This window comes from Micromonospora sp. NPDC002411 (genome assembly GCF_053592955.1).
In genome coordinates this window covers 1-50,731 of the sequence record NZ_JBSFBM010000008.1, presented here as the reverse complement: position 1 = coordinate 50,731, position 50,731 = coordinate 1, and the positions used below count along the sequence as shown (strand labels likewise).

General features: G+C 71.6%; 44 protein-coding genes and 2 pseudogenes. 24 read left to right on the top strand and 22 right to left on the bottom strand.

Annotation, left to right across the window (positions count from 1 at the left end; translation table 11 throughout):
• Positions 1-397 precede the first annotated feature (397 nt).
• Both ACWCO3_RS02405 and ACWCO3_RS02400 read right to left on the bottom strand, forming a co-directional pair.
• Entirely contained in the window at positions 398-1,804 is a 1,407-nt protein-coding gene (locus tag ACWCO3_RS02405) for a sensor histidine kinase (RefSeq protein ID WP_450008083.1), read from the bottom strand.
• 74 nt (positions 1,805-1,878) lie between these two features.
• Complete coding sequence (locus tag ACWCO3_RS02400; protein WP_145784768.1) at positions 1,879-2,535, bottom strand: response regulator transcription factor; 657 nt, start codon at positions 2,533-2,535, stop codon at positions 1,879-1,881.
• Between the two features lie 95 nt (positions 2,536-2,630).
• Between ACWCO3_RS02400 and ACWCO3_RS02395 the strand changes: the two genes are divergently transcribed.
• Entirely contained in the window at positions 2,631-3,794 is a 1,164-nt protein-coding gene (locus ACWCO3_RS02395) for a LolA family protein (RefSeq protein ID WP_145784769.1), read from the top strand.
• A gap of 58 nt (positions 3,795-3,852) precedes the next feature.
• On the opposite strand, the gene ACWCO3_RS02390 is transcribed toward ACWCO3_RS02395, so the two are convergent.
• On the bottom strand, positions 3,853-4,488 hold the full coding sequence (locus tag ACWCO3_RS02390; RefSeq protein WP_450008076.1) for an SGNH/GDSL hydrolase family protein: 636 nt from the start codon (positions 4,486-4,488) through the stop codon (positions 3,853-3,855).
• Between the two features lie 146 nt (positions 4,489-4,634).
• Here ACWCO3_RS02390 and ACWCO3_RS02385 point away from each other — a divergent pair, with 146 nt between their 5' ends.
• Positions 4,635-6,926 (top strand): HelD family protein, encoded by a 2,292-nt coding sequence (locus ACWCO3_RS02385; RefSeq protein ID WP_450008074.1) that lies wholly within the window; start codon positions 4,635-4,637, stop codon positions 6,924-6,926.
• A 54-nt stretch (positions 6,927-6,980) separates the two neighbouring features.
• On the opposite strand, the gene ACWCO3_RS02380 is transcribed toward ACWCO3_RS02385, so the two are convergent.
• On the bottom strand, positions 6,981-7,400 hold the full coding sequence (locus tag ACWCO3_RS02380) for a hypothetical protein (RefSeq protein ID WP_145784772.1): 420 nt from the start codon (positions 7,398-7,400) through the stop codon (positions 6,981-6,983).
• A gap of 193 nt (positions 7,401-7,593) precedes the next feature.
• On the opposite strand from ACWCO3_RS02380, the gene ACWCO3_RS02375 reads away from it, so the two are divergent.
• On the top strand, positions 7,594-9,636 hold the full coding sequence (locus tag ACWCO3_RS02375; RefSeq protein ID WP_450008072.1) for a glycerophosphodiester phosphodiesterase family protein: 2,043 nt from the start codon (positions 7,594-7,596) through the stop codon (positions 9,634-9,636).
• 179 nt (positions 9,637-9,815) lie between these two features.
• Positions 9,816-10,193, top strand: coding sequence for a hypothetical protein (locus ACWCO3_RS02370; protein ID WP_145784774.1), 378 nt, complete (start codon positions 9,816-9,818; stop codon positions 10,191-10,193).
• A gap of 68 nt (positions 10,194-10,261) precedes the next feature.
• Here ACWCO3_RS02370 and ACWCO3_RS02365 read toward each other — a convergent pair whose 3' ends face one another.
• The 4 genes from ACWCO3_RS02365 to ACWCO3_RS02350 form a co-directional block, all read right to left on the bottom strand.
• The gene (locus tag ACWCO3_RS02365) at positions 10,262-11,212 is read right to left on the bottom strand and encodes a sporulation protein (RefSeq protein WP_145784775.1); all 951 of its coding nucleotides are present in this window, start codon (positions 11,210-11,212) and stop codon (positions 10,262-10,264) included.
• 252 nt (positions 11,213-11,464) lie between these two features.
• Complete coding sequence (locus ACWCO3_RS02360; RefSeq protein ID WP_450008069.1) at positions 11,465-12,541, bottom strand: HEAT repeat domain-containing protein; 1,077 nt, start codon at positions 12,539-12,541, stop codon at positions 11,465-11,467.
• A 124-nt stretch (positions 12,542-12,665) separates the two neighbouring features.
• Positions 12,666-12,887 carry a DUF397 domain-containing protein gene (locus tag ACWCO3_RS02355; protein WP_450008068.1) on the bottom strand — a complete coding sequence of 74 codons (222 nt, stop codon included), beginning with the start codon at positions 12,885-12,887 and terminating at the stop codon, positions 12,666-12,668.
• The gene (locus tag ACWCO3_RS02350; protein ID WP_450008067.1) at positions 12,884-13,753 is read right to left on the bottom strand and encodes a helix-turn-helix domain-containing protein; all 870 of its coding nucleotides are present in this window, start codon (positions 13,751-13,753) and stop codon (positions 12,884-12,886) included. Before ACWCO3_RS02350 ends, ACWCO3_RS02355 begins: the two co-directional genes overlap by 4 nt.
• 331 nt (positions 13,754-14,084) lie before the next feature.
• Between ACWCO3_RS02350 and ACWCO3_RS02345 the strand changes: the two genes are divergently transcribed.
• The 3 genes from ACWCO3_RS02345 to ACWCO3_RS02335 all read left to right on the top strand — a co-directional run bounded on the left by ACWCO3_RS02345 (position 14,085) and on the right by ACWCO3_RS02335 (position 15,222).
• Positions 14,085-14,342 (top strand): DivIVA domain-containing protein, encoded by a 258-nt coding sequence (locus tag ACWCO3_RS02345; protein WP_145784779.1) that lies wholly within the window; start codon positions 14,085-14,087, stop codon positions 14,340-14,342.
• Positions 14,343-14,440: 98 nt separating this feature from the next.
• Entirely contained in the window at positions 14,441-14,677 is a 237-nt protein-coding gene (locus tag ACWCO3_RS02340) for a hypothetical protein (protein WP_358163237.1), read from the top strand.
• A gap of 23 nt (positions 14,678-14,700) precedes the next feature.
• Positions 14,701-15,222: a hypothetical protein gene (locus tag ACWCO3_RS02335; protein ID WP_145784780.1), complete on the top strand. Its 522-nt coding sequence runs from the start codon at positions 14,701-14,703 to the stop codon at positions 15,220-15,222.
• Positions 15,223-15,377: 155 nt separating this feature from the next.
• Here ACWCO3_RS02335 and ACWCO3_RS02330 read toward each other — a convergent pair whose 3' ends face one another.
• Together ACWCO3_RS02330 and ACWCO3_RS02325 are read right to left on the bottom strand one after the other, a co-directional pair.
• Positions 15,378-16,154: a DeoR/GlpR family DNA-binding transcription regulator gene (locus ACWCO3_RS02330; RefSeq protein ID WP_450008065.1), complete on the bottom strand. Its 777-nt coding sequence runs from the start codon at positions 16,152-16,154 to the stop codon at positions 15,378-15,380.
• A gap of 1 nt (position 16,155) precedes the next feature.
• Positions 16,156-18,174: a beta-galactosidase gene (locus tag ACWCO3_RS02325; RefSeq protein ID WP_145784782.1), complete on the bottom strand. Its 2,019-nt coding sequence runs from the start codon at positions 18,172-18,174 to the stop codon at positions 16,156-16,158.
• Positions 18,175-18,458: 284 nt separating this feature from the next.
• On the opposite strand from ACWCO3_RS02325, the gene ACWCO3_RS02320 reads away from it, so the two are divergent.
• From ACWCO3_RS02320 to ACWCO3_RS02290, 7 genes are all read left to right on the top strand, one after another.
• Positions 18,459-19,787, top strand: a complete 1,329-nt coding sequence (locus ACWCO3_RS02320) for an ABC transporter substrate-binding protein (protein ID WP_450008062.1) — start codon at positions 18,459-18,461, stop codon at positions 19,785-19,787.
• Positions 19,788-19,808: 21 nt separating this feature from the next.
• On the top strand, positions 19,809-20,765 hold the full coding sequence (locus tag ACWCO3_RS02315; protein ID WP_145784784.1) for a carbohydrate ABC transporter permease: 957 nt from the start codon (positions 19,809-19,811) through the stop codon (positions 20,763-20,765).
• On the top strand, positions 20,762-21,643 hold the full coding sequence (locus ACWCO3_RS02310) for a carbohydrate ABC transporter permease (RefSeq protein WP_145784785.1): 882 nt from the start codon (positions 20,762-20,764) through the stop codon (positions 21,641-21,643). The genes ACWCO3_RS02315 and ACWCO3_RS02310 overlap by 4 nt, the downstream gene beginning before the upstream one ends.
• A complete protein-coding gene (locus tag ACWCO3_RS02305; protein WP_450008059.1) occupies positions 21,640-23,775 on the top strand; it encodes an alpha-galactosidase in 2,136 nt (711 codons plus the stop codon). Before ACWCO3_RS02310 ends, ACWCO3_RS02305 begins: the two co-directional genes overlap by 4 nt.
• 94 nt (positions 23,776-23,869) lie before the next feature.
• Positions 23,870-24,271 carry a YciI family protein gene (locus ACWCO3_RS02300; protein ID WP_357833327.1) on the top strand — a complete coding sequence of 134 codons (402 nt, stop codon included), beginning with the start codon at positions 23,870-23,872 and terminating at the stop codon, positions 24,269-24,271.
• Positions 24,272-24,334: 63 nt separating this feature from the next.
• On the top strand, positions 24,335-25,546 hold the full coding sequence (locus ACWCO3_RS02295) for an RNA polymerase sigma factor (RefSeq protein WP_425280551.1): 1,212 nt from the start codon (positions 24,335-24,337) through the stop codon (positions 25,544-25,546).
• 508 nt (positions 25,547-26,054) lie between these two features.
• Positions 26,055-26,375 carry a DMT family transporter gene (locus ACWCO3_RS02290; protein ID WP_145784789.1) on the top strand — a complete coding sequence of 107 codons (321 nt, stop codon included), beginning with the start codon at positions 26,055-26,057 and terminating at the stop codon, positions 26,373-26,375.
• A gap of 73 nt (positions 26,376-26,448) precedes the next feature.
• On the opposite strand, the gene ACWCO3_RS02285 is transcribed toward ACWCO3_RS02290, so the two are convergent.
• Positions 26,449-27,810 carry a cellulase family glycosylhydrolase gene (locus tag ACWCO3_RS02285; protein WP_450008056.1) on the bottom strand — a complete coding sequence of 454 codons (1,362 nt, stop codon included), beginning with the start codon at positions 27,808-27,810 and terminating at the stop codon, positions 26,449-26,451.
• Between the two features lie 377 nt (positions 27,811-28,187).
• Here ACWCO3_RS02285 and ACWCO3_RS02280 point away from each other — a divergent pair, with 377 nt between their 5' ends.
• Complete coding sequence (locus ACWCO3_RS02280; protein ID WP_358048682.1) at positions 28,188-29,150, top strand: TIGR03557 family F420-dependent LLM class oxidoreductase; 963 nt, start codon at positions 28,188-28,190, stop codon at positions 29,148-29,150.
• Positions 29,147-30,007, top strand: coding sequence for an alpha/beta fold hydrolase (locus ACWCO3_RS02275; protein WP_450008053.1), 861 nt, complete (start codon positions 29,147-29,149; stop codon positions 30,005-30,007). Before ACWCO3_RS02280 ends, ACWCO3_RS02275 begins: the two co-directional genes overlap by 4 nt.
• 113 nt (positions 30,008-30,120) lie before the next feature.
• On the opposite strand, the gene ACWCO3_RS02270 is transcribed toward ACWCO3_RS02275, so the two are convergent.
• From ACWCO3_RS02270 to ACWCO3_RS02240, 7 genes are all read right to left on the bottom strand, one after another.
• A complete protein-coding gene (locus tag ACWCO3_RS02270; RefSeq protein ID WP_450008051.1) occupies positions 30,121-31,218 on the bottom strand; it encodes a hypothetical protein in 1,098 nt (365 codons plus the stop codon).
• A gap of 47 nt (positions 31,219-31,265) precedes the next feature.
• Positions 31,266-32,066 carry an endonuclease/exonuclease/phosphatase family protein gene (locus ACWCO3_RS02265; protein ID WP_450008049.1) on the bottom strand — a complete coding sequence of 267 codons (801 nt, stop codon included), beginning with the start codon at positions 32,064-32,066 and terminating at the stop codon, positions 31,266-31,268.
• 8 nt (positions 32,067-32,074) lie between these two features.
• Complete coding sequence (locus ACWCO3_RS02260; protein ID WP_358162837.1) at positions 32,075-33,565, bottom strand: phosphatase PAP2 family protein; 1,491 nt, start codon at positions 33,563-33,565, stop codon at positions 32,075-32,077.
• 71 nt (positions 33,566-33,636) lie between these two features.
• Positions 33,637-34,638 (bottom strand): YihY/virulence factor BrkB family protein, encoded by a 1,002-nt coding sequence (locus tag ACWCO3_RS02255; RefSeq protein ID WP_145784796.1) that lies wholly within the window; start codon positions 34,636-34,638, stop codon positions 33,637-33,639.
• Positions 34,631-35,635, bottom strand: a complete 1,005-nt coding sequence (locus ACWCO3_RS02250) for a diacylglycerol/lipid kinase family protein (protein ID WP_145784797.1) — start codon at positions 35,633-35,635, stop codon at positions 34,631-34,633. The genes ACWCO3_RS02255 and ACWCO3_RS02250 overlap by 8 nt, the downstream gene beginning before the upstream one ends.
• Before the next feature lie 93 nt (positions 35,636-35,728).
• On the bottom strand, positions 35,729-36,307 hold the full coding sequence (locus ACWCO3_RS02245; RefSeq protein ID WP_145784798.1) for a Clp protease N-terminal domain-containing protein: 579 nt from the start codon (positions 36,305-36,307) through the stop codon (positions 35,729-35,731).
• Positions 36,307-36,543, bottom strand: a complete 237-nt coding sequence (locus tag ACWCO3_RS02240) for an HTH domain-containing protein (protein ID WP_007457155.1) — start codon at positions 36,541-36,543, stop codon at positions 36,307-36,309. The genes ACWCO3_RS02245 and ACWCO3_RS02240 overlap by 1 nt, the downstream gene beginning before the upstream one ends.
• 153 nt (positions 36,544-36,696) lie before the next feature.
• On the opposite strand from ACWCO3_RS02240, the gene ACWCO3_RS02235 reads away from it, so the two are divergent.
• The 3 genes from ACWCO3_RS02235 to ACWCO3_RS02225 all read left to right on the top strand — a co-directional run bounded on the left by ACWCO3_RS02235 (position 36,697) and on the right by ACWCO3_RS02225 (position 40,872).
• Positions 36,697-37,557: a universal stress protein gene (locus ACWCO3_RS02235; RefSeq protein WP_450008045.1), complete on the top strand. Its 861-nt coding sequence runs from the start codon at positions 36,697-36,699 to the stop codon at positions 37,555-37,557.
• Positions 37,558-37,621: 64 nt separating this feature from the next.
• On the top strand, positions 37,622-40,015 hold the full coding sequence (locus ACWCO3_RS02230; RefSeq protein WP_145784800.1) for a phosphoketolase family protein: 2,394 nt from the start codon (positions 37,622-37,624) through the stop codon (positions 40,013-40,015).
• 11 nt (positions 40,016-40,026) lie between these two features.
• Positions 40,027-40,872, top strand: coding sequence for a universal stress protein (locus ACWCO3_RS02225; protein ID WP_145784801.1), 846 nt, complete (start codon positions 40,027-40,029; stop codon positions 40,870-40,872).
• A gap of 38 nt (positions 40,873-40,910) precedes the next feature.
• Here ACWCO3_RS02225 and ACWCO3_RS02220 read toward each other — a convergent pair whose 3' ends face one another.
• Both ACWCO3_RS02220 and ACWCO3_RS02215 read right to left on the bottom strand, forming a co-directional pair.
• Positions 40,911-41,411, bottom strand: a complete 501-nt coding sequence (locus tag ACWCO3_RS02220; RefSeq protein WP_280116519.1) for a hemerythrin domain-containing protein — start codon at positions 41,409-41,411, stop codon at positions 40,911-40,913.
• Positions 41,394-43,256: pseudogene (locus ACWCO3_RS02215) on the bottom strand (heavy metal translocating P-type ATPase); the annotation flags it as partial. The pseudogene ACWCO3_RS02215 and the gene ACWCO3_RS02220, both read right to left, overlap by 18 nt.
• Before the next feature lie 253 nt (positions 43,257-43,509).
• On the opposite strand from ACWCO3_RS02215, the gene ACWCO3_RS02210 reads away from it, so the two are divergent.
• Together ACWCO3_RS02210 and ACWCO3_RS02205 are read left to right on the top strand one after the other, a co-directional pair.
• Positions 43,510-44,493 (top strand): Acg family FMN-binding oxidoreductase, encoded by a 984-nt coding sequence (locus tag ACWCO3_RS02210; protein WP_450008080.1) that lies wholly within the window; start codon positions 43,510-43,512, stop codon positions 44,491-44,493.
• 97 nt (positions 44,494-44,590) lie between these two features.
• Positions 44,591-46,267: a sensor histidine kinase gene (locus ACWCO3_RS02205; protein WP_145785802.1), complete on the top strand. Its 1,677-nt coding sequence runs from the start codon at positions 44,591-44,593 to the stop codon at positions 46,265-46,267.
• A 10-nt stretch (positions 46,268-46,277) separates the two neighbouring features.
• Here ACWCO3_RS02205 and ACWCO3_RS02200 read toward each other — a convergent pair whose 3' ends face one another.
• The gene (locus ACWCO3_RS02200; protein ID WP_145784804.1) at positions 46,278-46,916 is read right to left on the bottom strand and encodes a response regulator; all 639 of its coding nucleotides are present in this window, start codon (positions 46,914-46,916) and stop codon (positions 46,278-46,280) included.
• Positions 46,917-47,116: 200 nt separating this feature from the next.
• Here ACWCO3_RS02200 and ACWCO3_RS02195 point away from each other — a divergent pair, with 200 nt between their 5' ends.
• On the top strand, positions 47,117-48,091 hold the full coding sequence (locus tag ACWCO3_RS02195; RefSeq protein WP_450008042.1) for an Acg family FMN-binding oxidoreductase: 975 nt from the start codon (positions 47,117-47,119) through the stop codon (positions 48,089-48,091).
• A 16-nt stretch (positions 48,092-48,107) separates the two neighbouring features.
• Here ACWCO3_RS02195 and ACWCO3_RS02190 read toward each other — a convergent pair.
• Positions 48,108-49,102, bottom strand: a pseudogene (locus ACWCO3_RS02190) (NAD-dependent epimerase/dehydratase family protein).
• 226 nt (positions 49,103-49,328) lie between these two features.
• Between ACWCO3_RS02190 and ACWCO3_RS02185 the strand changes: the two are divergent.
• Positions 49,329-50,261: an ABC transporter ATP-binding protein gene (locus ACWCO3_RS02185; protein WP_358162819.1), complete on the top strand. Its 933-nt coding sequence runs from the start codon at positions 49,329-49,331 to the stop codon at positions 50,259-50,261.
• Positions 50,258-50,731, top strand: a 474-nt coding sequence (locus tag ACWCO3_RS02180; protein ID WP_450008039.1) for an ABC transporter ATP-binding protein, incomplete at its 3' end; no start/stop codon positions are given. The genes ACWCO3_RS02185 and ACWCO3_RS02180, both read left to right, overlap by 4 nt.

Below are 50,731 nucleotides of genomic sequence, written 5' to 3'. Positions count from 1 at the left end.
GGCCTGCCCGACCGCCGCCCCGCAGATCGTTTGGAGGAGCGAGATGGAGCTGACCGAGCCGACCGTCTGGAGCACCGACCGGTTGGAGCTGGGCACCAGCCGGCCCTGCCAGCGACGCCCTGCCAGCTGCGCCCTGCGACCACACCCTGCCGCCCTCACGCAGCGTGGCGCGCCTGCCGACGAACACGCGGTCACACCCAGTAGCATCCAGCGCACCCCATCGCACGCCTCAACCCGCCTTTGCTGTGCTTACCAATACGCACCACCAGGCCTGATCAGGTGAAACGTCGCGACGGGTGTTGCGGCAGACGCGCGGCGAGCATCACACTAAGTAGCTGTCGCATCCGTGGGTGCACAGCAAAGGGTCGTCGGCGGGTGGATGGGGGGTCCGCTGCCGTCACGGACTGTCAATGTCGTCGCGGCCCGTCCGATTTGGCCCACGGCTGTCCTCGGTGGCTACCGCCGGCAGCAGCAGGCGCACCCGCAGGCCGCGCTGCTCGGGCCCGTCGGTCAGGGCGATGCTGCCGCCCGCACGTCGCACCAACTCCCGGACGATGGCCAGCCCCAGGCCGGCGCCCCCGTCGTCGCGGGCCCGTCCGTCGTCCAGGCGGGTGAACCGATCGAAGACCCGTTCCCGGTCCGCGACCGGGATCCCCGGCCCGTCGTCGGTCACCGTCACCAGGTGGTACGCCCCGACGCCCGGCCCGACCACGGGCCCCGCCGTCGAGGTCGCCTCGGTCGCGAGCACGACAGCGCTGTCCGCGTGCCGGACCGCGTTGTCGACCAGGTTGGCCAGCACACGACGCAGCTCGTCGGCGTTGCCGGTCGTCCACAGCGGGCCGGGCGGCGACTCCACCCGGACCGGTGGCGACGGGTAGCGAGCGGCGACCTCGGCCAGCAGCGCTCCCAGCTCCACCGGGCCGACCCCTCGGCTCGGAGGCGCTTCGTCCAGGCGGGCCAGCAGCAGGAGGTCGTCGACCAGCCGACTCAACCGGTCGGTGTCGGCGAGCAGGTTGGCGGTCACCGCCGTCCAGTCCGTCCGGTCGGCGAGGCGCTCGGCCACCTCCAACTCGGTCCGGATGTTGGTCAACGGACTGCGCAGCTCGTGTGCGGCGTCGGAGACGAACGCCCGCTGACGGATCCGGGCGGATTCCAGCCGGTCCAGCATGCCGTTGAGGGTGACCGCCAACCGGTGGATCTCGTCGGCGGAGGCGGGCACCGGCAACCGGCCGGCGCCGGCCCGTCCGGTGATCTCCTCCGCGCCTCGGCGCAGCGCCTCGACCGGCCGCAGAGTCGCGCCGACCACCCGCCAGGCCACCGCGGCCAGCACCGCCACCAGCAGCGGGAACGCCACCAGCAGGATGGTCCGGACCACGTGGGTGCTGTGCCGCACGTCGGCCATCGAGCGGGCTACCAGCACGGTGAGCGGGTCCGCCGCGGTGCCGACGGGTACGGCGACCACCCGGACCGGACCGGCCAGCCCGACCCGCTCCGCCGGCACCTCCAGTCGCTGCCGACGGTCGTGGTCCAGCCGTTCCGGGCGCACCATCGGCACCAGCCGGTCGGCGTCGATCGAGGCGGCCCTGATCCGCCCCTGCGCGTCGACGACCTGGACCCGCACCTGACCGCCGGCCACCGGCAGCGGGTCGGGTAGCGCGTCCTCGGCGGCGAGCAGAGCGACTGCGTCGGCGGTCCGGAACGCCTCGGTGTCGACAGTTCGCTGGAGCACGAAGCCGAGCGCGCCGAGCAGCACCACCCCGCCCAGGGCGAGCCCGACCGTGAGGCCGAGCACTCCGAGCGCCATGAGACGGCCCCGCAGACCGAGCACCGGCATCCAGCGGTTCCCCGCCCGGCGGCCACCCGCCGGGCCGTCCGCGGTCACGTCGCCAGCCGGTAGCCGGCACCCCGGATCGTCTCCAGCCGATCGCGGCCGAGCTTGCGGCGCAGGTAGCCGATGTACACCTCGACGGCGTTCGGCGCGGTCTCCACGCTCGCGTCCCAGACGTGGTCCAGCAACTCGGTCTTGGACACGACCTGGCCGGGTCGGCGCATCAGGTAGTCCAGCAGCGCGAACTCCCGCCCGGTCAGGGCCACCTCGGCGTCAGCCCGGGTCACCTGTCGACGGGCCGGGTCCAGTCGCAGGTCACCGACGGCCAGCACCGTCGGACGTTCCGGCGCGCCCCGACGCAGCAGCGCCCGCAGCCGGGCCAGCAGCACCACGTACGAGAAGGGTTTGGTCAGGTAGTCGTCGGCGCCGCAGTCGAGGCCATCGGCCTGGTCGTACTCGCCGTCCTTGGCGGAGAGCATCAGCACCGGCAACCAGTGCTGCTCCGCCCGCAGCCGTCGGACCAGCTCGTAGCCGGAAAGGCCGGGCAACATCACGTCGAGGATCATCGCGTCGTAGCCGCCGTGCCGGGCCGCGTCCAGGCCGGCCGGGCCGGTCCCCGCCACGTCCACCGCGAACCCCTCGGCCTGCAGGCCACGTTGCAGGGCGGCCGCCAACCGGGCCTCGTCCTCCACCACCAGCAAGCGCACCACCCAAGAGTGCCACCCGGGTCAATCGTGACGGTCCGGCTTCCTCAGCACGCTCACAGGACCAAGAGGGCAGGATGTACGCAGGAGGTGTCACCATGTCCGTCCTGAGGAGCCGTCCCGTCCTTCGTTGGCTGGTCCCGGCCACCGCAGCCGTCGCCGTCATCGGCGGTGGCGCGGCGGTCGGTACGTTCGCCGCCGAAGCCGAGCCGAGCCTGCCACCACGCACCGCGGCCCAACTCCTGGTCGACCTGCAGACCTCCCGGCTGGAGGGATTGTCCGGGACCGTCGTGCAGCGCGCCGACCTCGGCCTGCCGCCCCTCGTCGGTCTGGTCCCCGGCAACGAGCTGACCACCATGCTGACCGGCACGCACACCCTCAGGGTCTGGTACTCCGGCCCAGATCAGCAGCGGGTCGCACTGCTGGACACCCTGGGCGAACAGGACGTGATCCGCAACGGCCGGGACCTGTGGACCTGGCAGAGCCGCACCAACACCGCCACCCACCGCACCCTGGGCGGGGACGTCGGGGCCGGGAAACCGGCTCCCGAGGCGGCAGCCAACCTCCCGGCAACCCCGCAGCAGGCCGCCGACCTGGCGTTGGGAGCGGTCGACCCGAGCACCGAGGTCAGCGTCGGCCGGTCGGCCACCGTCGCCGGCCAAAACGCGTACGAGTTGGTGCTCCAACCGCGGGACCGGGCATCACTGGTGCACCAGTTGCGGATCGCCATCGACGCCAAGCGGCACGTGCCGCTGCGCTTCGAGGTGCTCGCGAAGGGCAGTGACCGGCCGGCGTTCGAGGTGGCCTTCACCGAGGTCGACTACCGTCGCCCGGACGCCGACCAGTTCACCTTCAACCCGCCGCCCGGCGTGACGGTCACCGAGGAGAAGGCCGAGGCGCCGACCGCCGGCAAGCCGGGTCACGCCGTACCGCCGACGGCCGGCAAGCCCGGTCACGCCGACCCGGCGGGCGACCCGAAGGTCCGCGCGGTGGGCTCCGGCTGGACGACAGTGCTGGTCGCCCGCCTCGACGGGTCACTCGCGGATGGGAAGGCCCCGGCGAAGCCGGCGGCGCCGGCCGCTGGCTCGGTGCCGGACGTGGACGTCTCGAAGTTCCTCGGCGGGCTGACAGCCGTCAACGGGGACTGGGGCAGCGGCCGGCTCCTCACCAGCAAGCTGTTCAGCGTGCTGCTCACCGACGACGGCCGGGTGCTCGCCGGCGCTGTCACTCCGGAGCGGCTGTACGAGGCCGCCCGCAGCTGATCCTGCGGTGTCAACGCCGGGTCGACCTGACGGTCGGCCCGGCGTTCCGCTGCCCGGGTCAGGAGGCGGTGGTCGCGCCGAGGGCGTCGAGGTAGGCGTCGGCGAGGACCGCGTGGCCGGGCAGGTGAGGGTGTACGCGGTCGTCGGCCCAGCGCTTCGCCGGGCTCACCGCCAACACCCGGTCGAACGCCGCCTGGTTGGCCACGTGCACCGCGTCGAACTCGGCGGCCAGCCTGGCCACCACCGCCGCGTACCGGTCGGTGTCGGCGCGCTGCGGGTCGTTGCGGTCGGCCTCGATGAGGAACGGGTCGCCGAGGATCAACCGGCAGCCGGTGGCGGCAACCGCCCGACGCAGCAGGTCGCGCAGGGTGCCTTGGTACTCGTCGATGGCGACGGCCTGGTCCGGCCGGTCGGTGTAGCGCCGCCAGATGTCGTTGATGCCGATCAGCACCGCGAGCCAGTCGGGGCGTTCGGCGATGGCGTCGTCATCCCAGCGGGCGGCCAGGTCCCGTACGGTGTCGCCGTTCACACCCCGGTTGACCCATTCCAGCCGCAGCTCGGGGTGCCGTGCGTCGACCAGGGCACGCACGAGGCTGACATAGCCGCTTCCATAGGGCGCGGCGTTGTCGCGTCGACCACAATCGGTGATGCTGTCGCCGATGAAGACCACCCGTTGACCGGTCCGCAGGATCATCCGCCGCCACCTCGCGATCACCGGCGCGCCAGCCCGACCGGCTTGGTGAGAACCGGCGGGACGCGCTATCTTCAACAGTTCGAGGGCACAAAAAAGAACGGCTAAAAGCCGTTCCTGCAAAGGATTCTAATCTTTAGGGAGACGGCTTGTCAAGGCACTCCGGCGGTTCCGGCGAATTGCCGCTCGACGACGAGATCGGTCGCGAGCAGGAGTACGTCTCGATGCTCTACGACCGGCTGGACGGGTTGCGTGAGCAGGCCGCCGACCGGCTCACCGCCGAGCTGCGCAACACCGGCGGGACCCTCCAGGACCGCTCGCAGCGCGACAGCTCAGTAGCGATGTACGCCGATCAGGTCGAACAGTTCTCCGCCGTGGAGAACGGGCTGTGCTTCGGCCGTCTCGACGGTGACGACGACTCCCGCCACTACATCGGCAGGATCGGCATTTTCGACACCAGTGGCGACTACGACCCGCTGCTGATGGACTGGCGGGCACCCGCCGCCCGCCCGTTCTACCTCGCCACCGCCGCCAACCCGCAGGGCGTACGCCGACGCCGGCACCTGCGCACCCGGCAGCGCAAGGTGACCGGGATCAACGACGAGGTGCTCGACATCGATACCGCCTCCCCCGGTGGCCACGAGGAGCTGACCGGTGAGGCTTCACTGCTCGCCGCGCTCAACGCGGGTCGCACCGGCCGGATGCGCGACATCGTCGAGACCATCCAGGCCGAACAGGACGAGATCATCCGCGCGGAACTGCCCGGCGTGATGGTCGTCCAGGGTGGGCCGGGCACCGGCAAGACCGCCGTCGCGCTGCACCGGGCGGCGTACCTGCTCTACACGCACCGCCGGGAACTCTCCAGCCGGGGTGTGCTGCTGGTCGGCCCGAACGCGACCTTCCTGCGCTACATCTCCCAGGTGCTGCCGACGCTGGCCGAGACCGGCGTGCTGCTGCGTACCCAGGGTGATCTCTTTCCGGGTGTGAGCGCCCAACGCTCCGAGCCCGCCGAGACGGCCGCGCTGAAGGGCCGGGCGGTGCTGGCCGAGGTGCTGGCGCTGGCCGTGCGGGACCGGCAGTGGGTGCCGGACGAGCCGCTGGAGATCGAGGTCGAGCGGGAGACGCTGACCCTGGACCCGGAGACGGTGCGTACCGCCCGGGACCGGGTACGCCGGACCGACCGGCCGCACAACCTGGCCCGTGCGCTGTTCGACGTGGAGATCGTGCACGCGCTCGCCGAGCAGGTGGCTGAACGGATCGGCGCCGACCCGTTGGGCGGGGACAACCTCCTCGACGAGGCGGACCGGGCCGAGATCCGGCGGGAGCTGCGGGAGGAGTCGGAGATCCAGGCCGCGCTCGACCGGCTGTGGCCGGTGCTGACCCCGCAGCGGCTGCTCGCCGATTTGTACGCCGACCCGGACCGGATCGCCGCCGCCGCGCCGATGCTGACCGACGACGAGCGCGCGCTGCTGCGGCGCGAGCCGGGTGGCTGGACGCCGGCCGACGTACCGCTGCTGGACGAGGCCGCCGAACTGCTCGGCGAGGACGAACGGGCCGCCGCCGCCCGACGGGACCGCATCCGCATGATGGAACGGGAGTACGCCGAGGGTGTGCTGGAGATCGCCCGGGGTTCCCGCTCGATCGACGTCGAGGACGAGGCCGAGGGCGGTGAGATCCTCGGCGTGACCGACCTGATCGACGCGGACCGGCTGCTGGAGCGGCAGGAGGAGGCCGACCGTCTGACCACCGCGCAGCGGGCCGCCGCCGACCGGACCTGGGCGTTCGGGCACGTGATCGTGGACGAGGCGCAGGAGCTGTCGCCGATGGCCTGGCGGTTGCTGATGCGCCGCTGCCCCAGCCGGTCGATGACGATCGTCGGTGATGTCGCGCAGACCGGCGCGCTCAGCGGTACGCCCTCCTGGGCGGACGCCCTCGCCCCGTACGTCGCGCAGCGGTGGCGGTTGACCGAGTTGACGGTCAGCTACCGCACGCCCGCCGAGATCATGGCGGTCGCCGCCGACGTGTTGGCCGAGATCGACCCGGCGCTGCGTCCGCCGCGCTCGGTGCGCGAGAGCGGCGTACCCCCGTGGGACCGGACGGTGCCCGACGAGCAGTTGGCGGCCGAACTGGTCGCCGAAGCCACCCGCGAGGCCGCCGGGCTGACCGACGGTCGGCTCGGCGTGCTCGTGCCGGCCGGACGGGTGGGCGAGTTGGGCTCGGCCGTCACCGCCGCCCTGCCGGAGGCCGCCGTCGGCGAGCATCCGGAGTTGGAGAGCCGGGTGGTGGTGTTGACCGTCGCGCAGGCCAAGGGGCTGGAGTTCGACTCGGTGCTGGTCGTCGACCCGGACCGGATGGTGGCCGAGTCACCCCGGGGCCGCAGCGACCTGTACGTGGCCCTGACCCGCGCCACCCAACGCCTGGGCGTCCTGCGCCCCAACTGACCGGGTACGCGCTGCCCCCGTCGACGGGTCCGTCGTCGGGGGCAGCCCGGCCGGTCAGTCCGGGGATCGGTCCTGGATGGACTTCGCTGGGCCGGTCGCCGACGTGGACTGGTCGCTGGTGCCGCCGCCCCTCGGCGTGCTCAGGCCACCTGTGGTGGCGTCGCCGGTGGTCGTCGGGGCCACCTTGCCCGGGTGCCGCTCGGGCTGGCGGGCCACCCGGCGTACGCTCGCCGGCCCGGCGGTGCCACCGGTGGTGGTCACCGCGCCCTGACCGCCGACCGGGCCGCCGTCGCGCAACACCTGCGGGTCGATCCGTTCCTGCGCCGGGTCGAGTGGGTCGTCGCGCTGGATCTGGCTCTCCACATCGGTGCGGGGCACTGTCACCTCGTCGAGGGCGCCCTTGCCGTACACACCGCCGGCGATCCGGTCCTCGGCCTCGCGGGCGGCGTTCTGCCGCATGTCGTCCTCACGCACGTCCATCACCTCGCAGAAGCTGTGGAACTGACTGCGTGCCCGGCCACCGGCCGGCCAAACCCGGCGCGACCGGCAAGGGTCGTCCACGGCGGTTCACCGGTACGCCGTCCACTGGCCGCCTTCCCGCCGCGCGAGATGTCCATGCTGTCCGGCGACCGGTGGGAGATGCCCGCCGGCAGGAGGGGATGACAGCGTGCGCACAGTACGCCGTACCGCCGTCGCGGCCCTGGTGGCCGCGACGGTGACGACCGGGTTCGCGGTGCCCGCCCAGGCGAAGCCGCGACCGGACCGGACATTCGACGTGCAGGCCCACCGGGGCGGCCTCGGGCTGCGGGTGGAGAACACCCTCGCCTCCTTCGGCAACGCCCTCCAGTTCGGGGTGACCACCCTCGAACTGGACGTGCAGATCACCGAGGACGGTCAGGCCGTCGTCACCCACGACCGGAAGATCAGCGGCGCCAAGTGCGTCGACACCACAGCGGTGACGCCCGGTGACGCGGAGTTCCCGTACGTCGGGAAGTACATCAACACGCTCACCCTCGCACAGGTGCGCACGTTGGACTGCGGGTCGAAGACCCTCGCGGACAAGCCGGGGCAGGTCGCCGCCCCGGGCGCCCGGATGCCGTTGCTGCGTGAGGTCTTCGCGCTGGTCAACCGCTACCGGGCGAAGGACGTGAAGCTCAACGTCGAGACCAAGGTCGAGGCCGGAGCGCCCACCGAGACCGCGCCCCGCGAGCAGTTCGTCCGGGTCACCGCGGCCGAGATCCGCGCCGCCGGGCTGCTCAAGCAGGTCACCATCCAGAGCTTCGACTGGGGCGCGTTGATGCGCATGCGCCAGGTCGAGCCGAAGCTGCCGCTGGTCGCCCTGACCAACTACGACTTCCTCCAGACCGGCAAGCCCGGTGCCTCGCCGTGGCTGGGCGGGCTGGACATCGACGACTTCGGCGGCGACCCGATCGCGGCGATCCGTAGCTTCGGCGCCAGCGCCTTCTCGCCGGTGCACGGCATGCCGCAGAACGGCACGGTCACCGACCCTGGCTACCAGCCGTACGTCACCAGGGAGATGGTCGCCCAGGCGCACCGCTACGGGATCAAGGTGATCCCGTGGACCGTCGACGACGTGCCGACCATGGCCAAGCTCATCGACGACGGCGTGGACGGCATCATCACCGACTACCCGGACCGGCTGCGCGGCCTGCTGGCGCAGCGCGGCTACCGGCTGCCGAAGGCGTACGCGTCGCCGTTCGACATCCAGGCGCACCGGGGCGGCCGGGCCACCCGGCCGGAGAACACCCTGCCGGCGTTCGCTAACGCGCTGTCCAACCGGGCCATCTCGACGCTGGAACTGGACACCGGCGTGACCGCCGACGGCAAGCTCGTGGTGCTGCACGACCGCACTGTCAACGGGTCGCACTGCGTCGACACCAAGCCGGTGCGCCGCGGTGACCGCATGTTCCCGTACGTGGGCAAGCCGGTGCACGAACTGACCCTCGCCCAGCTCAAGACCGTCGACTGCGGCACGAAGACGCTGCCGGAACTGCCCGCGCAGGTGCCCGCACCGGGTGCCCGGATCCCGACCCTGGACGAGGTTTTCGCCCTGGTGAAGGCCAGTGGCCGCAGTGACATCGGGATGAACATCGAGACGAAGATCAGCCCGGTGGTGGACGACACCGAGCCGTACCGCAGCTTCACCCGCAAGCTGGTCGACGCGATCCAGCGCGCCGGCTTCACCAACCGGGCCACCATCCAGTCGTTCGACTGGCGCACCATCACCTACGCCCGCCAGCTCGACCGGCGGATCGGCACTGTCGCGCTGGTCTGGCAGTACGGGCCGGCCGAGTGCGCGACAGTCGCCGACGAGTGCTCGTTGCAGGCCGCGTACGGCGACCCGTCGGTGAAGAGCCCGTGGACCGGTGGGCTGGACTGGTGGAAGTACCAGGACCTGGGCAAGCTGACCCGGGCCGCCGGCGCCGGCACGGTGTCGGCCAACTGGCAGGTGCACGACCCGAAGCAGGGCACCGTCGCCTCGGCGGACTGGTACCTGCGGGAGAACCCGGCATACTTCCACGGACCGGACGTCCGGACCCTCCAGACGCGGGACGACCTGAAGGTGATCCCGTACACCGTGGATGACGCCACGGTGATGCAGCGGGTCATCGACCTCGGCGTCGACGGCATCATCACCGACGACCCGGACCTGTTGGTGAGCGTGGCCATCCGCAACGGCCTGCGCTGACCCGCTCGACACCCGGTCGCCGGCCGGTTTTTTTCCGGCCGGCGATCGGTGTTACCTGCTCCCGGGCCTCGGGTAGTCGGGGGTTGTCCCCGCCACGAAAGCGAACCGTGCCGTGGCCGAAACGCGGTAGCGGGGCGAGGGAAGGCAGGTACGACTCATCGCATCCTGAGGAGGACCAGATGAGCACGCAGGCTGCTTCCACCCGGCCGATGAACCGGCCCATGAACGACCCGCAGAACCCCGCTCAGATGCGGGACATGCAGACCCAGCAGATGCCGGTGATGCATGACGGGCGCCGCAACGACATGCAGGCACCCGGTACGGAGACCAAGCAGGCGTTCAAGACCACCGAGTTCTGGATCTACCTGATCGCGGTGGCCGCCGTACTGGGCGCGTCGCAGGTCGTCGGGCAGAACTCGGCTGGCGTGGACATCTTCCGGGCTGACAACGCCTGGTTCCTGATCACCCTGCTGACGTTGGGCTACCTCGGTAGCCGAGGCCTGGCCAAGGCCGGCAGCAACCACCGCAGCAGCGAGGAGCGTAAGGCCCGGCACTAACCGGTCCGCAGCTCACAGTGGCCTCCGGGAGACTCTCCCGGAGGCCACTGTCGTCGTATCTGGACCGACTACTCGTCGCCGCCGAAGTCGCCGAAGTCGCCCTCGAACGCGTCCTCGATCATCTCGCCGGCGATCATGCCGCCGGCCACGCCGAGGGCCGCGCCGGCCACCATGCCGCCCATGCCCATGCCACCCCGGCCGTGGCCGTGACCGTGACTCGGGCCGTACTGCGAGCGGAGGCTGCCGTAGCGGGACGTGGTCTCGCGCAGCCAACCGTCGACGACCTGCGCCCAGTCGACCCGGTCGACGTCGGCGTGCGACACCTGGTAACGGCCGAACGCGTCGTGCCCGGCGCTGAGGAAGCCGCCACGCTTGTCGCACTCCAGGATGACCTCGACGCCGTACTGGCTGGTCACGAAGGTCAGCTCGACCTCACGGATCGTGTTCGCGTACTGCGGGGAGGCGAAGAACTCGATCTCCTGGTAGAACGGCAGCGTCTGCTGCACGCCCCGAATGTGACCGCGCTCCAGGTCGGCGCTCTTGAACCGGAAACCGAGGCGCTGAAACGCCTCCAGGATCCGCTCGTGCACCGGCAGCGGGTGCACCGCCACGTGGTCCAGGTCGCCCTTGTCGACAGCGCGGGCGATGGCCAGCTCGGTCCGCAGACCCATCGTCATGCCGTGCAGGCGCTGCCCGTACACGTCGGTGATCGGGGTCTCCCACGGAATCGGCAGCTGGAACGGGATCGACAGCTGCTGCTTCGGGGCGAGCTGCAACGGGCCGCTGACCACCATACGGTGGAACTCCATCGTGCCCGCGTACTCGGCGTCGTGTCCTTCGACCTCGACCCGGGTGACCAGGCCGATCACCACCTGCTCGATGGCTGCCTCGGCATCGCCACCGACGAGGTTGACCTGCCCGTCGAGGGTCAGGCCGGGCCGGGTGTTGGGGTTGGTCAGCACGGTGTCCACGCTGGGACCGCCCACGCCGAACGCGCTCAACATCTTCTTGAAGACCATCGGAACTCCTGTGCGACAGCCGACCGATCCAGGATGGAGTCGGACGTTCACTCACCGCGCACCCTATCCAGCACCCCTGTGAGATGGCTGTGAAGTGCGCGGGGCGGGCCTCGCGCGCCAGCGCTGAGCCCCGCGCCGCGCGGGGCCTCCCGCCGCGCGGGGCCTCGCGCGCCGGATCGCCGATGTGGCGGTATCCGTCGCACGGGACACCGCCACATCGGCGAAATGGAGTGGATCATCGTCGGGCACGGCTCACGCCGGGGTGACGTCCGCGATCACCAGGTCGGCCGCACGCTCGGGGTCGTTCCCGGCTCGCCTGAGCAACCCGTCGACCCACCAGTGGCCGGACAGGTCCGCTCCGTCGGTGACGTCGAGGTAGAGGCCGAGATCGCACCGCGCACCGAAGACCGTGATCTCCAGGTCGGGTCGTTGCCGGTGCACGGCCTCCAGAAGCAACCACGCCGACTCGTCACGCTGGGCGCGCAGCAGCGGGTCGCACTCGCGCAGCGCCTCGGCGACAGCGTCCACGCCAGGATCGAAGCCGTCCAGCAGTGGCAACAGCGACGGGTCGCCCAGGTACGCGGCGGCCCGGAAGGTGAGCGTGTGGACCTCGTCCTGCGCGAGCAGGTCGCGTACCAGGGGAAGAGCCCGGGGGTCCCGCCGCCGCGCCAAACCCCGCGCGCCCTCCGCGCGTACCGCCGGGCGGGTGTCCTGGGTACGGTCCCACAGCGCCTGCCGGACGGCTCCCCCATCGGCGGTGCTCACGAAACCCAGGCCGAACGTGGCCCACTCCCGGACCTGCGGATCGGAGTCGGTGCACAGGTCGATCAACACCGCCTCGCCGGCCGCCACCGGCGGATCGTCGAGCACCGCCGGCACCGCCACCGCGACCTGGAAACGCACGTCAGAGTCCGGGCTGCCCGCGAGGGCCACCAGGGTCGGCAGGGCTCGGGCGTCGAAGGTGTCGCCGAGTGCGCGCGCGATCGACCAGTGCACCTCGGGGTCGGACTCGTGCGCCGCCAACCGGATCAGGGCGGTCGCGACCTCTTCGCGTACGTCCATGTGCAGGCTGCTCGTCGCGCCAAGCAGGTCGCAGGCCGCCGCGCGAACCACACGGTCGGGATCCGAGAGTTTGCCGACAGCCAGCCCGACGGCCTCCGCGCCCGAGTCGGCGGCGCGGCGAATCAGGTCGGACCCGTCGTCGGAGTCGCCCGACGGCGGCGCGGCGCAGGCCGGGGTGGCGCCGTCGTCGGAGTCGCCCGACTCGACGACGCCACGCAGCCGCTGCACCGCCTGGTCGAACAACTCCGCCACCTCGTGCGACTTCACCGCCGGATGGTGCCACACCAGATGATCGACGGCTGGGCCGTTATCGCCCTGATCAACTCGGGTTCCTGAAAACCGCGGTGTCCGAGCGACCGGGACACCCCGGTTTTCCAGGAAGCCGAGTCGATCAGGGTTGGGTGGGGGCGAATGCGCCGTCCTTCACCCCGGCGACGAACGCGGTCCATCGATCGGCGCTGTAGACGAGTGTGGCCGCCGCGCGATCCTTGCTGTCGCGCACCGCCACCCGACCAGACCCATCCAGCACCGGCCCCGCTTCGACGCAGCTACCGCCGTTGCTGTTGCTTCGCGTGCTGATGTGCCAGGCCACCACCGGCAAGGCATCGCTCATGGCAGTTCCTCCGTGATCTTGGAGATCAGCACGGCCGTTTCGCGCTGGTCGAGCGCAACATCTCGGAGCCGATGGTACGCAAGGGCGTAGCGTTTCGACTTCGGAGATTCCATGAAGCGGCGCCCGCCCAGAGTCTCGGCATAGGCGACCTCCGGATAAGGCTTGGGCATCCGGAAGAGGACGAAGGAGCCGTCCAGGCCGGCGTGCAGGCCAACCTTCGACCGCAACACGCGAAGGTCGATGTTGGGTCTTTGGATCAGGCCACCCAGGTGTTGGAGTTGCGCGCGCATCACGGCAGGACGGCCCACCGGTCGGCGAAGAACGCTTTCGTCGATGATCGCGGCAACACGGACGACAGGCTCTCGGCTCAGCACACGTTGGCGATCAAGCCTCAGTTGCAGCCACTTGGCGACTGAGAAATCTGTCGCCTGCTCCCCCTCGGCGTTGCGGATAACTGCCTCTGCATAGCCAGGCGTCTGCAACAGGCCCGGCATGAGAAAGGCATCCCAGGAAGAAATCTGCTCAGCTCGCGTCTCCAGCCAGGGAAAGTCGATGAAAGAGGCATCCACCAACTCGTCATAGTCGTCGTCCCACCGGTCGGTCCGCCAGGCATCCTCGGCGAGCTGGATGAAGCGGTTCCGCTCACGCCCGTCGTGCTCGCCGTACAGATCGAGGAGGGACACCACGACTCCACGCCGAAACGGCCATTCGGCGCGCTCCCACCGAGCGATGGACGAGAAATCGCGCTCCAAGAACTCCGCTGCCTGCTTGAGGGTGATGCCGCGTCGCTCTCGCAGCTGTCGCATCTGCTGACCGAGCCACTGTGCGCGCAGTGTCTGAACGATCGCCTCACGTCTGGCGGGCATAGTTTCCCTCTCCTCGCGAACCCTCATGACGAACTTTGTTGGTGTCGTTGCACCAATGCCGAAGCCACTGGAAACGTGGCCTGCGGGTGAGGGTGATCGCCGGCCCCCGGGAAAGCCCGGTGCTAACACGGCAACCGCGGCTGTGCCAACAGCCGAGAAGGTGACGAGAGGCGGCTTCGCGAGTGGCAGTCGCATACCGGCTCTCGTCGGGTCTCAACTGGAGCGTCGGGATCAATCCCGGCTCCGAACCGACTTGACGAATAACTACCACGGGAAAGGGCGCTTGCGCGACCCTGACCCGCCCGCCGATTCACGACGCGCGAGGTGACGAATGACCCGAGGCACGCTCTACGACGGCACGCGGCTGGCGCGACTGCACCCGAGTCAGGTGCGCGACCGACAGTTCTCCACCGTCGGCTTCGGCCGCCGGGGTCTCGACCCCCGGGAGGTACGGCGGTTCCTGCACCGTGTCGCGTTGGAGCTGGCGACGCTGCACCACGATGTCGCCCGGCTCAGCGAGGAGAACGCGCGGATCAAGCGGGCGCTGCGCGACTGGCAGAGCGCCTGGTCCGAGCGGCGTCAGGCATGAGCCCGGGGTGGGAGCACCAGTACAGCGGGCTCTTCACGCCGCTGCCGCGTTTCGCCGTCGAGGCGTACACCGAAACGGCGGAGCCGACGCCCCGGTACGTGATTCATTTGCCGGTGGTGGTCGCCGACCTGGCCGGGGCCTTGAGCCTGGCCCGGACGCTTGCTCCCGCGCTGGCCTCGATGCCGCAGGTCGACGTCGGCGGCAGCACCGTCTCGGCCGAGGACGCGCAGCACGTACGACATTGGGTGTTCTGCGACCGGGTCATGCCCGACCGCCGCCGGTGCGCGCGGCGGGCCGACCACGACGACGCCTGCTCGCCTGTCGACGATCCCTAGATCAACATCTACCCTCGTGGACGATGAAGACGGGGAGACGGCGACGCGCGGCCGTGCTCGGTGCGGTGGTCGTGCTGCTGGCGGTGGTCGGCTGCGTCACGGCAGTGGTGGTCGAGACGCGCGGATGCCAGGAGCAACGACAGGCCGACGAGGCGAAGGTCCGCGTCAGCCGCTGGGGGTCGCCGGAGGACCTCCCGCATATCGGTGAGTATTCGGAGATCCACTGGCAGGCGCGCGCCCTGGGCAACCCGTGTTCCCTGGTTCCGGGCCCGACCGACTGGGAGTACCAGGGCGTTGCCGTCCTGCGCCCGCAGGACGCACGCACGTTGGCCGAGCAGTTCGAGTTCGTGCCGTTCTCCGCCGACAAGCCGGCTGAGTTGCTGCACTCACGCACGCCTGCGGACGCCTGGCCGGGCCTCGTACCGTTCCTCCCGGCCGAGTCCCGGTGGCTGCACAGCCAGGCCTACGACGAGACGCTCCCGTCGTCTGGCGGACGGGTGGTGTTCCTGGACGTGGAACACCAGACACTGCTGTTCATGCTCTGAGCCACGCCTTCAGCGAGGTCGCCGCCGGTCGCGCGCCAGATCGCCGATGTGGCGGTATCCGTCGCGCGGGATACCGCCACATCGGCGACATGGAGTCGATCAACCGTGCGTGGCTCAGGCCGGACCGAGTCGATCAAGGCCCCAACGTCGGGCGGCTAATCGACCTCCACGACGACCAGTTCGCCGACCTGTTCGCCGATCGTGGCGCGGGCCTCGGCCGGCAGCCCGGCGTCGGCGATCAGGACATCGGCGGCTTCGAGTGGGGCGATGGTGGCGATCCCGATGGTCTCCCACTTGGTGTGGTCGGCGAGCACCACGAGCCTGCGGGCGGCACCGATCAGGCATCGGTTGACCCCGGCCTCCAGCAGGTTCGGGGTGGTGAACCCGGTGCGCGGGCTGAGGCCGTGCACGCCGAGGAAGAGCAGGTCGACGTTGAGCGCGCTGATCGCCGCCTCGGCGACCGGCCCGGTCAACGCGTCCGACGGGGTGCGGATGCCGCCGGTCAACACGACTGTCTGATCGGCGCGCGGGTTCTGGTAGAGCGCGTCGGCCACCGGGATCGAGTTGGTCACCACGGTCAGTCCGCGTACGTCGGAGAGCAGCGTCGCCAGCGCGGCGGTGGTGGTGCCGGCGGAGAGCGCGATGGCCATCCCCGGCTCCACCATCCGCGCGGCCCGCTCGGCGATGGCACGCTTCTCCGCCTGCTGCCGGATCGACTTGGCCGCGAAGCCGGGCTCCTCGGCGGAACCCGGCCCGGCGAGCGTCGCGCCGCCGTGCACCTTGTCCACCAGGCCGCGCTCGGCCAGCACCTCGAGGTCGCGTCGGATGGTCATGTCGGAAACGCCGAACCGGCTGACGAGCTGACTCACCCGCACACCACCGCGTTGGCGGATCAGATCGAGGATGGCGGTCTGCCGCTGCTGGGCGAGCAACTCAGGGAACCTCCTTCACAGCGGAGGTATCGGCCCGGTCCTCTCGGACGACTGCCACCTCACCGGCCGGCACCGTCAGCTCACCGGCACACGGTGTGCCGGTCAACAACTCGACGCCGGTCGCCGGGAGCCGTACCTCCGCGTCGGTGTGGTTGAGGACGAACAGCCAGGTGCGCTCGCCGTCGCGTCGGCGTACCACTTCCACACCCGTCGGCGCCGGCGCGGCCGGTCGGACGCCGGCCTCGTCGACGAGCCGGGCGACCAGCCGGTCGGTGGCCGGCTCGTCCAGGCGGGTGCCGACGTACCAGGCGGCACCGTCGCCCACCGGGTGCCGGGTCAGCGCCGGCACACCCGGCAAGGGCCCATCGGTGTACGACGCCAGCACCTCCGCGCCCTCGGTGTGCAGCCATTCGGTCCACACGTCGGCGGTGCTCCCGTCGTCCAGTCGGACCTGCTCGCCCTCGCGCAGCGGGAAGAACTCCTCGGTCCGTACGCCGAGCAGTTCCCGGAACGCGCCGGGGTAGCCGCCCAGCCGGATGTGGTCGTTGGCGTCCACGATGCCGCTGAAGTAGGTGACGGCCGCGATCCCGCCGCCCTCGACGTAGCGGCGCAGGGCCTCGACGTCGGCGTCCCGGACCAGGTAGAGGGTCGGTGCCAGGACCAGCCGGTAGCCGCTGAGGTCGGTCGACGGGTGCACGATGTCGGCGGTCACGCCGGCCCGCCACAGTGCGCCGTACAGGGCGTTGAGTCGGTCGGCGTAGGTCACGTCGACGCTGGGGTGCGAATCCAACTCGACCCCCCACCATGCCTCCCAGTCGAACAGGATCGCCACGTCGGCGTCCACCCGACTGCCGCGTACCTCGGCGAGGGCCTTGAGGTCCGCGCCGAGCCGACAGACCTCGCGGAACACCTTGGTGTCCGGCCCGGCGTGCGGCACCAGCGCGGAGTGGAACTTCTCGGCGCCGGCCCGGGAGGCGCGCCACTGGAAGAACAGCACCCCGTCCGCGCCACGGGCGACGTGGGCCAGGCTGTTGCGGCGCAGTTGGCCGGGCAGCTTGGCCACGTTGCGCGGCTGCCAGTTGACGGCGCTGGTGGAGTGCTCCATGAGCAACCACGGCTCGCCGTCGGCGACGCCCCGCGTGTGGTCGGCGGCGAGCGCCAGCCCGAGGTGCCCCTGCGGGTCGGCCGCGTTCAGGTAGTGGTCGTTGGACACCAGGTCCACGTCGTGCGCCCAGGAGTGGTAGTCCATGTGCTTCACGCCCAGGCCGATCATGAAGTTGGTCGTGACCGGCTGGCGGACCAGTGTCCTCAGCACCTCGCGTTCGGCGCGCAGTTGGGCGCGCTGTTCGTCGGAGGAGAAGCGCAGGAAATCCAACTGCTGCGTGGGGTTGGCGAAGGTCGGGGCGGTGCGCGGAGGGTTGATCTCGGCCCAGTCGCCGTAGCGCTGGCTCCAGAACGCGGTGCCCCAGGCGTCGTTGAGCCGGCCCAGGTCGCCGTAGCGCTCCCGCAGCCAACCGCGGAACGCCTCGGCGCTGACGTCGCAGTAGCAGTGCACGTTGTGGCAGCCCAGCTCGTTGGAGACGTGCCACATCACCACGGCGGGGTGCTCGGCGTACCGGCCGGCGACCGCCCGTACCAACTCCAGCGACCGCTCCCGGAAGACCGGGGAGCTGGGGCAGTACGCCTGTCGGCCACCCGGCCAGAGGATCGCGCCGTCGGCGCGGCGGGGCAGCGTCTCCGGGTGTGCGCGGGCCAGCCAGGGCGGCGGGCTGGCGGTGGCGGTGGCCAGGTCGACCTGGATGCCGCCGTCGTGCAGCAGGTCCAGCACCCGGTCCAGCCAACCGAACTCGAACCGGCCCGGCGTGGGTTCCAACAGCGCCCAGGAGAAGATGCCGACGGAGACCAGGTTGACGCCGGCCCGGCGCATCAACTCGACGTCTTCCGACCAGGTCTGCTCGGGCCACTGCTCGGGGTTGTAGTCGCCGCCGAAATAGATGCCGTCACCCTGCCATCGCCGCATGACAGCTGAGGGTGCACCGGGTGGAGCACGCAAGTCAACAGGTTCCAACATCGACTTTCTTTCCAACGTTTACCTCGTAACGGCCATGTCACGACTGGGTTATCAGAGGCGAACACCCCTCTTGACAGTGGCCTGCGGACGGGTAGCTTGATGCCCCAATGGCCGTTCGTGTTCGCCAATGTGGATTCTCGGTGGATCCCGATGTGTGATCGCGACGACGCATTCGCCTTCACCACCCCCTGATGGCCCTTGGACTAGCACCTCTTCATCCGCAGGAGGCACAGATGTCCCGTCCCCAATCCCAGGCCGAGTACCTGGCTCGGCTCGTACCGCCCTCCGTCGCCGGCATCAACCGACGCTCGCTGCTGGCCGGCGCGGCCGGCACGGGAGCGCTGCTCGGCACCGGTCTGCTCGCCGGCTGCGGCGACGACTCCGGCTCCGACGGGTCCTCGAAGGACGTGTCGCTGGGCTCGAACCAGTCCGACCCGAAGCCCAAGGACGTCCTGGTCAAGGTCACCGACGGGTTCAAGACCTCGTCCGGGGTCCAGGTTGGAATCAACACGGTCGACCACAACACGTTCCAGGAGAACATCAACAACTACCTCCAGGGCAAGCCGGACGACGTGTTCACCTGGTTCGCCGGCTACCGGATGCGCTTCTTCGCCCAGAAGGGCCTGGCCAGCGACATCAGCGACGTGTGGAGCAAGCTCTCCGGCTACTCCGACGCGTTCAAGAAGGCGTCCACCGGCGACGACGGCAAGCAGTACTTCGTCCCGGCGACGTACTACCCGTGGGCGGTCTTTTACCGCAAGTCGGTCTGGCAGCAGTACGGCTACCAGGTGCCGAAGACCATCACCGACTTCACCAACCTCGGTGCGCAGATGAAGAAGGACGGGCTGATCCCGATCGCCTTCGCCGACAAGGACGGCTGGCCGGCGATGGGCACCTTCGACATCCTCAACCTGCGGATCAACGGCTACCAGTTCCACATCGACTTGATGGCTGGCAAGGAGGCCTGGACCTCCGACAAGGTCAAGAAGGTCTTCGACACCTGGGCCGGCCTGCTCCCGCTGCACCAGCCGGACAGCCTCGGGCGCACCTGGCAGGAAGCCGCCCAGTCGTTGCAGCAGAAGAAGAGCGGCATGTACCTGCTCGGTCTCTTCGTCGGCCAGCAGTTCAGCAACGAGGAGCAGGACGACCTCGACTTCTTCACCTTCCCGGAGATCGACCCGTCGATCGGCGCCAAGGCGCTGGACGCCCCGATCGACGGCTACATGATGGCCCGCAAGCCGAAGAACGAGGACAACGCGCGCAAGCTGCTGGAGTACTTCGGCGGCAAGGAGTCCGCGGACATCACGTTGAAGAACGACCCGGCCATCCTCGTCGCCAACAGCGGCGCGAACGTCGGCGGCTACACCGCGCTGCAGAAGAAGGCAGCCGAGCTGGTCGGGTCGGCCACCGAGATCGCCCAGTTCCTCGACCGGGACACCCGGCCGGACTTCGCCTCCACGGTGATCATTCCGGCGATCCAGCAGTTCATCAAGAACCCGAAGGACATCAACGGGCTCACCTCGTCCATCGAGAACCAGAAGAAGTCGATCTTCACTGACTGACGGCGGAAAGGGGAGGACATCGTGTCCGACCAGCCCCTGATCCAAGCGGATCGCGCCGTGCCGCCGCCGGCGACGACCACCCCCACGGGTGGTCGCCGCCGGCGGCTACGGCTCCTGTCCCGCACCGACCGCGTGGTCATCACGCTGATGGTGCTCGTGCCGCTGCTACTCGTCACCGGCTTCGTCTGGCTACCGGCGGCAGCCACCGTGCTGCTGTCCGGCACCAACTGGGACGGCATCGGCCCACTCAACGAGATCGAGTTCGTCGGCGCGCGCAACTACGACGACGTGGTGAACATCTACCCGCCGTTCGTGCCGGCGGTCCAGAACAACCTGCTCTGGTTGGCGGCGCTGTTCGTGGTCGCCACGCCCTTCGGCATGTTCCTGGCCGTCCTGCTCGACAAGGAACTGCGCGGCAGTCGCTTCTACCAGACCGCGCTCTACCTGCCGGTGGTGCTCTCGCTGGCGCTGATCGGCTTCGTCTGGCAGCTGCTGTACTCCCGCGACCAGGGCCTGATCAACGCTGCGTTCAACAGCAACGTCGACTGGTACGGCGACTCGAACGTCAACATCTGGGCGGTCCTGGTCGCCTCCGGCTGGCGGCACGTCGGGTACATCATGCTGCTCTACCTGGCCGGGCTGAAGGGCGTCGACCCTTCGCTGCGGGAAGCCGCGGCGGTCGACGGCGCCTCCGAGACCCGCACCTTCTTCCGGGTGGTCTTCCCGGTGCTGCGGCCGATCAACATCATCGTGCTGGTGGTGACCGTGATCGAGTCGCTGCGCGCGTTCGACCTGGTCTGGGTGGTCAACAAGGGCCGCAACGGGTTGGAGCTGCTCTCCGCGCTGGTCACCCAGAACGTGGTGGGTGAGGCGAGCCGGATCGGGTTCGGCTCGGCACTGGCGACGATCATGCTGGTCGTATCGCTGGTCTTCATCACCGTCTACCTCGCTACCGTGATGAGGGAGAACCGGGAATGAGCGTCGACACTCCTGTACGTCGGCGCAAGCTGACCCCGCAGCGGCTGCTGCTGCACGGTTTCCTCATCGCCGTCTCGCTGGCCTGGCTCTTCCCGATCGCCTGGGCGGTGCTGACCTCACTGCGCTCGTACGACTACACCGCCGCCAACGGTTACGTGTCGTTCGGCGGCTGGACCTTCGACAACTACGTCACCGCCTGGCGGACGGCGGAGTTCGGCCAGCACTTCCTCAACTCGCTGTACATCACAGTGCCGGCGGTGCTGCTGACCCTCTTCCTCGCGTCCTGCGTGGCGTTCGTGATCGCCCGCTTCAGTTGGAAGCTCAACATCGTCCTGCTCGGGGTGTTCACCGCAGCCAACCTGCTGCCCCAACAGGCGTTGCTCATCCCGCTGTTCCGGTTGTTCACCGAGGTGCCGCTGCCGGAATTCATGAGCGACTCCGAGTTGCTCTACGACAGCTACTGGGGCCTGATCCTGATCAACGTCGCCTTCCAGTGCGGGTTCTGCGTCTTCGTGCTCAGCAACTACATGAAGGCGCTCCCCCGCGACCTGTACGAGGCGGCGATGGTCGACGGGGCGAGCATCTGGCGGCAGTACTGGCAGGTCACCATGCCGCTGTGCCGACCCGCCCTGGCCGCGCTGGCAACGCTGGAGGTGACCTGGATCTACAACGAGTTCTTCTGGGCCACCGTCCTGATGCGCACCGGCGACAAGTTCCCGGTGACCAGTTCGCTGAACAACCTGCGCGGCGAGTTCTTCACCGACAACAACCTGGTCTCGGCGGGCAGCGTCCTCGTCGCGATCCCCACGCTCGTGATCTTCTTCATGCTCCAGCGACACTTCGTTCGGGGCCTGACCTTGGGAGCCTCAAAGGGATGACGATCCTGCACCTGCGCCGCGCGCGGACCAGCCTGGTGCTCGACGCGCGCGGCCCGGGGCTGCCCCGGGTCGTGCACTGGGGTGGCGACGTCGGCGACCTCGACGACGACGGCCTGCGCCAGCTCACCGACGCGACAGTGCCGCCGGTGGTGCCGAGCAGCTTCGACGAGCCGCCCGTGCTGTCCCTGCTGCCGGAGGCGAGCGCCGGCTGGGGCGGTCGCCCGGGTCTGGCCGGGCACCGCGACGGACAGGACTGGTCCACCGCGTTCCGCCTCGACGACCTGGACGTCGACCAGCCCGCCGACGGTGCGGCCCGGGTGACGGTGCGGGCGTCGGACACGGCCGCCGGGCTGACCCTGACCATCGAGATCACGCTCGACCCGTACGGCCTGCTGACCGTTCGGCACCGGCTGCACAACGACGGCGACAGCGCGTACGAGCTGCGGGAGCTGGCCCCCGTGCTGCCGGTGCCCCCGGTCGCCACCGAACTGCTCGACCTCACCGGCCGCTGGTGCCGGGAACGGTCCCCGCAACGGCACCCGTGGCAGCAGGGCGCCTGGGTCCGTGAGGGTCGACACGGGCGGACCGGGCACGACGCCACACTGCTGCTGGTGGCCGGCACCGCCGGGTTCGACTTCGGCCACGGCGAGGTGTGGGCGGTGCACACCGCGTGGAGCGGCGACCACGTCACAGTCGCCGAGCGCCGGCCCACCGGCGAGTCGACCCTCGGAGGCGGCGAGCTGCTGGCCCCCGGTGAGATCCGGCTCGGCCCCGGCGAGTCGTACGAGACTCCCCTGCTCTACGCCGTCTGGTCCGACGTCGGGCTGGACGGACTCAGCGACGTACTCCACTCGCACCTGCGGGCCCGACCCGGACACCCGCGCTCCCCCCGCCCGGTGACCCTCAACGTCTGGGAGGCGGTCTACTTCGACCACGACCTGGACCGGCTGCGGAACCTCGCCGACCGGGCCGCGCAGATCGGCGTGGAGCGGTTCGTGCTCGACGACGGCTGGTTCCGCGGTCGGCGCGACGACACCGCCGGCCTCGGCGACTGGTACGTCGACGAGGGTGTCTGGCCCGATGGTCTGCAACCGCTCATCGACCACGTGACCGGCCAGGGCCTTCAGTTCGGTCTCTGGGTGGAGCCGGAGATGGTCAACCCCGACTCCGACCTGTTCCGCGCGCACCCGGACTGGCTGTTGGCCGTACCGGGGCGGCTGCCTCCGGCGTGGCGCAACCAGCAGGTGCTCGACCTGGGCCGCCCCGAGGCGTACGCCTATGTGCTGGAACGTCTCGACGCCCTGCTCACCGAACACCCCGGCATCAGCTACCTCAAGTGGGACCAGAACCGGGACCTCACCGAGGCCGGGCACCACGGCCGGCCCGGTGTGCACGGGCAGACCCTGGCGGTGTACCGGCTCTTCGACCAGCTGCGCAGCCGTCATCCCAGCGTGGAGATCGAGAGCTGCTCGTCCGGCGGGGCCCGGGTGGACCTGGCCATCCTGGCCCGCACCGACCGGGTCTGGGCCAGCGACTGCAACGACGCCCTGGAACGGCTCAGCATCCAACGCTGGACCGGGCTGCTACTGCCGCCGGAACTCGTCGGCACACACATCGGCCCGCAGCGCTCGCACACCACCAACCGGGTGCACGACCTCGGCTTCCGGGCCGCCACCGCGCTCTTCGGCCACCACGGCATCGAGTGGGACATCGCCTCGATCAGCGCCGCCGAGCAGACCGAACTGGCCGCCTGGGTCGCACTGCACAAACGGCTGCGCCCGCTGCTGCACGCCGGCCGGGTGGTCCGGGTCGACCACCCGGACCCGGCCGTCTGGGCACACGGCGTGGTCGGCAGTGACAAGACCCAGGGGGTGTACGCGGTGGCGCGGCTGGCCACCTCCGCCACGCCGTCCCCCGGCGCGGTCCGGCTGCCCGGCCTGGACCCGGAGCGCCGTTACCGGGTGCGGCCGGTGACGGACGTGCCGTTGCCCGCGACCATCGACCGGTCCACGCTGGCCTGGTTGGCGGACGGTGTCGTCCTGACCGGAGCGGCGTTGGCCCGGGTGGGGTTGCAGATGCCCGCGCTGCACCCGGAGCAGAGCCTGGTGCTGGAGGTCGTCGAGACCGGTTAGAAAATCCTTGGTCGGGGTGTCGAGAACGGTGCCGTCTGCTTCTACCTCAGGGTGAGAGCACCGAGGGTGGTGCGCAGGTGTGAGGAGCGAGACGATGAAGTACATGCTGCTGATGCAGTTCAGCGCCGCGGGGACCGACTTCCCGGGCATCGACACCTGGACCCCGGCCGAGGTCCAGGCGCACATCGCGTTCATGGGCGAGGTCAACGAGAAGCTCACCGCCGCCGGGGAGTGGGTCGACGGGCAGGGTCTCGGCGGTCCGCAGCAGGCCCGGATCGTCCGCGCCGGTGAGGGCGGTGCGCCGGTCGTCACCGAGGGGCCGTTCGCCGAGACGAAGGAGTTCCTCGCCGGGTTCTGGATCGTCGACTGCGACAGCCCGCAGCGGGCGGTGGAGCTGGCCGCGCACATCTCCACCGCGCCCGGCCCGGGTGGCCGTCCGCTGAACATGCCGATCGAGGTGCACCCGGTGATGTCCGCGCCACCACAGGAGCTGTGAGCGCTGACCACCGATTCCCGCGTCGAGGACCTGCTGCGCGACCTCGCGCCGCAGGTCCTCGGCGTGCTCGCCCGCCGCTTCGGTGACTTCGCCACCGCCGAGGACGCGGTGCAGGAGGCACTGCTGGCCGCCGCTACCCAGTGGCCGGCCGAGGGGCTGCCGGGCAACCCACGCGGCTGGCTGATCCAGGTCGGCTACCGCCGGATGATCGAGCTGGTCCGCGGTGAGCAGGCCCGACGCCGCCGGGAGGACCTGGTTGCCCGGCGGGACCCGGACGACCAGCGGCACGCGCCGGCCGCGGACGAGGAGTTGACCGCCGAGCGGGACGACACCCTGGTCCTGCTGATGCTCTGCTGCCATCCGGCGCTCGCCCCGACGTCAGCGGTGGCGCTGACCCTGCGCGCCGTCGGCGGTCTCAGCACCGCCGAGATCGCCCGCGCCTTTCTGGTGCCCGAGGCGACCATGGCGCAGCGGATCAGCCGGGCCAAGCAGCGGATCCGCGCGTCCGGGCTGCCGTTCCGGATGCCCGAGCCGGCCGAGCGCGCCGACCGGTTGACGGCCGTCCGGCAGGTGCTCTATCTGATCTTCACCGAGGGGCACACCAGCACCACCGGCCCGGACCTGCGCCGCGTCGACCTCGCGGCTGAGGCGATCCGGCTCACCCGCGCGCTGCACACGCTACTGCCCGACGACAGCGAGTCGGCCGGGCTGCTGGCGTTGATGCTCCTCACCGAGGCGCGCGGCCCGGCGCGGACCGGGCCTTCGGGCGAACTGATCTCCCTGTCCGACCAGGACCGCAGCCGCTGGGACGCGGCGGCGATCGCCGAGGGCGTCGCGCTGGTCACCCGGGCGCTGCCGCGTGGGCCGGTCGGCCCGTACCAGGTGCAGGCCGCCATCGCCGCGCTGCACGACGAGGCGCCGAGCACCGAGGCGACCGACTGGCCGCAGATCCTGGCGCTCTACAAGGTGCTGGAACGACTCGCCGGCAGCCCCGTGGTGGCGCTCAACCGGGCAGTGGCGACCGCCATGGTGCACGGGCCGGCAGCCGGTCTCGCCGCCGTCGACGCGCTGGCCGACGACCCCCAGCTCGCCGGACACCACCGACTGCCCGCCGCCCGCGCACACCTGCACGAGATGGCCGGCGACCGGGATCGGGCGATCGTCGACTACCGGGCCGCCGCCGCGCGCACGAACAGCCTGCCCGAGCAGCGTTACCTCACCATGCGAGCGGCCCGGCTCGCCGCCGAGCCCTCGCCGGTGCAACCCGAGGACTGACCCACGGCATGGTCGGCGCGATGGGTGCGGTCGGCGCGGTGGGTGCGGTCGGCGAGGTGGGTGCGGTGGCGCGGCTGGCGCGGTGGCGCGGCTGGCGCGGTCGGCGCGGTCGGCAGCGAGACGAACATGGCGTCCCGGACTGCCTATGGAGCTGATGTCGTAAACGATTCGCCCGCCGCATGAATATCGCGCTCAACCAACGAACCCGATCACCGCAGCCAGCCGGGCAAGGAGCAGGGGGCAGCCGGCCAGGTAAGCAGCCGGCGGGCAGGCGGGCAGGCGGGCAGGCGGGCAGGCGGGCAGGGAATCACGTCATGAGGGGCAGGCGCGGCTGAATCGTTTGCGACATCAGCTCCAAAGGGGCCGAGTGGGATGTGCCGGGGTCGTCCGCCGGCCGCCGCGACGGGGCCACGCGACGACGGTGCCGGTTGGATGTCGAGCGACGGCGGACGCCGGCGATAGCCTGACCACCGACATCCGCCGTCGAGCATTCAGGACTGGGGACCGCATGGCGTACGTGCTGCTGGGGATCGCCATCCTCGCCGAGGTGCTGGCGACCAGCCTGCTCAAGAGCACCGCGGGGTTCAGCCGGCTCTGGCCGACGGTGGGTTGCCTGACCGGTTACGTGCTGGCGTTCCTGCTGCTGGCGCAGGCGGTCAAGGAGATCCCGGTCGGCGTCGCGTACGCCCTCTGGTCGGGTCTGGGCACCGCAGCCATCGTGGCGATCGGAGCGGTGTTCCTGGACGAGCGGGTCGGGCTGGCCAAGCTCACCGGCATTGCGCTGATCATCGCCGGGGTGGTCATCGTGAACCTGTCCGGGGAGCACTGACCGAACCGACGGTCCCCGCGCGGGGTCGGAGTGGCCGGGCCCGCGCGGGCCCGGCCACCATCACTCTTCCTGTTCAGCTGGCGGTGCAGCTCACCGCCGGTGGAGCGTTGCTGCCGGTCCAGCCGCCGATGAAACCGAAGCTGGTGCTCGCACCGGCGGCCAGTCGGCCGTTGTAGTCCGCGTTGCGCGCGGTCACCGTGGCTCCGCTGCTGGTCAGCGTCGCGTTCCAGGCCTGGGTGACGCTCTGGCCGTTGGCGTACGTCCACCGGGTGGTCCAACCCGTGATCGCGGCGGTGCCGGCGGTCACCCGGACCTCACCCTGGAAGCCACCCTGCCACTGGTTGGTCACCGTGTAGGTCGCCGAGCAGCCACCCGTCGGCGGAGGCGTGGTCGGCGGAGGCGTGGTGGGCGGCGGGGTGGTGGGCGGAGGCGTGGTCGGCGGCGGGGTGCCGCCGAAGACGCTGGCCTCCCGGGCGGTCTGCCGGATGCCGTTGACGCCGTTGAAGAGCCGCTGACCCCAGGTGGTCAGGTTGGCAGGGTTGAAGGAGGTGGCCAGGTCGAGATACTCCACGCCGCCGCCGTTGCCGCTCCACGACCAGCCCAACCAGCCGATCCCGTTGGCTTGGGTGTACGCGAGGATGGCGTCCTCGTCCGGGTCCCCGTCGGAGTGGTTGAAGCCGAACTCACCGACCACGATGGGCAGCCCCGCCGATCGGAAACGGCCCAGGTAGTCGCTGATCTCGGCGGCGGTGTCGAACACCCCGTACATGTGGATCGAGAAGACGGTGTTGCGGGCCGGGTCCGCGGCGAAGACCGACGCGGCGTTGTCCCGCATGGTGAACGACCAGTCCTGCCCCCAGTTGGGCGCGTCCACCATGATGGTGTGGGTCAGCCCGCCGGTACGCAGGCGCTTGATCGCGTTGGCGTTGTCGGTGGCCCAGGACGCGTAGTTCTGGTTGCCGTACGGCTCGTTGCCGATGTTGACGATGACGTACCTCTCCTGGCCGACGAGCACGTCGGCGAGACTGAGCCAGTAGTCGACCGCGCGGGCGAGGGTGATGGCGCCGCTCTGCTCGCCGTACCCGGTGGTGTCGTGCACCTCCAGCACGCAGATCAGCCGGTTGGCCCTGCACAGTGAGATGACGTTCGCGACGTCGGCGTTGGTGTTGCGGGTCCACCGGTCGCCGCTGGACAGCACCACCCGCACGGTGTTCGCCCCGAGCGCCTTGACGTCGGCAAACGAGCTGGTCTGCTGTGGATACCAGGTGTGCGCGTGGTTGACGCCACGCATGACGAATTCGGTGCCGTTGGCGTCGTACAGCTTGCCGCCCGCGACGGAGAAGCCGGCCGCCGCGTGCGCCGGCTGGCCGAACGCCAGCACGGCGACGAGCAACGCGAGCAGCGCCGCGCCGACGGCAGAGAGTCGAGTCTTCATGGCCTTCCTCAGGGAGAACCCCCGGTGCCCGACAGGGGTGGGACGAGACAGGGGAAGGCGGCTGCAGCCCGGCAGCCGCGCCCGGCTCCCGGAGCGCACGCATCAGCGTAGGGCGATGGATAGGCCGTCGCAACCGGTTCAGTAGACAGGCTCTGGGCCCGGACAGCCGCAACGGCCCACGCAGGCGCAGGCCGTCACGGGGCGATCATCCCCACCACAGGATGTGCGCCACATCCGGCTCTTAACCGGTTAAGAGCGACGGTAGGCAGGTCGCCGCGATCCGTCAAGCATCGCCGGAGCCGAACCGGACGGGAGGGTTGACGGCTACCGACCTGGGTATCCCGGGAACGATCCGTCGGTGGAGAGGGGAAACCAGGATGGTCAGCGTCGGCTACACCCTGATGAGCGAGCAGGCCGGTCCCAAACAACTGGTGGACCACGCCATCCGAGCCGAAGCGGCCGGCTTCGACCAACTCGTGATGTCCGACCACTACTACCCCTGGCTGGACTCCCAGGGCCACTCGCCGTACGCCTGGTCGGTGCTCGGCGCGGTCGCCCACGCCACCTCCCGCGCGCAGCTGATGTCGTTCGTGACCTGCCCGATCCGCCGCTACCACCCGGCCGTCGTGGCGCAGAAGGCCAGCACGATCGGGGCGCTCTCGGACGGCCGATTCACCCTGGGCCTCGGGGCGGGCGAAAACCTCAACGAGCACGTCGTCGGTAGCTGGCCCCACGTGCAGCAGCGACACGAGATGTTCGAGGAGGCATTGCAGATCATCCGGCCGCTGCTCAACGGCGAGACGCTGACGTTCTCCGGCAACCACTTCGACGTGCCCGACGCCTACGTCTGGGACCGGCCGGAGCGGCCGGTGCCGATGGCCATCGCGGCGTCCGGCCGGCAGTCCGCGACGCTGGCGGCCGAGTACGGCAGCGGCATCATCTCCACCGAACCGGACCGGCACATCATCGAGATGTACGACGACGCCGGGGGTGCCGGCCAGCCCCGCTACGGGCAGGTGGCCATCTGCTACGGCCCCGACGAGGCGGAGTGCCGCAAGATCGTGCACGACCAGTTCCGCTGGTTCGGGATGGGGTGGAAGGTCAACGCCGACCTGCCCGGCCCGGAGTCGTTCGCCGCCGCCACCCAGTTCGTCCGGGAGGAGGACGTCGCCGAGGGCATCTCCTGCGGCCCGGACGTGGACGCGCACGTCGAGGCGTTCCGCACGTTCGTCGACGCGGGCTTCACCCACGTGGCGATCATCCAGGTCGGTGGGGAAAGCCAGCCGATGTTCCTGGACTGGGCGCAGGATCAGCTGCTGCCCCGGCTGCGCGAGCTGTGAGGCGTCCGACGGCAGGTGGGCGGTTCGGGCTGGGCGAGCTTCGGCTCGCCCTGGCCGCCCCCCGGCCGGCCGCCGGGCTGACCAGCGACTGGCGGCTCGTCGACGGACTGCGCACCCACACCCAGCGCGGTGCCGACCCGGCGACCGGGGCGACGCCAGTGGTGCTGGTGCACGGCCTGGCCGTCTCGCACCGCTATCTCACCCCGCTGGCCGTCGCGCTCGCCACCACCAACCCGGTGTACGCGCCGGACCTGCCCGGCTTCGGGCTGACCGAACACCCCCGGGGCGCGTACGACGTGGCCCGGCACGCCGACCACCTGGCCGCCTGGCTGGACGCGTACCACCTGCCGCCGGTCTGCCTGGTGGGGCACTCGTTCGGCGCGGAGGTCGCCGCCGCGGTCGCCGCGAACCACCCGGGTGCGGTACGCGCGCTGGTGCTGGCCGGGCCGACCAGTGACCCAGTGGCCCGAACCCGGCGGGCCCTGTTCGGCAGGTGGCTGGTCGACACCCTGCGCGAGGCACCGTTGCAGGCGCCGATCCTGGTCCGCGACATCTGGGACGCCCGGCCCTGGCGGGTCTTCGCGACGTTGTCGCACTCGGTGCACAACGCGATCGAGGCGGACCTCGTGCGGATCACCGCACCGACCCTCGTGCTGAGCGGCGGTCGAGACCCGGTGGCGCCGGCACGGTGGCGCGACCAGGCGGCCCGGCTCGTGCCGGACGCCACCCTGACTGTCGTACCCGGTGCCGCGCACAACGTGGTCACTACCGCTCCGACGGCGGTCGCGGACGCGATCCGCCAACTCCTCGCCCCACATCCGCACTCACGGACAGGTGAACCTCATGCGTTTCGGTAACACGGAGATCCGCCCACTCGGTGGTGGCATCGGCTGCCTCCTGATGATCCTCTTCTCGATCGTGGCCTCGGTAGTGCTGACCGTCCTGGTCAACCTGGTGCTGTAAGGCGCGGTCAGCGACGCAGCCCCAGAGCGGTGAGCACCTCCCGGGAGGCCATGCGGGCCGGGTCGAGCACCGCGCGGCGGGTCCAGCGGGCCGCCGGCGTGACGGTTGCCCGCCAGACCGCTCGCAGGCCGCGCGCCACCGGCACGACCGTCACCGACCAGACCCAACGGACGCCCGACAGCAGCGGACGCACCGTGTGCCGCCACAACCAGCGCAACCCGTGGCCGATCGGGCGCAGGACCAGTCGGTAGACCAGCCGCAGTACCCAACCGGCGGTCCGCCACGCACCGACCACCACCACGACGACCAACCGGCCGAACCCCACGACGACCCAACGGATTCCGCGTACGAGCCCGGCGAGCGCGGCGCCCAACGCCCCGGCGAGCATGCCGACGCCGCGCCACAACAGGCGGCCGGCGGGGGTGAGCGCCGCGCCCACCCATCGCAGCGGCCGCAGGACCAGATGCTCGGTGAGCCAGACCAGCACGCGACCCAGAGCCAGGAGAGGCGGGCGCAGCCCTCGGCGGGCCAACCACACCAGCGGCGACCAGACCACCGTGCGGGCCACCCAGGCGAGGGCGCACGCCAGCCACACCAGCGGCGACCAGACGAGAGTCCGGGCAACCCACGCGACGCCCAGGGCCAGCCACACCAGCGGCGACCAGACGAGAGTGCGCGCCACCCACGCGACACCCTGGCCGAGCCACACCAGTGGCAACCAGAGGAGGTTGCGGGCCACCCAGGTCAGCGGGAGCCAGACCAGGTTGTGAGCGCACCAGACCAGCGGACGCCACAGCAGCCGGTGCAGGGCCCAGACCAGCGGTGCCACCAGCCAGTCGCGTAGGAACCGACCGGTCGGGCTGAGCAGGTGCCGGTACAGCAGCCGGCCGGTAGCCGCGATCAGCTCCCAGAGCAGGCGTACCGGCAGCACGAAGACCAGCGCGACACCGCGCGCGACGGCCGCGACGAGCGGAAACGCGACGGTGGCCGGCTCGGCCGTGTGCACGGCCGACGGGGCTCGGGCGGCGAGCGTCACCGTCGGCGCGGCCGGACGATCGGCCGGTGGCCCGGGAAGCGGCGGCCGGACGGTGGGGCGGTCGGTCACGGTGGGCACGGTAGCCGTGCCGCGCCACGCGCGGGGGCCCCTTCCGGTCACAGGTCGACGGTGGCCAGGAGTGGATAGTGGTCGGAGGCCGTGCCCGCCGCTCCGCCGCGGATCACCCGGCAGTCGCGCACCCGCTCCGCCAGGGCACGGGTGCCCAGCAGATAGTCCAGGCGCATCCCGGCGAACTCGGCACCGCCGAACCCGGTGGGAACGGTGTGGCCGTCGGCCTCCGGCGCCCCGACGTTGCACGCCGGCCACAGGTCGACCAGGTCGGCGGCGAGCAGCCGGGCGATCGCCCGGGTGTCCACCGCGCCACCGCCCCGACGCAGGTGCCGCCGCCGGTAGAGGGTGGGCATGCCGGCCAGGCGCGCGCTGTGGTCGACGGTCGGGTCGAGCGAGTTGAGGTCACCGGTGAGCAGTGTCAGCGGCCCTCGGCTGCGTCGCATCGCGGCGGCCAGCCAGTCGACCTCCATCCGCCGTCGCCCGCCGGAGTACGGATAGAGGTGGGTGCCGAAGACGGTCAACGGGCCGGCGGCGGTGTCCACCACGACGCGGGCGGCGGCGTGGTGGAACGGCCGGCGCAGGGTCCCCGTGTCGACGACCCGGTACGGCGGACGGACCAGGACCGCGACCGGCTGCCCGAAGCAGGACCGGGCCAGGTGTGGTGTCATCCCCACCCGATCCGCCACGGCTCCCATCAGCCCGTCGCGGTCGAAGCCGCGCAGTTCCTGGAGGGCCAGCACGTCCGGTGCCTGCTCCTGGATGACCTGGACCACCCGGTCCAGCCGGCCGGAGCCGCCACGGTCCCGACCGCCGGTGCGGATGTTCCAGGTCATCACCCGCAGCACGGCGACGCTCAGTCCGCCCGGCCGGCCCGCGCCAGCTCGTCGTCGAGGGTGTCCACGTCCTCCGACTCGATGGCCGGCTGGTTGCCCTCCTTCAGGTCGGCGTTGGGACGGATCACGAGGTAGAGCAGCCCGATCCAGAGCGCGGAGAGCAGGATCGCGCCCATGAAGTCGGTCGGGTGGTGCATCCCCCGGTACATCCGGGAGGTGGCCACGCCGACCGGCATGAGCACTGCCAACCCCACGAAGATCCAACGCCACCACCTGTCGGTACGCGGGAACACGATGAGGGTGATCGCCAGCCAGACGCAGATCGTGGCGGCGATGTGCCCGGACGGGAACGACGAGGTGGGCATCTGCCCGTCGAGGTTCTCCACCGCCGGGCGGGGCCGGTCGACGGCTCGGGCCGACGCGAGGAACAGGGTCAGCTCACCGACCATCGCCAGCACCACGAACAGCACCGGCCTCCAGCGCCGCCACACCGCCAGCACCAGCGGACAGAACACCAACGAGATCAGCAGGATCGCGTGGGTGTCACCGAACTTGCTCCACCACCAGCTCACCTCGGTCAACGTGTCGGTGTGCCGCTCGGCGAACCAGCGCGGCACGTCGGTGTCGAGCGTGTCGAAGAAGGTGCCCTTGGCGTGGTAGCTGACGTAGGTGCCGAAGCCGTAGAGCGCACCGAACACGAGCACCCAGCCGACCAGCAGCTCGGCCACCGCGGAGCGGGGGTGGGCCAGCACGTGCTCCTCGGCCGGGGCGGGCGCGATGTCGTGCCCCGCCTCCGGCTCCAGGCCCTCGGTGAGCGGCGGCACCGGTCGCCCGCGCTCGCGACGCCACAGCCGGAAGGCGTACGCGGTGACGCCCAGCCAGGCCGCGCCGAGCAGCCAACCGCCCAGCACGTCCGAGACGAAGTGCACGCCCAGCGCGATCCGGGTCAGACCGATCAGTGCCACCAGCACGCCGACGCCGACGATCGCCGGCTTACGCCAGCGGGGCGCCATGGCCGGCAGGAACACCAGCAGCAGCGCCCCGTACGCGACGAACGAGCCGAGCGCGTGCCCGCTCGGGAAGCTGTTGCCGGGGGCGCTGGCGATCGGCACGTCCACGATCGGGCGGAGCCGGCCGACCAACGTCTTCAGGGACGGGTCCAGGATCAGGCCACCGACCCCGGTGATGATCAGGTAGACGGCGAGGCGAGGCTGGCGCCGGATCAGCAGCCCGACCACGGCGATGGTGACCAACCAGATGAGGATCGGTCGGCCACCCAGGTCGGTCACCGCCTGGAGGACGGTGACGAGCGCGTGATGTGGGGCGACGAGCCCGTTGAACCACTCGGCGGCGGCGTGGTCGGCATCCTGCAGGGGGCTCCACCGCACCCGCACGAGCATCAACAGCAGCCCGAAGGCCACCCCGGCGCCGGTGACGGCCACCAGGCCGGCGATGCTCCGTTCGGCGAAATGCCCGAGCGGGCGCCGTGCCACCTCTTTGACCGCGGTCACCCCGCACCTCCCTTGTCGGCTCTGGCGAGGCGCTTTACCCGATCCGCGTCACGCGTACACGCGAGGCGTCGCTACAGGGCTGTCATGTCCCCGGTGTCGAGCAGTTCGGCCCGGTCGGTGTCGGGCTCCCACAGGTCCGGTTGGGCCGGCTCCTGGACACCGATGCGCAGCGCCTCCAGTTGGGCGGCGAACGCCAGCCCGCCGAAGAGCGCCATGCCCGTCAGGTTGGCCCAGAGCAGCAGCGCCATCATGCCGGTCAACGCGCCGTAGGTCTGCCCGAAACCGTCACTGAACCGCACGTACGCGGCGAGCAGCAGGCTGGCCAGCCACCACAGGGCCGTCGCGATACCGGCGCCGAAGAACAGCCAGGACAGGCCGGGCTGGTTGCGACGCGGGGCGTGCCGGAACAGCACGGCCACGGCGAGGACGGTCAGCCCGAGGCTGAGGGGGAAGCGGACCACGTCCCAGATGACGTTGGCGAGCGCACCCCACTCGTAGTGCTCTCGCACCGAGCGGCCCATCGCGCCGCCGCCGACCAGGATCAGGAAGCCGGCGAGGGCGGGCAGGCCGGCGGTGACGGCCAGCACGGCGGCGCGGAGGTACTTGCGCAGCGCCGGGCGGTCCCGTTCGACGCCGTAGATGCGGTTGGCGCCCCGCTCGATCTGGGCCATCGTGGTGGTCAGCGCGAACAGGCCGGTGAGCAGACCGAGGGTCAGTGCCAGCTCGCCGGCGTCCTCGACGCGTTCGCCCTCGCCGAGCAGGTCGCCGACGACCTCCGCGCTCTGACCGGGGGTGAGCGCCAGCACGGTGTCGGCGACGACCCGGCCGCCCTCCTCGACGCCCAGCTCGCTGATCAGCCCGGTGAGGGCGATCAGGAACGGCACCACGGCGAGACAGAGTTGCAGCGCGAAGGCCCGGGAGTGGCTGAAGCCGTCGCCGTAGCGGAACCTGATGAACGCGTCGCGCAGCAGGTGCCAGCCGCCCTGCCGGCGCAGTGTGTGCCAGGCGTCGTCGGCGGACAGCTCCTCGTCGGCCATCAGCCGGGTCTCCGGCACGATCTTGGTGCTACTCACGGCGCGCTTCCTCGATCAGCTGCTCGCCCCGCTTCCCGGCGCCCTGCGCGTCGACGGCCAGGTCAGGTGCGTCCTCGGGCTGGGGGACGCAGAGCCAGAGCGACTCCGGTCGGATCTCCGCCCGGAGCTGCCGGCCCGGGGAGATGAGGTCGCCGTCCAGCTCACGCGGCTGGGCCCGGTTGCTGATGATCACCACGCGTTTGCCGCGGAAGACCTCCATCCGGGGCACCTCACCGCGGCGGCGGACCACCGCCCAGCCGAGCGCGAGCCAGTGCCGCAGGTTGTGCGGGGTGAGCACTGCGACGTCGAGCCAACCATCGTCCGGCTCGGCCTCGGTGAGCAGTGTGACGCCGCCCTGGAGTCGGCCGACATTGGCGATCAGGACCGAGCGGGCCCGGCGGCGTACCGGTGGGCGGTCGTCGATGCGGATCTGCACCCGCATCGGCCGGTCCCGCAGGTGGCGGGCGGCGCCCATCACGTACGCGGGCCAGCCGATGCGGGCCTTTGTGGTCTCGTTGGTGGCTTCGAGCATCTGGGCGTCGAAGCCCATGCCCGCCATCACTGTGAAGTACTTGTCCTCGACGGCGCCGACGTCGAGCAGTCGTCGGCCCCGCTCGACGGCGACCTGCAACCCGGCGGCCAGGTCGGTGGAGAGGCCCAGGTTGGCGGCGAGCAGGTTGCCGGTGCCCTGGGGCAGCACGGCCAGGGCCACGTCGGTGCCCACCAGCGCGCTGACACAGGACATCACGGTGCCGTCGCCGCCGCAGGCGAAGACCAGGTCGACGCCGTCCTTGACGGCCTGTTCGGTCTGGCCCCGGCCAGGGTCGTCGGGGGTGGTCTCGTACCACTGCGGCGCGGGCCAGCCGGCCGCGGCGAGGGCGTCGTCGACGGTCCGGCGCAGCTCGTCGAGATCGTCGACCTTCACCGGGTTGACCACCACGGCGGAGCGCAGCCCGCCGTCGCCGCCCGAGGGCCGCCTGTCGTGTCCAGCATCCACGGCGCCAGTGTGCAGCAACCGGACGGCTTCAGCGACCCGGCGACCCGGCGGCGTCGGAAGCACCACAGACAGGTTTCAACGCGCGCTCACCCGTCAGGCCGCCGCCCGGAGCGCGACCTCCACCCGACGGCGCAGATCATCGAGGTTGATCCCGGACTCGGTGAGCACCAGCGCGCCCAGCCCGTGCCCCTCCCGGAGAACCCCGAGCAGGATGTGCTCGGTGCCGATGTGCTTGTGACGCAGACGCAGCGCCTCCCGCAGGGACAGCTCCAGCACCTTCTTGGACCGGGGCGAGAAGGGGCCGCCGAGGTACCGCTTGCGCCCCCAGCGGCGGCGCGGCGCCGGCACTGCCTCGCGTAGCGCGTCCGGGCCGAAGGACTGCTCGATGCGGGCCACGATCGCGGCCAGGTCGATGCCGATCTCCCGCAGGGCCGCCGCGTCGGCGTCGCCGAGGCCGACGCCACCGGTGGTGGTGTGCCGGCGTACGCGTTCGCGCAGGTCGTCGGCGCGCACACCGGCGTCGGCGAGCACCCGGCTGGCCAGGCCCGCGTCGTCGGCGAGGAGGGCGAGCAGCAGGTGTTCTGTGCCCACCGGCCGTTGACCCTCGACCCGTGCCTCCTCCAGTGCCCGCCGCACCACGTCGCGCGCCCGGTCGGTGAACCGTTCGAACATCACGCCTCCCAGGATGAGTTGACCGCCGGTCGCCCGGCGTGCTTCTTGTGGACCGCCTGCCGGCTGACCTCGAGCGCGTCGGCGATCTCCTGCCAGGACCAGCCCTGTCGTCGGGCGTTGTCCACCTGGACCACCTCGAGCCGCTCGAGCAGCCGGCGTAGCGCGCGGACGGCACGCAGCCCGACCCGGGGGTCGGTGCTGCCGGCTGCCGCCGCGAGTTCTGTCGCCTGACTCATGCCGTCAACATACGTTGACAGCGCAACTCGTGTCAACCCCAGTTGACGCGACCGCGGTGCCGGCCGATCCACCCCGCCGCCGTGCTCGCCCGACTACCCTCGGTCAGGGACAGCGTGGTCGTGCCGGGCGCGACGCCCGGGAGGTGATATCGGATGGCCGTACCCGCCGACGCGGCGGTGCTGGTCGGCCTCGGGTCGACACTCGACCTCCCGGTCGTCGAACAGGCCGCGCAGGAAGCCGCCGGACACCACCGGCCACTGCACCTGCTGCACACCTTCGACTGGCACGCGGCCTTCGCCGCCGACACCGTCGCCGCACCCCGCGACGAGGCCGAAAAGCTGATTACCACGGCGGCCCAACTCGCCCACCAGACCGAGCCGGAGCTCACCGTCCGCAGCGAGATCGTCGAGAGCGCCATGCTGCCGACCCTGATCCGCCGGTCGGAGACGGCCTTCCTGCTGGCCGTCGGCGACAGCGGGATGGCCGGCAGCGGTCAGTGCGTACCGGCCGAGACCCCCGCCGTGCAGTTGGCCGCCCGGGCCGGCTGCCCCCTGCTCGTGGTACGCCGCGAGCCACCGCCGCAGGGCCCGGTGCTGGTCGGGGTGGACGGCTCCCCCAGCTCGCACCTCGCGCTGCAATGGGCCCTGCAGTGTGCGGCCCGCCGGGACGGCCGGTTGGTGGCGCTGCGCGCGGTGGAGTACGACGAGGACACCGACGCGGTCGCCGAGCAGCTCAACGAGGCGCTGACCCAGCACGTCGGCAGCCACGGCTCGGTGCCCGTCGAGTGCCGTGTCGTCCGGGGTGATCCCGCCGAGGTCCTGATCGAGGCATCCCGGTCGGCACAGGTGGTGCTCGTCGCCGCCCGTGGCGACGAACCGGGCCGAGCCATGTTGGGCGCTGTCGCCCAGTCCCTGCTCTACCACTCACCGGCACCGGTCGTCGTCGTTCGTGGCCTGGCCGAGAAGCCGCTGACCGGGCCCGACGCCCACCCGAAGCGGGACCAACGGCCCTGAACCCGGGGCGTCCGCAGCGGCAAGGCTGAAGCCCGGAAGCCCCCTACCCGCGAGAGGCAGCATCATGGATACCGCTCTCGACACACACCGCGTTCTGACCGACGAGGAGCTGCGCCGGCTGGACGCCTACTGGCGAGCGGCGAACTACCTGACCGTCGGGCAGATCTACCTGCTCGACAACCCGCTGCTGCGCGAGCCGCTGACCGCCGACGACATCAAGCCCCGGCTGCTCGGGCACTGGGGCACGAGCCCCGGGCTCAACCTGATCTACGCCCACCTCAACCGGGTGATCGTGGCGCGCGACCTGAACGCCATGCTGGTCACCGGCCCCGGCCACGGCGGCCCGGCGATCGTGGCCAACACCTGGTTGGAGGGCACCTGGTCGGAGCGGTACCACGACGTGGCGCGCGACGAGGCCGGGATGTCCCGGCTGTTCCGCCAGTTCTCCTTCCCGGGCGGCATCCCCAGCCACGTCGCGGCGGACGTGCCGGGTTCGATCCACGAGGGCGGCGAGCTGGGGTACGCGTTGAGCCACGCCTACGGCGCCGCGTTCGACCACCCGGACCTGGTGGTGGCCTGCGTGATCGGCGACGGTGAGGCGGAGACCGGGCCGCTGGCCGGAAGTTGGCTCTCCAACGTGTTCCTCAACCCGGCGCGCGACGGCGCGGTGCTGCCCATCCTGCACCTCAACGGTTACAAGATCGCCAACCCGACCGTGTTGGCCCGGATCCCCGAGGCCGACCTGCTCGACCTCCTGCGCGGGTCGGGCTACCAGCCGTACGTGGTGGCCGGTGACGACCCCGCCCAGGTGCACCGCATCCTCGCCGCGACGATGGACCGCGCGCTGGACGAGATCGCCGAGATCCAGCGGCGAGCCCGCTCGCAGGGCGTCGTCGAACGCCCCCGCTGGCCGATGATCGTCCTGCGGACGCCGAAGGGTTGGACCGGCCCACGCGAGGTCGACGGCGCCCAGGTCGAAGGCACCTTCCACGCCCACCAGGTGCCGCTGTCGGGCGTCCGCGACAACCCCGCCCACCTGGCCGAGCTGGAGCGGTGGCTGCGCAGCTACCGACCGGAGGAGTTGTTCGACGCGACCGGCGCACCGGTCGACGAGGTGCGGACCCTGCCGCCGCGCGGGGATCGGCGGATGAGCGCCAACCCGGTCACCAACGGCGGCGTGGTGCTGCGCGACCTGACCCTGCCGGACTTCCGCGACTACGCGGTGGAGGTCCCCGAGCCGGGTCAGCCGATGGCGGGTGCCACCGGTGCGCTCGGGCCGTGGATCCGTGACGTCATCAGCGCCAACCCGCAGACGTTCCGGCTGTTCGGCCCGGACGAGGTCGCCTCCAACCGGCTGGGTGCCGCGTTCGAGGTGACCGACCGTGCGTGGGTGGCCGCCACGGTGCCCGGCGACGACCATCTCTCCCCCGACGGCCGGGTCATGGAGGTGCTCTCCGAGCACCTGTGCCAGGGCTGGTTGGAGGGCTACCTGCTCACCGGCCGGCACGGCGTGTTCACCAGCTACGAGGCGTTCATCCACATCGTCGACTCGATGCTCAACCAGCACGCCAAGTGGCTGAAGGTGACCCGGGCCATCCCCTGGCGGCAGCCGCTCGCCTCGCTGAACTACCTGCTGTCCAGCCACGTGTGGCGTCAGGACCACAACGGGTTCTCCCACCAGGACCCGGGCTTCATCGACCACGTGGTCAACAAGAAAGCCGAAGTGGTACGGGTCTACCTGCCGCCGGACGCCAACACCCTGCTCGCGACGATGGACCACTGCCTGCGCAGCCGGCACTACATCAACGTGGTCGTCGCCGGTAAGCAGCCCGCGCCGAACTGGCTGACGATGACCGAGGCGATCCAGCACACCCGACGCGGCCTCGGCATCTGGGAGTGGGCCAGCAACGACGGCGGCAGCGAGCCGGACGTGGTGCTCGCCTGCTGCGGGGACGTGCCCACCCTGGAGGCTCTGGCCGCCGTCGAGCTGCTGCGCCAGCACCTCCCGGAGCTGAAGGTGCGACTGGTCAACGTGGTCGACCTGATGCGACTCCAACCGGACACCGAGCACCCGCACGGCCTGACCGACAAGGAGTTCGACACCATCTTCACCGCGGACCGGCCGGTCATCTTCGCGTACCACGGCTACCCGTGGCTGATCCACCGACTCACCTACCGCCGCACCAACCACGAGAACCTGCACGTGCGCGGCTACAAGGAGGAGGGCACCACCACCACCCCGTTCGACATGGTGATGCTCAACGACCTGGACCGCTTCCACCTGGTCATCGACGTCATCGACCGGGTGCCGGGCCTGGCCGCCCGCGCCGCGCACCTGCGCCAGCAGATGGCCGACGCCCGGCAGGCGGCCCGCGACTACACCCGCCAGTACGGCGAGGACGACCCCCAGGTCGCCGAGTGGCGCTGGGTCCGCGAAACCGACCCGACCAACCCCTGAAGGAGGACGACGTGCGCGACGCGGAGATCCTGGTCGGCTACGACGGCTCCACCGACGCGTCGGTGGCCCTCGACTGGGCGCTGGAGGAAGGTCGGCACAGCGGCCAACCGGTGCGGCTGGCGTACGTCTTCGAGTGGTTGACAGTCGCCGGCTGGGTCGGTCCGGGTGTGGCACCCGGGGTCTGGCCGGACGACACCGCTCGCCGGCAGGTCGACGACCTGGTCCGCACCACGGCGGGCGACGCCGCCACAGCGAACCCCGGCCTGACGGTCACCGGCGAGGTGTACGACGGGCCGCCTGCCCTGGTGTTGCAGGAGCGCTCAGCGGAGGCGAGCCTGCTGGTGCTCGGCAGTCGGGGGCACGGTGGCTTCGGTGGTCTGCTGGCCGGGTCGACGGCGGTGTCGGTGGCGGCGCACGCACACTGCCCGGTCGTGGTGGTTCGGGACGGGACGGCCGGCGGGCCGGTCGGCCCGGTGGCGGTCGGCGTGGACGGCTCGGACGCGTCGCTGGTGGCGCTCGGTTTCGCGGCCGAACGGGCCGCGCAACGGCAGGTGCCCCTGCGCGTGCTGCACGCCTGGACACCCGGCCCCGGCGGGGCGGCCGGGGTCCCCGACGAGCGGGCGTCCGTCGAGGCGGCGCTGGAGCCGTGGAGGCGGACGTTTCCCGAGCTGGACATCACCGTCGACCTCGTCGGGGGCAGCCCGGCGTCGATGCTGATCGAGGCGAGCCGCGACGCGCGGCTGGTGGTGGTCGGCAGTCGGGGCCGGGGCGGGTTGGCCGGAATGCTGCTCGGCTCGGTGAGCCAGCAGTTGATCCAGCACTCCCACTGCCCGGTCGCTGTGGTCCGGGAACGCTGAGGCACACCCGGGGCCGCCCGCGTCATGCGGCACCGGGGTCAGCGGCGCTCGGGCACCGGCTCGGTCGGGTCGAGGGTGAAGAACTCCTCCTCTTCCTGCGCCAGGTGCAGGCGGAGCACGGCGTCCAGCCCGTAGAGGCTCGCGAGCAGGTCGGGAACCTGGTCCGGGCGAAGCCGCCCATCGTCGGTCTGCCCCAGTTGGACGCCGAGCAGGTCGACCTGGCGGCGGATCTCCACGTGCGCGCGGCTCATCGTGGACGTCGCCTCGCCGCTGCCCAGCGGCTCGGCCAGCGCGGGGTAGAGCTCTCGATCCTCGGCGGCCTCGTGCGGAAGCACCTGCTCGGTCAGCCGGCGGTGCGTCTCGCGTACCGCCGGCAGGCACCTCGGCGAGGCCGGTTCGGTGGCGACCAGGTCGGCGGTGTCGCGCAGCCCGGCCAGCACACCGCGTACCGCCTGGTGTTCCCGGGCGGCGCGGGCGAGCAGTTCCCGGGTACGCGGTGCGACCTCGCGGCGGCGCAGTCCACCCCGCAGGGCCCGCAACGCGTTGAGGATGACCAGCACGTCGATGCCCTCCTGAAGGAACGCGCCGACCACCGGGGGGAGCCGACCGGCCGCCGCCACGAGCATCGCCAGCACGGCCAGCCCCATTCCGACGGTGGCGCTCTGCACGGCGATCCGGCGGGCGTACCGGGCGATCTCCACGGCGTCGGCGAGCCGGTCCAGGCGGTCCACGGTGAGCACCGCGTCCGCCACGTCCGCCGAGGCGGTCGCCCCGGTGGCACCCATCGCCACACCCACGTGCGCCTCGGCCAGCGCCGGCGCGTCGTTCACCCCGTCGCCGACCATCACGGTGACCGCCCGGGCGGCCTCCTCCTTAACCCGGGCCACCTTCTCCTGCGGTGTGCAGCGGGCCAGGACGTCGTCCACGCCGACGGTCGCGGCGACCTGCGCGGCGGTTGCCGGACGGTCGCCGGTGACCAGCACGATCCGCCGCAGCCCCGCCGCTCGCAGCCGGCGCACGGTCCGGCGGGCGTCGGGGCGTACCGGGTCCTCCAGCAGGATCGCGCCGAGCACCCCGCCGTCGTCACTGACCCACACCGCCGACCAGCCGGCCAGCTCGGTGCGGGCCCGCGCCCGGTCCGCCCACTCCGGCAGCTCGCCCGTGAACTGACCGACACGGACCAACCGGCCGTCCACCCGGCCGCTGACCCCTCGGCCCGGCTCCTCGGTCACGTCGGTCGGCTCGGTCAGCGCCAGCCCGCGCTCCCGGGCCTGCCGGACCAGCGCGGCGGCCAGCACGTGCGGGGAGAGCTGTTCCACCGAGGCCGCCAGCCGCAGCACCTCGTCCCGGTCGCCGCCCGGCGCGACGACCGTCTCGGCGGCACGCGGGTGGCCGGCGGTGAGCGTGCCGGTCTTGTCCACCAGCAGGGTTCGGGCCCGGCCGAGCAGTTCCAGCGAGCCGCCGTCGCGGACCAGCACACCACGCCGGGCCACCCGGGACAGCCCGGAGACGATGGCGATCGGGGTGGCCAGCAGCAGCGGGCACGGGGTGGCCACCACCAGCACCGCGACCGCCCGGACCACGTCACCGGAGAGCAGCCACGCCAGCCCGGCCAGGACCAGCGTGAACGGCACGAACGCGGCGGCGTACCGGTCGGCCAGCCGGACCATCGGGGCCTTGTGCGCGGTCGCCTCCTCGGCCAGCCGCACGATGCCGGCGTACGTGCTCTGCGCCGCGTTCCGCACCGCCCGCATCCCGAACGCGGCCCCCGCGTTCACCACGCCGCTGGCCACCGACTCCCCGGCCGCCCGCTGGACCAGCCGCGACTCGCCGGTCACCACCGACTCGTCCAGGGTGGCCGCCTCGTCGACGGTCCCGTCGACCGGCACCACGTCGCCGGGCCCCACGAGCAGCCGGTCCGCCGCCTCCACCCGATCCAGCGGCACCACCTCGATCGCGCCTCCCGGGCCGCGTCGGCGGGCGGTACGCGGGGCCCGGGCCAGCAGCGCCCGCAGGTCCCGGGTGGCGCGGCGCTGCGCGTACGCCTCCAGCGAGCGTCCGGTCGCCAGCATCACCGCGATCACCGCCCCGGCCAGGTACTCCCCGACCGCGAGCGCGCCGGCCAGGGCCAGCACGGCGATCACGTCGACGCCGAAGTGCCGGTGCCACAACGAGCGCAGCATCGACCACGCGGCGGGGAGCAGCGCGGCCACCGTGACGGCCGCCCAGATCACCTCGGCCGTGTCCCGCTGCCCGGCGACCCGCAGCGCGGCGCCGGCGAGTACCGCGACGCCGAGCCCGAGCAGCGGCGTCCACGCCCACCACCGCCGGACGCGGCTGCGCGCCGGCTGCTGGTCGACGCACTCGGTCGACTCCGCTGCCATCTGCGCATCGTCGCAGCCCACAGCGTCGCATCGACCCGACACCGCCCGATTCGCCCGGCGGCCGGGTGCGGGCTGGCGGGCCGGGGCTGGTGGCTCGGTGGGGTGAGGTCGGGCTGGGCGGGCGGGACGACCCGGCGCGACGGGACCAACGGCCCCTGCCTCACCACGCCCGATGCCGCCAGGATGGAACGGCAACCCACCGCGCGGCACCGCATCGTGAGGCACGATGAGCAGAGACGGAAAGGTCGTGACCATGAGTCAGGAGAGCCAGCCGGCCACCGCGCTGGCGGAGGCCGCCGCCACCGCCGGCCACGCCCCCTCGGTGCACAACACCCAGCCGTGGCGCTGGCGGGTGCTGCCCGATGCGCTGGAACTTCGCTCCGTCGCCGACCGGCAGCTCGCCGCCTCCGACCCGGAGGGCCGGCTGCTCGCGGTCAGCTGCGGCACCGCCCTGCACCACGCCCGCGTGGCGCTGGCCGCGCAGGGATGGCGCGCCGTGGTGGAACGGCGGCCTGACCCGGACGACGGTGAGCTGCTGGCCCGGCTGACCGACCTCAGCCGCGTCCCGGCCGACCCGGACGCCATGCGCCTCGTGCAGTGCATGCAGGTGCGGCACACCGACCGGCGGCCGGTCAGCGACGAGCCGGTGCCGACCTCCGCGATCGAACAGATCACCCGCGCGGTGACCGACGAGGGCGGCCGGTTGCAGATCCTCGACCGCGACCAGGTGCTGGAGCTGGCCGCCACCGCCGGGCACGCCGACACGGTCGAGGCGGAAGATCCGGAGTTACGCGCCGAGCTGGCGTACTGGACGAACCGGGCCGAGGCCGGCACCGGGCTGACGGCGGAGGTGCTGCCCGAGCAGCCCGCGCAGACCACGGTGCCGGGCCGCGACTTCGGCCGCCCCGGCAGTCTGCCCATCGGCCCCGGGCACGACCAGGCGGCGGCGTACGCGATGCTGCACGGCGACGAGGACGTACCGGACAGTTGGCTGCGCGCGGGCGAGGCCCTGTCCGCCGGATGGCTCACCGCCACCCGCCTCGGCGTGTCGGTGGTGCCGCTCAGCGCGGTGGTGGAGGTGCCGGGCACCCGGCAGACCCTGCGTCAGCTGCTCTCCGGGATCGGCTTCCCGTACCTGGTGCTCCGGTTGGGCATCGCGGACCCCGCACACGCGGGGCCACCGCACACGCCGCGGCTGACCACCGCGCAGGTGGTCGACACCTCCGCCGTCCGCTGAGGGGCTCTGCCGGCGAGGTCACCGGCGCTACCATCCCCCGGTGACCAGCAGCGTGCCGCCGCCTCGTCAGGACCCTTCGGCGACCCCGTCGCTCGGCTTGAGCCCACTGTCCCGGGTCCACCTCGACGAGTTGCTCCAGGAGATGCTGGAGCGGGTCGGTGACGTCGTCACCAGCCGGGAGCGGCTGCGTGCCCTGCTCGACGCGGTGGTCGGCATCGGCAGCAACCTCGACCTGCGGACCACTCTGCAACGCATCGTCGGGTCCGCCTGCGACCTGGTCGGGGCCCGGTACGGCGCCCTGGGCATCCTCGGCCCGGACCGGCTGCTGCACGACTTCATCGTGCACGGCATCACCCCGGAGCAGCACGCGAAGATCGGCGACCTGCCACACGGGCGGGGAGTGCTCGGTCTGCTCATCGACGAGCCGCGACCGCTGCGGATGCCGGACATCACCAAGCACCCCCGCTCCTACGGTTTCCCCGCCAACCACCCGCCGATGCACAGCTTCCTGGGCGTGCCGGTGCGCATCCGCGACCAGGTGTTCGGCAACCTCTACCTGGCCGAGAAGCAGGGCGGAGCGCAGTTCACCGACGACGACGAGGAGATCGTCGTCGCGCTCGCCGCCGCCGCTGGCGTGGCCATCGAGAACGCCCGCCTCTACGCGCTGGCGCACCGGCGGGAACGGTGGCTCGCGGCCACCGCCGAGATCACCTCGGTGCTGCTCGGCGAGGTACGCCGTACCGACGCGTTGGCACTTGTCGCCCGCCGAGCCCGGGAGGTCGCCGAGGCCGAGCTGGCGCTGGTGCTGCTCTACGACGCCGACCTCGCGCAGTTCACCGTCGAGGTGGTCGACGGTGCCGACGCGCAGGCCCAGGCACTGGTCGGCACGGTCCTGCCGGTGGCCGACACCAGCTTCGGCGCGGCGGTCGCCGAGGGCCGCCACGACCGGGTGGACGACCTGGCGCACGCCGCGCCGTGGCCGGCTCTGCTGCGCACCGGGCCGGCGGTGATCTCACCGCTGGCGACCGCCGAGACGCTGCACGGCGTTCTGGTCGTGGCACACCGCACGGATCGCGGCGGTGTCAGCAGCGAGGACGACGTGGCCCTGCTGGGCAGCTTCGCCGGTCAGGCGGCGCTGGCCATGGAACGGGCGCGCGGTCAGGAGGAACGGGAGTTGCTGGTGGTCCTGGAGGACCGCGAGCGGATCGCCCGTGACCTGCACGACGTGGTGATCCAGCGGCTCTTCGCCACCGGCCTGCAACTGCAGAGCGCCGCGCCGATGATGGGGCGACCGGAGGTGGCCAAGCGGATCAACACGGCCGTCGACGATCTGGACGCCACGATCCGGGACATCCGCCGGACCATCTTCGAGCTGCGGACGCCGATGAGCGCCGCGCTGCGTACCGAGATCCGTGAGGCGATCGAGCTGGCCGCCGAGTCGTTGGGCTTCACACCGCACCTGGAGGTGACCGGCCCGGTGGACAGCGCCGTGCCGGACGCCATCCGCCCGGATCTCACCGCGGTGCTGCGCGAGGCGTTGTCCAACACGGTCCGCCACGCGCAGGCCACCCGGGTGGCCGTCGCCGTACGCGTCGACGCCGGGCGGGTGAGCGTGACGGTCACCGACGACGGGGTGGGCTGTGACCCGGCCGCCGCCCGGGGTGGGTTGGTCAACCTGCGTGAACGCGCCGAGGGGCACGGCGGCACCTTCACCATCCGCCCGGTCGAGCCGCACGGCGCCGAGGTGAGCTGGTCCGTGCCGCTGGGCGACTGAGCGGCCCGGGTCAGGGGGTCTTGCCGAGCAGGCGAGTGGCCAGGACGGCGGCCTGGGTGCGGCGCTCCAGGCCCAGTTTGGCCAGCACGCTGGACATGTAGTTCTTCACCGTCTTTTCCGCCAGGAACATCTTGGCCGCGATCTCCCGGTTGGTGAGCCCTTCCGCCACGTACTCCAGGATTCGGCGCTCCTGCTCGGTGAGTGACCTCAGCTCGCGCGGCTGCTCGACCCCGTTGCGGATGCGCTCCAACACCCGAGCGGTGATCGCCGGGTCGAGCAGCGACTGCCCGCCCGCCACCCGCCGCACCGCGTCGACCAGGTCGGTGCCCCGGATCTGCTTGAGCACGTATCCGGCGGCGCCTGCCATGATCGCCGCGAACAGCGCCTCGTCGTCCTCGTACGAGGTGAGGATCAGGCCCCTGATGGACGAGTCGACGGCGCGGACGTCACGGCACACGTCGATGCCGTTGCCGTCGGGCAGCCGCGCGTCGAGGATCGCCACGTCGGGCCGTAACGCCGGGATGAGGCGCACCGCCTCCTGCGCGGAGCCGGACTCGCCGACCACCTCGATGTCGCCGCCGCTCTGCAGCAGGTCGGCCAGGCCACGGCGGACGACCTCGTGGTCGTCGAGGAGGAAGACGCGGATCATCCTTCGTTTCTACCCCCGTACCCCATCGCGCCGCACGGGCCGAAGGTCCCGACCGGGTCGAGCCGACGTTCGGGGGCGGTCGGGCCCGACCGGTCGGGACGTCCGGCCCTGCTCCCCGGCCGACCCGACGGCGCAACGTGGAGGTACGCCAGCCGCAACGGCACCGTCAGCCGCCGGCGCGCCGGGAAAGGAGCACCGCCATGGACATCGGCTACACCGAAGCCCAGCTACGGGCCGCCGCCGTGGACGCGGTCCGGGCGCCGTCGTTGCACAACACCCAGCCGTGGCGGCTGCGGCTGCGCGACGGCGGCATCGAGGTGCTCGCCGACCCGACCCGACGGCTGCCGGCGACCGACCCGAGCGGCTGGGGTGTCCGGATCGCCTGCGGCGCGGCGCTGTTCAACCTGCGGATGGCGCTGGCGGTCGCCGCAATCCCGGCCCGGGTTCGACTGCGCCCCGACCCGGCCGAACCGGACCTGCTGGCCCGGCTGGTGCCGGACACCCCGCGTCGTCCGTCCCTGGCCGAGCAGAGCCTGTACGCGGCCATCCCCCGCCGGTTCAGCAACCGGCTGCCGTTCTGGCCGGACCGGGTGCCGGCCGACGTCCGGTGGCGCCTCGGCGAGGCCGCTTGTGCCGAGCAGTGCTGGTTGGAGTTGCTGATCGGGGTGAGCGCGGTCGCCGCGTTCGGCGAGATCGCCCGCAGCGCACACCGGGTGCTGGAGCGGGACCCGGCGTACCGGGCGGAGAGCGAGCGGTGGTTGCGTCGGGAGCCGGCGCCGGACGGCGTACCCGCCTCGGCCGGGGGTCCGCAGGGCGAGCCGCAGGACGTCCTACCGACGCGCGGATTCGGTGGGCGCGACCGCGCCGCGGGGCGTGACTTCGAGCCGGAGCCCCTCGTCGGAGTGCTCGGCTCGTTCGGCAACACGGCAGTGGACCAGGTGATCGCCGGCCAGGCCCTGCAACGGTTGCTGCTCGTCGCCACCGACGCCGGGCTCAGCGTGTCGATGCTCTCCCAACCGATCGAAGTGCCGACGGCACGGGAGCAGCTGCGGCTGTCGTTGGGGCGGTTCGGCACGCCACAGATGGTGCTGCGGATCGGGTACGGCCAGCCGGGCCGACCGACCCCCCGGCGCGACGTGAACGAGGTGCTCGACCTGCCGGCGGTGCCGGCCTGAGCCGCGACCGACGCGGTCAGGCGGCGAGCACCGCCGCCTCCCGGGTCGGGTCCAACCCGATCGAGCTGCGATGCGGTCGCCCGGCGCGCGGCGGAACGGCACCGACCTCGCGCAGCCACTGCCAGGTGTGTCGGCGACGGTCTCGGCCACCGGCCGGCAGGTCAACCCGGCGGCGTGGGCGCGGGTCACGTCCTGCTCCAACAGCCCCCGGTACGGGTGGCCGGTCGGCATCCAGATCGGCAGGTCGCTCCACGGCTGCACACCGGCGGCGACGATCCGGGCCGGATCGGTCCAGCGCAGCAGGGCATCAGCACCGGTGACGGCCACGCACGCGTCGAGGAGCTCACCCATCGTGGTCTGCTCGCGACGACCGACCGCGTTGACAGTGCCGCCCAGCCGCCGGGCGCCCGCGTCGAGCATCCACCCCGCCAGATCGCGGACGTCGACGTACTGCACCGACAGGCCGGCCGGCCCGGGCGCGAGCACGTCACCGCCGCGCTCGACGCGCCGCAGCCACCACGGCAGCCGGCCGACGTCCTCCCCCGGACCCAGGATCAGACCGGCCCTGGCGATCAGCGCCCGGTCGCCGAACACCTCTCGCACGGCACGTTCGGCACCGGCCTTGAGCTGCGGATAGTCGCCGTCGACAGAGTCCGCGTCGGCGTCCACCACCGGGGAGTCCTCGTCGAGCCCGTGCGCCGACGGGTCGCGGTAGACCGAACCGCTGGACACGTACACGTAGTGGCCCACCGAATGGGCGAGGACACGGGCGGCGTCGCGGGCGGCGCGCGGCGCACCGTCCCAGGTGTCCACCACCAGGTCCCAGTCACCGCCGGCCAGCGCCGCCAGGCCGTCCGGCGCGGTGCGGTCACCCCGCAACCGGTGTACGCCAGGAGGCACCACCCCGTGCAGCCCGCGGTTGAACACCGTCACCGACCAACCACGGCGTACGCCCTCGGTGACCGTGGCTCCGCCGACAAAGCCCGTTCCGCCCAGCACCAGCAGTCTCATGCACGCCACCCTGCCGGCACGGGTCGGCGGGCGGCACCCCGTTTCACCGGTAGCGGATCTGCCCGTGGCAGAACCGCAGGCCTCAGCCCAGGATGCAGGAAAGCCGCCCAGGGGCATGGTCAACGAAGCCGCCGATTGCGAAGCTGCTTCAATCTGCGTCAGGACGGGCAATCGAGGCGCTCGGCGCATGTGGTGGCTCGACGTCGGCACGAGGACGGAGAAGGGAATGACCAGCACCCCGCTGTCCCTGCCACAGCCATCCGCGCGGGCACCCGAGTTCGGCCGGGACGCGCTCATCGTCTGCGAGAACCTGGTGCGGATCTACCAGACCGGTTCGATCGAGGTGCAGGCACTGCAGGGGCTGGACCTCGCCGTGGAGAGCGGTGAGCTGGTAGCCGTCGTCGGTGCCTCCGGGTCGGGCAAGTCGACGCTGCTGTCCATCCTGGCCGGCATCGACGCCCCCACCGCCGGGCGGGTCCGGGTCGACAAGTGGAATCTGCTGACGATGTCCCGCGCGGACCGGGTGGACTACCGGCGGCACACCGTCGGGTTCGTACGGCAGCAGACGGCGAGCAACCTGATCCCCTACCTGACCGCACGGGAGATGGTGGACCTGCCGATGGCGGCGGCGCGCACCGCGAAGGAGGAGCGCCGGGAACGCGCGGCGGACCTGCTGGACAGCCTCGGTGTCGCCGACTGCGCCGATCGGCGTCCCGGGCAGCTCTCCGGGGGGCAGCAGATGCGGGTAGCGATAGCGGTGGCACTGGCCAACCAGCCGCAGGTCCTGCTCGCCGACGAGCCGACCGGCGAGCTGGACGCCGCCACGTCCGCGGAGGTCTTCGGCGTTCTGCGGGACGTCAACCGACGGTACGGCGTCACCGTCGTCGTGGTGACCCACGACCCCGAGGTCAGCGGCCAGGTCGAACGGACCGTCGCGATCCGGGACGGACGCACCAGCAGCGAGGTGCTGCGCCGCACCACCACCGACGCGGCGGGCGACACACACACGATCGCCGAGGAGTACGCCGTGATGGACCGGGCCGGGCGGGTCCAGGTGCCCCGCGAGTTCCGCCAGGCGCTGGCGCTGACCCGACGGGTCCGGCTGGCCCTGGAACCCGACCACATCACGATCCGCCCCGATTCGGGAAACGGCGAATGAGCAGCGAACCGCTGCTGCGCGTGCGCGGCGTACACCGGCGCTTCCAGACCGGGCCGACCGTCGTCCACGCCCTGCGCGGCGTGTCGTTCGACGTGGCCGCCGGTTCCATGGTGGCGCTCGTCGGCCGGTCCGGCTCGGGCAAGACCACCCTGCTCAACGTCATCGGCGGCCTGGACCGCCCGGACGCCGGCACCGTGCACGTCAACGGCACCGACGTCACCGCGCTCGACGAGGACGGCCTGTCCCGACTGCGGCGCGAGAAGCTGTCGTACGTCTTCCAGAGCTTCGGGTTGATCCCGGTGCTGTCGGCCGCGGAGAACGTCGCCGCCCCGCTGCGGCTGGCCCGTGTCGCCCCGGCCGATCGCGAGCGGCGGGTCGAGTTGCTGCTGGAGCTGGTCGGCCTGGCCGACCACGCCGGGCAGCGTCCGGCCGAGCTGTCCGGCGGCCAGCAGCAGCGGGTGGCGATCGCC

Bases quoted from the DNA above. Each gene is read 5' to 3' on its own strand.
- ACWCO3_RS02405 (WP_450008083.1), bottom strand. From the start codon at position 1,804: ATGGCGCTCGGAGTGCTCGGCCTCACGGTCGGGCTCGCCCTGGGCGGG.
- ACWCO3_RS02395 (WP_145784769.1), top strand. From the start codon at position 2,631: ATGTCCGTCCTGAGGAGCCGTCCCGTCCTTCGTTGGCTGGTCCCGGCC.
- ACWCO3_RS02390 (WP_450008076.1), bottom strand. From the start codon at position 4,488: ATGATCCTGCGGACCGGTCAACGGGTGGTCTTCATCGGCGACAGCATC.
- ACWCO3_RS02370 (WP_145784774.1), top strand. From the start codon at position 9,816: ATGAGCACGCAGGCTGCTTCCACCCGGCCGATGAACCGGCCCATGAAC.
- ACWCO3_RS02365 (WP_145784775.1), bottom strand. From the start codon at position 11,212: ATGGTCTTCAAGAAGATGTTGAGCGCGTTCGGCGTGGGCGGTCCCAGC.
- ACWCO3_RS02355 (WP_450008068.1), bottom strand. From the start codon at position 12,887: ATGAGCGATGCCTTGCCGGTGGTGGCCTGGCACATCAGCACGCGAAGC.
- ACWCO3_RS02350 (WP_450008067.1), bottom strand. From the start codon at position 13,753: ATGCCCGCCAGACGTGAGGCGATCGTTCAGACACTGCGCGCACAGTGG.
- ACWCO3_RS02345 (WP_145784779.1), top strand. From the start codon at position 14,085: ATGACCCGAGGCACGCTCTACGACGGCACGCGGCTGGCGCGACTGCAC.
- ACWCO3_RS02335 (WP_145784780.1), top strand. From the start codon at position 14,701: ATGAAGACGGGGAGACGGCGACGCGCGGCCGTGCTCGGTGCGGTGGTC.
- ACWCO3_RS02325 (WP_145784782.1), bottom strand. From the start codon at position 18,174: ATGCGGCGATGGCAGGGTGACGGCATCTATTTCGGCGGCGACTACAAC.
- ACWCO3_RS02320 (WP_450008062.1), top strand. From the start codon at position 18,459: ATGTCCCGTCCCCAATCCCAGGCCGAGTACCTGGCTCGGCTCGTACCG.
- ACWCO3_RS02310 (WP_145784785.1), top strand. From the start codon at position 20,762: ATGAGCGTCGACACTCCTGTACGTCGGCGCAAGCTGACCCCGCAGCGG.
- ACWCO3_RS02305 (WP_450008059.1), top strand. From the start codon at position 21,640: ATGACGATCCTGCACCTGCGCCGCGCGCGGACCAGCCTGGTGCTCGAC.
- ACWCO3_RS02300 (WP_357833327.1), top strand. From the start codon at position 23,870: ATGAAGTACATGCTGCTGATGCAGTTCAGCGCCGCGGGGACCGACTTC.
- ACWCO3_RS02290 (WP_145784789.1), top strand. From the start codon at position 26,055: ATGGCGTACGTGCTGCTGGGGATCGCCATCCTCGCCGAGGTGCTGGCG.
- ACWCO3_RS02285 (WP_450008056.1), bottom strand. From the start codon at position 27,810: ATGAAGACTCGACTCTCTGCCGTCGGCGCGGCGCTGCTCGCGTTGCTC.
- ACWCO3_RS02280 (WP_358048682.1), top strand. From the start codon at position 28,188: ATGGTCAGCGTCGGCTACACCCTGATGAGCGAGCAGGCCGGTCCCAAA.
- ACWCO3_RS02245 (WP_145784798.1), bottom strand. From the start codon at position 36,307: ATGTTCGAACGGTTCACCGACCGGGCGCGCGACGTGGTGCGGCGGGCA.
- ACWCO3_RS02240 (WP_007457155.1), bottom strand. From the start codon at position 36,543: ATGAGTCAGGCGACAGAACTCGCGGCGGCAGCCGGCAGCACCGACCCC.
- ACWCO3_RS02235 (WP_450008045.1), top strand. From the start codon at position 36,697: ATGGCCGTACCCGCCGACGCGGCGGTGCTGGTCGGCCTCGGGTCGACA.
- ACWCO3_RS02230 (WP_145784800.1), top strand. From the start codon at position 37,622: ATGGATACCGCTCTCGACACACACCGCGTTCTGACCGACGAGGAGCTG.
- ACWCO3_RS02210 (WP_450008080.1), top strand. From the start codon at position 43,510: ATGAGTCAGGAGAGCCAGCCGGCCACCGCGCTGGCGGAGGCCGCCGCC.
- ACWCO3_RS02200 (WP_145784804.1), bottom strand. From the start codon at position 46,916: ATGATCCGCGTCTTCCTCCTCGACGACCACGAGGTCGTCCGCCGTGGC.
- ACWCO3_RS02195 (WP_450008042.1), top strand. From the start codon at position 47,117: ATGGACATCGGCTACACCGAAGCCCAGCTACGGGCCGCCGCCGTGGAC.
- ACWCO3_RS02185 (WP_358162819.1), top strand. From the start codon at position 49,329: ATGACCAGCACCCCGCTGTCCCTGCCACAGCCATCCGCGCGGGCACCC.